Here is a 57,671-nt window from a genome sequence, read left to right on the forward strand (position 1 = left end):
GCCGCCCCCAGACCCCACGCCGGAGGGGCTGAATTCAGCCCCTCCGGCGTTTGAGGAGCGGGGGTCCAGGGGGCGGAGCCCCCTGGGGCGGGGTCGAAGGGGCGGCAGCCCCTGGAGGATGGGACGGGTAAGGGCGGCGGGGGCGAAACAACCCCCGCGGCATCACGCCGCATGCCCCCCGTCCACCGCGAACTCCGCCCCCGTCACATACCCCGCCCCGGCCAGGCAGGCGACCACCCCGGCCACCTCCTCCGCCCGCCCGAACCGCCCCAGCGCCGTCATCGCCGCCTGGGCGGGGGCGTAGGGCCCGTCGGCCGGGTTCATGTCCGTGTCGATGGGCCCGGGATGGACGACGTTCGCCGTGATGCCGCGCGGCCCGAGCTCCCGGGCGAGCGCCTTCGTCAGCCCGACCAGCGCGGACTTGCTCATCGCGTACAGCACGCCACCGGGCCCCGGCACCCGCCGCACCATGCACGACCCGATCGTGATGATCCGCCCGCCGTCAGCCATCCGCGCGGCCGCCGCCTGCGAGGCCAGGAACACCCCGCGCACGTTCACCGCGAGCACCCGGTCCACGTCGTCGAGGGACAGGCTCTCCAGCGGCCCGAGCAGCCCGACGCCGACGTTGTTCACCAGCACGTCCAGCCCACCCAGCGCCGCGACCGTACGCTCCACCGCCCCGGCCGCCTCCTCCGCGTCCGCGGAGTCCGCCCGCAGGGCCACCGCCCGCCGCCCGAGCGCCTCGACGCCCCGAACGACGTCGTCGGCCGCCTCCTTGCCATGGACGTACGTCACGGCCACGGACGCCCCTTCGCGCGCCAGCCGCAGCGCCGTCGCCGCCCCGATACCCCGGCTGCCGCCGGTCACCAGAGCCACCTTGCCGTCGAGATCTCCGTAAGAAGTCATGACCCCATCCCAGCCGCCGCGCGGCCACCGCGCTGGCGGCGAACGGACACGGAGATCCAGAGGCCGGAACTTCCTCCTCCACCTCGCGCGTTCCCCCGTCGTGACTCTTCAGCAAGAAATCGTCGGCAACGCCATGCAGATGGCGGTCGTCAGCCTGAACCCCGGCCAGACCGTCTACTGCGAGGCGGGCAAGTTCCTCTTCAAGACCACCAACGTGACCATGGAGACCCGCCTGACCGGCCCGTCGAACGGCGGCGATCAGCAGCCGCAGGGCGGCGGCACGGGCGGCGGCATGGGCGGCATGCTCCGCCAGGCCATGGGCACCGCCATGCAGGTCGGCCAGCGCGTCCTCGCGGGCGAGTCGCTGGCGTTCCAGTACTTCACCGCCCAGGGCGGCGAGGGCACCGTCGGTTTCGCCGGCGTGCTCCCCGGCGAGATGCGCGCCCTGGAGCTGGACGGCACACGCGCGTGGTTCGCGGAGAAGGACGCCTTCGTCGCCGCCGAGTCCACCGTCGACTTCGGCATCGCCTTCCAGGGCGGCAAGACCGGCATGAAGGGCGGCGAGGGCTTCGTCCTGGAGAAGTTCACCGGCCGCGGCACCGTGATCATCGCGGGTGCGGGCAATTTCATCGACCTCAACCCGGCCGACTTCGGCGGCCGCATCGAGGTCGACACGGGCTGCGTCGTCGCCTTCGAGGAGGGCATCCAGTACGGCGTCCAGCGCGTCGGCGGCCTGAACCGCCAGGGCATGATGAACGCCGTCTTCGGCGGCGAGGGACTGTCCCTGGCCACCCTGGAGGGCAACGGCCGGGTCATCCTGCAGTCCCTGACCATCGAGAGCCTCGCCAACGCCCTGAAGAAGGCCCAGGGCGGCGACAAGCAGGGTCCGACGGGCGGTCTGTTCTCCACCCACGCCGGGTGAACCGATGAGTTGCGCGGGTGCGCGGGGTCTGAGGTGATGACAACAGACCCCGCACCAGGAAGCAGGTACCCGCCATGGGCAGGCTCGTCTCCACGATCTTCGTCACCCTCGACGGCGTCTACCAGGGACCCGGCGCCCCCCAGGAGGACACCCGGGACGGCTTCGAGCAGGGCGGCTGGGTCGTCCCCTACGCCGACGACGACTTCGGGCAGTTCATCACCGGGGTCTTCGGTGACGTCAGCGCCTTCCTCCTCGGCCGCCGTACGTACGACATCTTCGCCTGGTACTGGCCCAAGGTGACCGACCCGGCCGACCCGGTCGCCGCCAAGCTCAACGCCCTGCCGAAGTACGTAGCCTCCGCCACGCTCACCGACCCGGAGTGGGCCGGCACCACCGTCATCGGGGGCGATCTGGCCAAGGAGGTCACCGCCCTCAAGGAGCGCACCGACGGCCAGCTCCAGGTCCACGGAAGCGGCGCCCTGCTGCACTCCCTGCTGGCCCTGGACCTCGTCGACACCCTCCACCTGGTGACCTTCCCGGTGGTGCTGGGCGCGGGCCGCCGCCTGTTCCAGGAGGGCGCCCTGCCGACCGCCTTCCGGCACACCGGCGGCCTGATCACCTCCTCCGGCGTCTCCATCCAGACGTACGACGTGGCGGGCCGGCCGGAGTACGGCTCCTTCGACCTGCCCGAGGACGCCTGAGCGTGCTGCCGCCCGGTTCGCGTGAACGGGCCGGGCGGCAGGTTAACTCCCCGAAAACTCATCGGACTTGACGGGAAAAATCTCCGGAGTTGTCATTGACATGCCACTGTCTACGCGCGTCATCATGAAGCCATGAGATTCCCCCCACGTATCACTCGCATCGGCGCCGCGGCGGCCGTCCTGTCCGCCCTCCTCGTCGGCGGCACCGTCACCGCCACTCCGGCGGCCGCCGCGGTCGGCAGCATCTGCTACGGCGACCTGCCCTCCCAGGCGTACGACACGCTCGAACTGATCGAGCAGGGCGGCCCCTACCCGTACTCGCAGGACGGGTCCGTCTTCTACAACCGGGAAGGCATCCTGCCCAGCCAGTCCTCCGGCTACTACCACGAGTACACGGTCAAGACCCCCGGCTCCTCCACCCGCGGCGCCCGCCGCATCGTCACCGGTGAGGAGTACCAGGAGGACTACTACACGGCCGACCACTACGAGTCGTTCGACCTGATCGACTACGACTGCTGAGTCGGCCGGCCGGTCCGGAGGTCCGGTCCGTGTTCAGCCGGACCTCCGGCTCTCCGCGGCGGCGAACAATGCGAACGCCAGCACGAGCAGGGTGACGCTCGCGTAGATCTCGTAGCCGTCGAGGAAGCCGACTCGCTGCACGAAGCCCCAGTCCCAACTGGTGAACTCGTGCACCAGACCGGCGACGCCCTGCACCAGGGCGATGAATCCAAGAATCTCCAGCACCTGCTTCATATGAGGACCCTCGCCCCGCGGACCCCCCACGCACATCGGCCGCGGGGCGAGCGCTGCCCGACGGAAGTCGGCGGCCGCCCTTGGCGGGGTGCGCCGAAAGTCTCCGGTGCCACGACTTTGGTCGGTGATCCCGGCCGAGGGAGGGTGACGCGGGCCGTGTCTGCGTAGATTTGTCGACCGTGAGTGGTGACACACCGACGCCCGAACCGCAGGCCTTCGTCGAGCGGCGCTGGCTGCTGCCCTCGGCCGTGGTGACGCAGCTCGACCCCGACGGCGAGCGGCCCGGGCGGCGGCCCCGCCGCACCGCGCGCGACTGGGCCGTCGACTTCTGCTGCTTCCTGCTGGCCGTCTTCATCGGCCTGACGGCCGCGGACTCGATGCAGCAGGAGAACCTCCCGGAGCCCCTCGTCGCCGTCGACCAGCTGCTCGGCGCGCTGTCCTGCGGGGCGGTCTGGCTGCGCCGCCGCTGGCCGCTCGGGCTCGCCGTGGCGATGATCCCCGTCGGTTTCGTCTCCAGTACCTCGGGCGGGGCGGCCCTCGTCGCGGCGTTCACCCTCGCCGTGCACCGGCCCTTCCGGTACGTGGCCTGGGTGAGCGGCATCGCCCTGGCGCTGACCCCGCTCTTCTACTGGCTCCGCCCCGACCCCGAGATCCCGTACGGCTGGGTGCTCTTCCTCAGTGCGGTGCTGACCGGGGCGGTCGTCGGCTGGGGCATGTTCGTACGCTCCAAGCGGCAGCTCATGCTCAGCCTGCGCGACCGCGCCCGGCGCGCCGAGACCGAGGCGCAGTTGCGCGCCGAGCAGGCGCAGCGGCTGGCGCGGGAAGCCATCGCGCGGGAGATGCACGACGTCCTCGCCCATCGGCTGACGCTGCTGAGCGTGCACGCGGGCGCGCTGGAGTTCCGGCCGGACGCGCCCCGCGACGAGATCGCGCGGGCGGCCGGCGTGATCCGCGAGAGCGCCCACGACGCCCTCCAGGACCTGCGGGAGATCATCGGCGTGCTGCGGGCGGGGGACCGCGAGGACGCGAGCCGCCCCCAGCCGACCCTCGGCGCGCTGGAGGCGCTGGCCGCCGAGTCCCGCGAGGCCGGCATGAAGGTCACCCTCGTCAACCGCGTCACCGACCCGGCCGCCGTCCCCGCCTCCGTCGGCCGCACCGCCTACCGCATCGCCCAGGAAGGCCTGACCAACGCCCGCAAGCACGCCCCCGGCACGGAGGTCACCGTGTCGGTCACCGGCACCCCCGGCGAGGGCCTGACGGTCTGCGTCCGCAACCCCGCCCCGGAGGGCGAGGCACCACCCGTCCCCGGCTCCGGCCAGGGCCTGATCGGCCTCACAGAACGCGCCACACTGACCGGCGGCACCCTGCAACACGGTCCGACGACGGACGGCGGCTTCGAGGTGCGGGCGTGGCTGCCGTGGGGGTGAGGGCGGTGCTCGGTTCTCGGTGGCGGGGTGGGAGACCGCGGGTGGGTGTCGCGTTGTCCGCTTGCGGGGGCTGAGACGACCGGGTGGGCGTCGCGTTGGCCGCGCGGGGCCTGATGCGCGGCCGAACTCCGCCAGGATTCCGCTCGGCGGCACCCTGCAACACGGTCCGACGACGGACGGCGGCTTCGAGGTGCGGGCGTGGCTGCCGTGGGGGTGAGGGCGGCGCTCGGTTTCTCGGTGGCCGGGTGGGAGGCCACGGGTGGGCGTCGCGTTTGTCCGCTTGCGGGGCCTGAGACCCCCGGGTGGGTGTCGCGTTGTCCGCTTGCGGGGGCTGAGACGACCGGGTGGGCGTCGCGTTGGCCGCGCGGGGTCTGAGATGCGGCCCAACTCCGCCCGGATCCCGCCCGGATGACGACCGGTCATACCGCCCCCGCGGTACCCGGCGCCCGCTAGCGTGCCCTGCGGCACTTGTGGCCGGTGTGGCAATCGCACGATCATGGGCGTCATGTCTCCTGGTGCTCCGGAGTTCGAGGCCGCGTCGGTTCTCAGGGAGGTGAAGATGGTCCGGGTGGAGGGCCTGGTCCGGATCCGAGACCTGGACCTTCCGCTGCTGCGGCGGGCAGCCGCCCCGCACTCCGGCGCGGTCACCGACGCCTGGCCCGTCGAGGTCGAGAACCTGCTGCGGTCCGCGGTGGACCGGCTCGGCGGGGGCGCCCTCCAGACGGCGGCCGAGTACACGCTCGGCCTGGCCCCCGGGATGCGCGACCGCCCGGCGGCGGACCGGCGCAGGCTCGCCGCACGGGCGTACAGCGTCAGCGTCGAACGGTTCCGCAAGAGCCAGGAGGAGATGGTCCTCGGCCAGATCGCCGAGCAGGTGTGCTGGCTCGCCGGCACCGGCGCGCGGCGCGCCCCGGGCAGCGGCCCCGCCCTCCTCGCACCGCACCTGCAACACCGCACCCTGCGCGTCGGACCGATCGGCGTCACCCTCCATGTGCACCCCGTGGAACTCGTCCGGAACGTGGACGTGATCGTCTCGCCCGCCAACACCCACCTCGCCCTGCCCGAGATGTTCAAGGCCTCCGTACCGGCCGCACTGCGCCGCGCCGGTGCCGTCCGCGACGCCCGGGGCGACGTGATCGCCGACCCGCTGCACGAGGAACTGGCCGCGTGGCGCCGGGAGAACGGGGTCTCGGGACGCCCCGTGCTCCCCGGCACCGTCGCGCCGACCGGGCCGGGAACCCTCGCCGGGCGCGGAGTCCGCCGTATCTACCACGCGGCCGTCGCCGTTCCCCGGCCCGGCACCAACGACTACGACGTCACCCCGCAGGACGTCGCCGGCGCCGCGGCCCGCGCGCTGGCCCTCATGGACGAGGAACGCGACGCCCACGCCCCGCCGTTGCACTCGATCTGCTTCCCCCTGCTCGGCGCGGGGCGCGGCGGGCTGGGGCCGCAGAGCAGCGTGAGCGCCCTGTGGTCCGCGCTGGCCACGGCCCCGCACCGCGACCTGCACCTGGTCGTCCGCAGACCGCTGCTCGCCGACCTGATCGCGGACGTCCTCGGGGCGAGCCGGCGTTCGGGGGAGACGGAGGGCGGGTGCGGCTGACGGTGGCGCTTGAGTTACTGGAGAGCGAAGAGAGAGGGCGCTGGTGAACCCCTTCATCGTGCTTGCCGCGTTCGCGGCCGACTTCGGCAGGCTGTCACGGCTGCTCGGCCCCGGCGCCCGGCAGGCCCTCGACGGCCCGCTCGCCGAACTGCGGGCGGCCGGTGCCGACCGGGACGCGGTCGCCGAACGGGCGGCCCGGGCCGTCCTCGACGCGCTCCCGGCCGAGGAGGCCGCCCGGCTGCGGCAGGACGGCGACCCGGGGCGGTTCGCGGGCGCGCCCGCGTCGGCCCTGTACGAGGGGTTCGCCGCCGCCGACCTGTGCATGCTCGTGCTCGACGGCAACCCGATGGTCGGCCCGGTCCTGGGCCCCGTACGCGAACGCCTGCTCGCGCAGCCCGCGTTGGAGTGGTGGCCGGACGCCGACCCGCGGCTGATCGCGCTGTCCGGCGAGGACGGCCGCAGACGGCTCCCGCTGTTCCAGTTCGAGGCCGGGACGATGCCGTGGCGGATCGTGCCGGAGGTCAACGCAGTACTGCGCGCCGACGCCGACCCCTGGGGCGCGGCCGACTGGTGGCTGTCCGCCACGACCTGGTGGGCCGGCACCCCGGCCGCCCTGCTGGGCCGCGGACGGGACGAGGAACTGCTGGGCGCGGCACGATACTTGGCCGCCGACGGAGAGGGGGAGTAGCCGATGGGCAAGTACCCGCCCCCCGAGTCCCTGCCCGGTGAGCCCACCCGCGCGGTCCTGCGTGCCGGCACCCCCGTCTACCGGGTCCACTCCACCCACCGCGCTCCGACGGCGTTCAACTCCCGCCCCTCGCACCCCTTTTACTACGGTGGCCGGTTCGACAGCACTCCTCACGACCCGTACGGCTACCTCTACGTCGGCTTCGGCGTCGGCGCCGCCGTCAGTGAGGTGCTGCTGCGCTCGCTGCCCTTCGACGGCGACGGAAGCCCGCGGCTGCTGCCCCGCGTCGCGTTCGAACGGCGCAGTCTGTCCTTCCTGCGGCTGGCCGCCGACATCGAGGTGGTGTCGCTGATGTCCGGCGCGGACCTCGCGGCGGTCGCGCAGGACACCTGGCTGGTGCACACCGAGGGCGCGGACTACCCGCAGACCCGCGACTGGGGACACTGGATCCGCCGGCAGACCAAACCCTGGGCGCAGGGCTTCGTATGGCCCTCCAAACGCGAGCCCGCCGACCGGGTCGCCGTCCTCTTCGACGACCGCGGCGGTCCACCGCTCCTCGAACCGACGGGCGCGCCCTCCGTGGACTTCGCAACCGAGGAGGGCGAGAGCTGGCTCAACGGCGTGCTCGCCCCGTACAGGACACAGGCCGCACCCCGGCGGCCGGAACGGAACAACTGACGTGCCGCAGAAGGTCTACGACTTGCAAGCGCTCCTCTACGAGATTCAGCTGAGCGCGCGTCAGGGGCTGAACGACGCCCAGGACATGGCCCGGATCACCTCCGTGGTCCTCGACCACCTGGGCTGCGCCAGCGGCCGCGAGGCATACGACAGGCTGTACGAGGACTGGAAGGCGCTGCCCCGGGGCACCGTGCTGTCCGGGATGCGTGCCGGGCAGATCGTCGCTCTGCTGCCTCATCTGGCATTCGACCAGCGGGTCGTCGACGCCCAACGGGAGCAGGAACTCCTGCGCGAGGCACGGCAGTACGGGCCGCAGGACCAGCCCTGGCAGGCCGGCATCCTCGGCGCCAGCGGCATGGCCGCGATGCAGCAGCTGAGCGAGCCCGCCGACCTGGAGGCGGCGCTCGTCCGGCTGGAGGAGGCCCGCGCCATGATGGCCCCCGGCAGCCCCGAGCGGGACATGGTCGAGGTGTCCCATGCGGCGGTCCGCTGCACCCTCGCCCAGCTCGGCGGCGGTGAGGACGACTTCGACTCGGCCGTGGAGGACCTGGCCCGGCTCTCCGACTCACCGGCGTTCAACGAGCAGCAGCGCCTGGCCATGTCCGCGCAACTGGCCATGTACCGCTCCCACCAGGCCACTCGGCGCGAAAACGAGGCGGAACTGGCCCTGCGCATCTCCGAGATGGAGGCCGCCCTCGCCCGGATGACGCCCGATCAGATGGACCGGCCCAACCTGGAGGCCTACCTCGACGCGGCCCGCAGCAACCTGACCATCCTGCGCGCCCGCCGCACGGGCGGCGACCTCACCGCGGAGGACTTTCCGCCCGCGGCCCCGCTGGCCGAGGTGCGCCGGCAGATCGACGTACTCCCGCGGAACGCCCGTGCCGACCGGCTCGGCGACGTGGGGCTCGCGCGAGCGGCACGGGCCCTGTTCGCCGGGGACCACCGGGGCACCATCGAGGCGCTCGGACTCGTCGAGGAGTCCATGGACCTGCTGGAGCCCGACGACGAGCGGTGGCTCCGCAACGCCGGCACGCTCGGCATGGCCCACTGCATGCTCGGCATCATGGCCATCGCCCCCCGGCCCGACTGCCCCCACCACCTCGACCAGGGCATCGCCTGGCTGCGGCACGCCCTGCGGCTGTCCGGCGGACCGGAGCACCCGACGTGGGGCAACACCGGGATGTCCCTCGCCATGGCCTACCGGTTCCGCGGCGACCTGCTGCACCCGCGCGACCGGGACGCCAAGCGCCGCAACCACGAGGCGTCCCGGCGCATCGGCCTCGACTCCCTGCGGGCGGCCGCCTGGCAGGGCATTCTCCAGTCCGGTACCGCCCACGCCGCCGAGACCGCCCGGCGCGCGGGCGAGAACGCGCTCGACGTGGCCCGGTGGTGCATCGCCGACGGCGCCCACGCCGACGCCGTCCGCGCCCTGGACGCCGGACGCGGACTCGCATTGCACGCGGCGACCGTGGCGACCACCGTGCCCGACCTGCTGACCGCACTGGGCCAGGACGAACTCGCCGACGAGTGGCGCCGGGCGGGCGCCGTGGTCGCGCCCGAGCCGGAGGCCGGGCTGACGCTCGGGGGACAGGTCCCGCTCTCCGGCCCGTCCAGCAGGCTGCGCCGTCGCGTTCTCCAGGCCCTCGCCGCGTCCCCGCTGCGGCAGCGGCTGCTGGGCGCCCCGTCACCCGAGGAGATCGGCGCGGCCCTGCGCGCCATGGGCGCCACGGCCCTCGTCTACCTCGTCCCCGGCAGCGCGGAGGAGCCGAGCCTGACGGACCGGGTGTTCTTCGGCCGGCGCGCCGACGAGGGCCAGGCGCTGATCGTCTCCGCCGACGGCAGCACCCGCTCCCTGCCCCTGCCCCAACTCCTCGTCGAGGCACCGGAACTGGCGTCCTACCGTGCCACCGGCACCCCCGGCCGCGACGCAGGCGGCCCGCCCACCGAACCGGCCGCCCCGCCACCACCCCGCACCGAGGTCAGCCGCGCCGCCCTGGAGCGACTGTGCGACTGGGCCGGTACGGCGGTGATGCAGCCGCTGCTGAAGCACCTCCCGCGTGGCTACGGCCGGGTGCCCTCCGTGGTGCTGGTGCCCATGGCGGAACTCGGCGCCGTGCCCTGGCACGCGGCCCGGCTGCCCGGCCGGGGCCACCGCCACGCCTGCCAGGAGGCGGACCTCTCCTACCTGCCCTCCGCCCGTCTGCTGTGCGAGGTCGCCGCCCGGCCCGCCGCCGCAGCCCGGCAGGCCCTCGTCGTCGGCAACCCCACCCGCGACCTGTACCACGCGGGCGAGGAGGCCGAGGCCATCCACCGCGCCTTCCACCCGCACGGCGACCTCCTCGGCCCCGGCACCGCCACGCCCGCCGCCGTCACCGACTGGCTGCACCGGCAGCGCGGCGGACTGCTGCACCTCGCCTGCCACGGCGTGGTGCGCCAGGGCGAGCGGCACAGCGCCTATCTCTCCCTGTCCGGCGGCCAGTTGGCGGCCGAGGAGCTGACCGAGGGCACCCGCCGCTTCCCGGAGCTGGAGCTGGTCGTCCTCGCGGCCTGCCGCACCAATGTGTCGGGACGCGGCTACGACGAGGCGTACAGCCTCTCCACCGCGTTCCTCGTCGCCGGTGCCCGCTCCGTGATCGGCTCACTGTGGCCGGTGCCGGACGAGGCGACGTCCCTGCTGATGTACATGACCCACCACTTCATGATCCGCGACGGCCTGACGCCCGGGGCGGCCCTGCGCAGCGCCCAGTTGTGGATGCTGGACGACCGGCGCCGGCCGCCGTCCGGTATGCCCTCCCATCTGCGGGACCGTGTCGGCCGGATCGACGGCGACGACCTGACGGCGTGGGCGGGCTTCACCCACCTGGGCTGGTGACCCCGGTCAGGTCACCTGCGTACGCACCACGACCTGGGCCGTTCCCCAACGGCCCACGTCGTGCGCCGGGCCGCCGGCGTCCCGCCCGGACGCCGACGGAGCGAGCCGCAGCAGCCCGCCGCCGGTTGGGGCGGTCTCCGTGCGCGAACCCTTGGGGACGTCCGGGGACCAGACGGGCAGCCGGAACGGCGCGAGGTTCAGCTCGTGCTCGGTCACGATCACCTTGAACCAGTCCCGGGCGAAGGCCCCCCGCATCAGCGCCCGCCCCGGCGGCAGCCGCAGCCACACGTGGTCGCCGTGCCGGGCGAGCCCCGCCCTGCCGGGCGCGACGAAGTCCCCCTCGTACAGGTGGGGGGAACTCCCGTAACGATCCGTCAGATTCAGTAGTACGCACCACAGTTGCCGGTTCGACATGTTGTGGACGGCGACCTTCACCTCCGGTTCCCGGCCGTCCGGCGTGTACGAGCAGACGATCTCGCCGTCCGCCGAGTGCTCCACCCGTCCCACCGGCGTCTCCTCGACGGTGATCCGGACGAGCGACGACAGCCACGCGTCGGGGTTGTGCAGATCCAGAAGGTGATGCCAACGGGTGAGGTGCACCAGGCAGTCGACGACCCGGTCCGCGTTCGCGAGGGTCAGCAGCGGAAGGTCGACGGGCTCCCCGACGCCGCCCGACACCCGCGCCCACCCGCTCGCGGCGTCCACGCGCAGGGGCAGCCCGTCCCCGCCAAGGGCGAGCAAGGGCTCGTGCGCCATGGCCGCCGAGAGCAGTTCGACCCAGTCAGGGTCCCCGGACAGCGTCACGGCGGCCGGCGCGAACGCCAGCGCCGTCGGCGTCACGGCATGCACCGACTCCCGGTCCGCCGGGCCGGGTTGCCAGCCCTCAGGTTCCACCAGGCAGGTCTCGGGGCGTACTTGGCGTACGACGACCGTGCGCGACGCGGGTCCGTCGAGGAGCGTGAACTCGGCGCCGGGCGCCCGCAGCCCGTGCGCCTGACCGCAGTTGATCTCCCAGCCGAGCGCGGTGTGCCGCAGCAGGAACGGCGGGCCTCCGGCCGATTCGCCGGACAGGACCAAGCCGTCCTCCGGGCCGCGCAGCTCGGGGTGCTGGAAAGGGGTGAGCGCCCGCACCGGTTCGTCGGTCAGCGCGTGCAACGCGCCGTACGTGGCCGTCGGGCCCAGCCGGTCCAGCGCGCGCACCAGTGCGTGGCTGAAATAGCCGCGGACCTGTCCGTCCCCCAGGTCGTACTCGTGAGCACGCTCGCGGGGACGGCAGGCCGCGAGCAGCACGTGCCGGGCGGCCTCGGGACCCTTGCCGCCGGGGTCGCGGGAGGCGTCGGGCAGCCGCCACCAGGGCTGCCAGTCCACGCCGCGGGCGAGGGGGCCCGTACGGGTCGCGCCGCCCGCGTGGCAGCAGTCGAGGACCGCCAGGACATGGACGCCCCGCGCCGCGATGTCGTCGAGCAGCGCACCGAGTTCGGTGTCCTGGAGCAGCGGCTGTCCACCGGGTGCCAGGCTGTCGTGGCACACCAGCGCCTGGGCCCAGCCGGTCGCCTCACGCGGATCGTCGGTGCGGTACTCGCTGCCGTGCCCGCTGAACCAGAACAGGGCGGTGTCCCCCTTGCGGCTGTGCCCGAGGTGCTCCTCGATGCCCTCCAGCACCGCCGCCCGGGAGGCCCGGCCGTCGCGCAGCGTCCGGACCACGGGCGACGTCCCGCTCCGGTGACGGAGCCAACTCTCCGCCGCCTGGACGTCGTTGACGCAGCCGCGCAGTCGTTGCGAAGGGTCGGGGTAGTCGTTGATGCCTACGAACAGGGCGTACACGGTGCGCATGCGATGATCTTGCCAGGGTCGACGGGGTGGGTGCGGGGCGTTTCCGGGTTGCCGTCCGGTCGTGCGCACCCAACCGCGTGTGAAGCCGGTTGACTTGAGTGAACGTATGGCTCACCTTTGAGCAGCCCACAGCCCCACCGGCACCGGAAGGAACAGCAGCGTGAGTTTCGGGGGACCCTACAACCCGTACCCGCCACCGCCGCCAGGGCCGCCGAACGGAGGACCGTACCCGCCGCCCCCGTACCCCGGACCGTACGTCCCGCCGCAGCCCCACCCCTACGGCCCCCAGCCCTACGTCCCGCAGCCGCAGCCGCCCACTTCCCTGTGGGGCCTGCTCGGCGGTCTTCGGGGCGCCGAATGGCCGCCGCTGCGCGTGCTGTTGCGGGCCGGTCGGCCCCGGATCCACGGCTGTGCCTGGGGGCTGATCCTGATGCCCTGCACCTGGTTCGTGAGCCTGCCGCTGATGGCCGGATACGTCTTCGCCCGCTCGGCCCGCAGCCAGGCGCACCGGCTCTTCCCGCCGCGCGGACACCGCCGTATCGAGGACCCGGACGTCGTGCGCGTGCAGCGCGCGCGGGCCTGGACGGCGGCCCTCATGTCCCTCGGACTGCTGGTCATGTACGGCAAACCCGAGGACATCAGCGTGGCGCAGGAGCAGTACTTCATGCGGCTGGCGGTCACTCCGCCGCTGCTGCTCCTGAGCGCCCCCGTGGTGATCGCCGTCCTGTTCCGCTGGGCGTCGCCCGAGGCGAAGGCCCAGATGCGGCCGCGGCTGCGCGCCGCCGGACGTGCGGCCCTGTGGTACGTGGCCGCGGTGACCGGCATACCGCTGTACGTCGTCGCGATCGCCCTGGCCGAGGAGAACACCGCCGTGGACACGACCGGGTCCGGCTTCCCCTGGCTGATGCTGGCGCTGACCCTGCCCTTCTTCTGGCTGCTGTTCTTCATCTGGTTCGCCACCGGGCCCGCCGTGCGCAGCGGGTTCAACTCCGCGGGCGTCCACGCCGCGCTGCCGGCCCTGCTCACCGCCGTTCTGGTCTGGGAGTTCGCGCTCATCAGCCTGGCGGCGGGCGGACTTCCGCCCGGCCCTCCGGTCGTCCAGATCCTCGCCGTCCTCGCCGGCCCGGCCTCGGTGACGGCGGTGGTCCGCTGGGAACTGCACCGCCTGCGCACCCGTTACGGCGTGGTCGTCCGCGCCTGAGACATCAGCGCACCCGGCGGGGCACCACGCGCTGCCCCGCCGCCCCGTACACCCACGGCGAGGTGCCGTCGATGAACTCGGCGGGGAAGCCGAGCCGGAAGCCGGTGGTCTCCTCCAGCCTGCTCACCACCTCGGCGGGCAGGGCGAGTTCGGCCGCCCCCAGATTGTCTTCGAGCTGCTCGACCCGCCGTGCGCCGATGATCGGGTGCACGGCGGGGGAGTGCGCCATGGTCCAGGCGAGGGCGACCTGCGACGGGGACACGCCGAGCTCGTCCGCCGCCGACTGCACGGCCCGCGCCACGGTGTGCTCGCGCTCGCCGACCGAGTCCGCGGCCAGCCGCGCGGACTCGCCCGCGCCGACGCCACCCGGCCGCGTGTACTTGCCGGACAGGATCCCGCCCTGCAAGGGGCTCCAGGCCGCCACCGACATCCCGAACGCCTCGGCCATCGGCAGCAGTTCCCGCTCGATGTCCCGGTTCAGCAGGCTGTAGGGCACCTGGAGCGCGGCGAACTCCGTCCAACCCCGCAGCTCCGCCAGGGTGTTGGCGCGCGACACCAGCCAGGCCGGGGCGTCCGAGATCCCGATGTACAGCACCTTGCCCGAGCGCACGGCGTCGTCGAGGGCGCGCATCGTCTCCTCGACGGGCGTGTTGCGGTCCCAGATGTGCACCCAGTAGACGTCGATGTAGTCGGTGCCGAGCCGGCGCAGGCTCGTCTCCAGCGACAGCGTCAGGTTCTTGCGGTGGTTGCCCGCGGCGTTCGGGTCCTCGCCGTCGCGCGAGCAGGTGTACTTCGTGGACAGCACGAACCGGTCGCGCCGCCCCTTCAGCAGCTCACCGACGATCGTCTCGCTCAGCCCGTCGCGGTAGTTGACGGCCGTGTCGACGACATTGCCGCCGGCCTCGGCGTACGCGTCGAGGATCCGCGCGCACTCCTCCGGCGGCGTACCCACCCCGCCCTGCTCGCCGAAGGTCATGGCCCCGAGGAACAGCTCGGACACACGCAGCCCGGTACGGCCCAGAAGTCGGTAACGCAAGGAATTCCCCCTCCTTGGATGCTCGGTTCCGCAATCTAGCCGCACCGTGCGCGTCCCGGCCCGGCAGGCATGATTACGTAAGGCCCATGACTGCGATCAGACTGCTCCTCGTCGACGACGACCCGCTGGTGCGGGCGGGTCTGGCCCTGATGATGGGCGGCGCGGACGACATCGAGATCGTCGGCGAGGCCTCCGACGGCGCCGAGGTCGGGGAACTCGTCGAGCGCACCCGCCCGGACGTCGTCCTGATGGACATCCGGATGCCCTCGGTGGACGGCCTGACCGCCACGGAACGGCTGCGGAGCCGCCCGGACGCCCCGCAGGTCGTCCTGCTCACCACCTTCCACGCCGACGACCAGGTCCTGCGAGCCCTGCGCGCGGGCGCCGCCGGGTTCGTCCTCAAGGACACCCCGCCCGCCGAGATCGTCGAGGCGGTGCGGCGCGTCGCGGCCGGCGATCCCGTCCTCTCGCCCACCGTGACCCGGCAGTTGATGGAGCACGCGGCCGGCACCGCCGCCGACCTCCGCCGCACGCGTGCGCGTACCCGCATCGCCGACCTCAACGACCGCGAGCGCGAGGTCGCCGTCGCGGTCGGCCGGGGCCTGGCCAACGCGGAGATCGCCGCCGGCCTCTACATGAGCGTCGCCACCGTGAAGACCCACGTCTCCCGCATCCTGACCAAGCTCGACCTCAACAACCGGGTGCAGATCGCACTGTTGGCGTACGACGCGGGGCTCCTCGACGACGAGGCGGAGACGTTCGAGGAATCGGATAGCGACGGGCACTAGCCTCGGGCGCCGACGAGCGCCGGGAAGGCGACGCGGGGGCGTCCGAGGGGGAGAGGTCATGAGCGGCTACGTCGATCTGGGCGCGCTGGGCGCGGACTTCCGGCGCAATCCGCATCCGGTGTACGCGGGCCTGCGCGCCAAGGGGCCCGTCCACCGGGTCCGGCCGCCCGAATGGCAGTCGGAGACCTGGCTGGTCGTCGGCTACGAGGAGGCGCGGGCGGCGCTGGCCGACCCCCGGCTGGCCAAGGACGGCGCCAAGATCGGCACCCCGGCGCTGGACGAGAGCCTGATCGGCAAGACCCTGCTGAGCACCGACCCGCCCCAGCACACCCGGCTGCGCGGCCTGATCTCCCGCTCGTTCACCCTCCGCCGCGTGGAGGAACTGCGCCCGCGGATCCAGCAGATCACCGACGACCTGCTCGACACGATGCTGCGGCACGGCCGCGCCGACTTGGTGGCGTCGTTCGCGCTCCCGCTTCCGCTCACGGTCATCTGTGAACTGATCGGCGCGCCCGAGATGTCCCGGGCCGAGTTCCGCGAGATGGCCACGGAGTCGATCGCGCCCAGCCGTCCGGGCGCCGAGCACGACGCCTTCGTCGGCCTCGGCGCGTACTTCACCGACCTCATCGCGGACAAGCGGGCCGCGGGCCCGAGCGGTGACCTGCTCAGCGACGTCATCCACTCCACCGTCGAGGACGGCGAGCGGCCCTCCCTGGACGAACTGCGCGGCATGGCCTTCATCCTGCTGATCGCGGGCTACGAGAGCACGGTCAACCTCATCACCAGCGGCGTCCACGCCCTGCTCACCCACCCCGACCAACTCGCCGCGCTCCGGGCCGACATGAACCTGATCGACGGTGCGGTCGAGGAGATGCTGCGCTACGAGGGGCCGATCGAGAACGCGACGTTCCGGTACGCCGCCGAGCCCCTGGAGATAGCCGGTGTCCGGATCGAGGCGGGCGAGCCGGTGATGGTCTCCCTCGCCGCCGCGGACCGGGACGAGGACCGCTATCCCGACCCCGAGCGCTTCGACATCCGCCGCGACAGCCGTGGCCATGTCGCCTTCGGCCACGGCATCCACTTCTGCCTGGGCGCCCCTCTGGCCCGCCTGGAGGCGCGCACGGCGATCCGCGCACTCCTGGAGCGCGCCCCCGACCTCACCCTCGACGGCCCACCCGGCGACTGGCTGCCGGGCACGCTGATCCGCGGCATGCGCAGTCTGCCGGTGCGCTGGTAGGTGTCAGACCGCCGCCGTCCCGTGCCCGCCCGGGAGCTCCGCCAACCGCACGGGTCTGCGCTCGCGCCGGGACACCTCGCAGGCCTCCGCGATCCGCAGCGCCTGCAGGGCCTCGCGGCCGTCGCAGGGGTTGGCCCGCTCGCCCCGGACCACATCCACGAACGCCACCAGCTCCGCCTCGTAGGCGGGCCCGAAGCGTTCCAGGAAACCGGGCCACGGCTTGTCCGCGGCCGGCGGTCCGGTCGGCTCGGTGGACGTGACCGGCGTGCGGTCGTCCAGACCGACGACGATCGTGTCCCGCTCTCCGGCCAGCTCCATGCGTACGTCGTAGCCGGCGCCGTTCAGCCGGGTCGCGGTCGCCGTGGCGAGTGCGCCGTCGTCGAGCGTGAGGACCACCGCCGCGGTGTCCACGTCCCCCGCCTCGCGAAACATCGCGGGCCCCGCGTCCGACCCGGCCGCGTACACGTCGACCACCTCGCGCCCCGTCACCCAGCGCAGCACGTCGAAGTCATGGATGAGGGTGTCCCGGTACAGCCCGCCGGACAGCGGCAGATACGCGGCCGACGGCGGCGCCTGGTCGCTGGTCAGCGCCCGGACCGTGTGCAGACGCCCGAGCCGGCCGGAGCCCACGGCCTCGCGGGCCCCCGCGTAGCCGGCGTCGAAACGGCGCTGGAAGCCCATCTGCAGAACCGTTCCGGCCGTTTCGACCTCGGCGATCGCCTGGAGCGTGCCGGGCAGGTCGAGCGCGATGGGTTTCTCGCAGAACACCGGCAGCCCCGAGCGCGCCGCCCGGCCGATCAGTTCGGCGTGCGCCGATGTCGCCGTCGTGATCACCACGGCGTCCACGCCCCACTTGAAGATCTCGTCCACTCCGGGCGCCGCCGTCTCGCCGAGCCGCAGGGCCAGCCCCTGGGCCCGCGCGGGGTCCGCGTCCGTGAGGATCAGCGAACCGACCTCACGGTGCCGGCTGAGTGTGTTCGCATGGATGGTGCCGATGCGGCCCGTACCGATGACTCCGATGCGCATGGGAACAAAGTGCGGCCGTATCCGCACCCTGTCAATCCGTATGTCCGGACAACCGAACTACACGACTTCCCGTCAACCGGCCACGGAGCTACGCTCGCCCCGTGCCGAAACCAGAAGTGGACCCGACCGTGTCGCTCGACCTCAGTGTGGACCGGAGCAGTCCGGTGCCGTTGTACTTCCAGCTGTCCCAGCAGCTGGAAGCCGCGATCGAGCACGGAGCGCTCACCCCCGGCAGCCTGCTGGGCAACGAGATCGAACTCGCCGCGCGCCTCGGCCTGTCGCGGCCCACCGTCCGCCAGGCCATCCAGTCGCTCGTCGACAAGGGCCTGCTGGTGCGCCGCCGCGGAGTCGGCACCCAGGTCGTCCACAGCCAGGTCAAGCGCCCGCTGGAGCTCAGCAGCCTCTACGACGACCTGGAGGCCGCCGGTCAGCGCCCCGCGACCAAGGTGGTCGTCAACACGCTCGTGCCGGCGTCCGCCGAGGTCGCCGCCGCGCTCGGCGTCACCGAGGGCGCGGATGTGCACCAGGTTGAGCGGCTGCGCCTCGCGCACGGCGAGCCGATGGCGTACCTGTGCAACTACCTGCCCACCGGCCTGTTCGACCTGGACACCGCCCAGCTGGAGGCCACCGGCCTGTACCGGCTGATGCGCGCCGCCGGGATCACCCTGCACAGCGCCCGCCAGTCCATCGGCGCCCGCGCCGCCACCGCCGCCGAGGCCGAGCGGCTCGCCGAGGAGGAAGGCGCCCCGCTGCTCACCATGCAGCGCACGACCTTCGACGACACCGGCCGCGCGGTCGAGTTCGGCGACCACATCTACCGGCCCAGCCGCTATTCCTTCGAGTTCCAGCTCCTCGTACGGCCGTAACAGCCCTGCTCAGCCCTGTTCCACGGGCCCGAGTTCGTCGCAATGTCCGGACAATGCGACCGACTCGCGGTCCCCGGTGCCGCGACGCATGATCCCTGTGTTTGATACTGGGGCGTTTGGGGCTGGTGACATCACCGGCCCCTTGCGTACGTCAGCACACAGCAAGAAGGGCACCGCCTCGTGGCACGCTTGAGGACCTGGGCAGGAATCGCGCTGGCAGGGGCACTGTGCGTGTCCCTCGCCAGTTGCAGCAGCACCGGCGGCAAACGCGCCGAGGACGCCCGCAAGGCCGCGGCGGCCCAGGGGAAGGCGGCGGTGAACACCCCCCGCTGGACCTTCGCGATGATCACCCACTCGGGCGACGGCGACACCTTCTGGGACATCGTCCAGAGCGGCGCCGAGCAGGCCGCCGTCAAGGACAACATCAACTTCCTGTACTCGCACGACGACGAGGCCCAGCAGCAGGCACAGCTCGTCGACGCCGCCGTCGACAAGCAGGTCGACGGGATCATCGTCACCCTCGCCAAGCCCGACGCCATGAAGGCCGCCGTGGCCCGCGCCCGCAAGGCCGGCATCCCGGTGATCACCGTCAACTCGGGCTCCGAGGAGTCCAAGGACTTCGGCGCGCTGACGCACATCGGCCAGGACGAGACCATCGCCGGCCAGGCGGTCGGCGAGGAGCTGAACAAGCGCGGGAAGAAGAAGGCGGTCTGCGTCCTGCACGAGCAGGGCAACGTCGGCCACGAGCAGCGCTGCGCGGGCGTCAAGGAGACCTTCGACGGGACCGTGCAGAACCTGTACGTCACCGGCACGAGCATGCCGGACGTACAGTCCGCGATCAGCGCCAAACTCCAGGCCGACGAGTCCGTCGACGCCGTCGTCACCCTCGGCGCCCCGTACGCCGACACCGCGGTGAAGGCCAAGCAGGACGCGAACAGCAAGGCCGAGATCGACACCTTCGACCTCAACGCCAAGGTGGCGGCCGAACTCAAGGACGGCACCCTCGGCTTCGCCGTCGACCAGCAGCCGTACCTCCAGGGCTACGAGGCCGTGGACCTGCTGTGGCTGTACAAGTACAACGACGACGTGCTCGGCGGCGGTCAGCCCGTGCTGACCGGCCCGCAGATCATCACCAAGGACCAGGCCGCCGCGCTGGAGGAGTACACGAAGCGGGGCACCCGATGAGCGCGACCGTGGACGAGCGGCTGCTGGAGACCTCACCGCTGCGCAAGCTGCTCGGCCGGCCCGAGCTCGGCTCGGTCGTCGGCGCGATCGCCGTCTTCGTCTTCTTCGCGCTCGTCGCCGACGGCTTCCTGCGCGCCTCCAGCCTGAGCACGGTCCTGTACGCCTCCTCGACGATCGGCATCATGGCCGTCCCCGTCGCGCTGCTGATGATCGGCGGCGAGTTCGACCTGTCCGCGGGCGTCCTGGTGACCTCCTCGGCCCTGGTGTCGTCGATGTTCAGCTACCAGATGACGGCGAACACCTGGGTCGGCGTAGGAGTGTCCCTGCTGGTCACCCTGGCCATCGGCGCCTTCAACGGCATCATGCTCACCCGCACCAAGCTGCCGAGCTTCATCATCACGCTCGGCACCTTCCTGATGCTGACCGGCATGAACCTCGGCTTTACCAAGCTGATCAGCGGCACGGTCTCCACGAAGTCGATCGCCGACATGGAGGGCTTTCCCAGCGGCCACGACGTCTTCGCCTTGACCCTGACGATCGGCGACGTCGACTTCAAGGTCACCATCCTGTGGTGGCTGGGCCTGGTCGCCCTCGCCTCGTGGATCCTGCTGCGCACCCGCGCCGGCAACTGGATCTTCGCGGTCGGCGGCAACCAGGAGGCGGCCCGCGCGGTCGGCGTGCCCGTCACCAGGACCAAGATCGGCCTCTACATGGGCGTCGCCTTCGGCGCCTGGATCTCCGGCCAGCACCTGCTCTTCTCCTACGACGTCGTCCAGTCCGGCGAAGGCGTCGGCAACGAGCTCATCTACATCATCGCGGCCGTCATCGGCGGCTGTCTGATCACCGGCGGCTACGGCAGCGCGGTCGGCTCGGCGGTCGGCGCGTTCATCTTCGGCATGACGAGCAAGGGCATCGTCTTCGCCGAATGGAACCCCGACTGGTTCAAGTTCTTCCTCGGAGCGATGCTGCTCCTCGCGACCCTGCTCAACGCCTGGGTCCGCAAGCGCGCGGAGGCCACCAAGTGACGCAGACGGCAGAACGTACCGCGCTCGTCGAGCTGGCGGACGTCAGCAAGCACTACGGCAACATCCGCGCCCTCGAAGGCGTCTCCCTGGAGGTCCACGCGGGGGAGATCACCTGCGTGCTGGGCGACAACGGCGCGGGCAAGTCCACCCTGATCAAGATCATCGCCGGGCTGCACCAGCACGACGGCGGCGTCCTGCGCCTCGACGGCGAGGAGACGAAGCTGTCCTCCCCGCGCGAGGCCCTGGACCGCGGTATCGCCACCGTCTACCAGGACCTGGCCGTCGTACCGCTCATGCCGGTGTGGCGGAACTTCTTCCTCGGCTCCGAACCGCGCAAGGGCGTGGGCCCCTTCAAGCGCATGGACGTCGACTTCATGCGCCGCACGACGCACGCCGAACTCCTCCGCATGGGCATCGACCTGCGCGACGTCGACCAGCCCATCGGCACGCTCTCCGGCGGCGAGCGCCAGTGCGTGGCGATCGCCCGCGCGGTCCACTTCGGTGCGAAGGTCCTCGTCCTGGACGAGCCGACGGCGGCCCTCGGAGTGAAGCAGTCGGGCGTGGTCCTGAAGTACGTGGCGGCGGCGCGGGACGAGGGCCTGGGGGTTGTCTTCATCACACACAATCCGCATCACGCGTATATGGTCGGCGACCGCTTCGTCCTGCTGAAGCGCGGCACGATGGTCGGCAACCACGCCCGGGACTCCATCACCCTGGACGAGCTGACGAGGCAGATGGCGGGCGGAAACGAGCTGGACGATCTGGCCCACGAGCTGGAGAGAAGCTGAGGCGCGCGGGGAACTGCGCGAGCAGCCACATACGGCCTGTAGACGGCGTACGTCATGAACCACCCCATTGTTTCCCTGTACGGCACCCAGCCCTACGGTGAGGCAGAATCGGGCTTGATGAGCACCTACGGCACCTTCAACGCCCCCATCGGCTCCCGCCGCGCGCCGGCGCTCCGCACCGTCGGCACAAGGGAGCGCCGGTCACACCTGACCGCGCCCCGCGTGCCGACCGTGGGGATCGACATCGGCGGCACCAAAGTCATGGCGGGCGTCGTCGACGCCGACGGCAACATCCTGGAGAAGGTCCGCACGGAGACCCCGGACAAGTCCAAGAGCCCCAAGGTCGTCGAGGACACCATCGTCGAGCTGGTGCTGGACCTGTCCGACCGGCACGACGTGCACGCGGTCGGCATCGGCGCGGCCGGCTGGGTCGACGCCGACCGCAACCGCGTCCTGTTCGCCCCCCACCTGTCCTGGCGCAACGAGCCGCTGCGCGACCGCATCGCCGGGCGCCTCGCGGTCCCCGTGCTCGTCGACAACGACGCCAACACCGCCGCCTGGGCGGAGTGGCGCTTCGGTGCCGGACGCGGCGAGGACCACCTCGTCATGATCACGCTGGGCACCGGCATCGGCGGCGCGATCCTGGAGGACGGCCAGGTCAAGCGCGGCAAGTTCGGGGTCGCCGGCGAGTTCGGGCACATGCAGGTCGTCCCCGGCGGCCACCGCTGCCCCTGCGGCAACCGCGGCTGCTGGGAGCAGTACAGCTCCGGCAACGCGCTCGTGCGCGAGGCGCGCGAACTGGCGGCGGCCGACTCCCCGGTGGCGTACGGGATCATCGAGCACGTCAAGGGCAACATCTCCGACATCACCGGCCCGATGATCACCGAGCTGGCCCGCGAGGGCGACGCCATGTGCATCGAGCTGCTCCAGGACATCGGCCAGTGGCTGGGCGTCGGCATCGCCAACCTGGCGGCCGCCCTCGACCCCTCCTGCTTCGTCATCGGCGGCGGCGTCTCGGCCGCCGACGACCTGCTGATCGGCCCCGCGCGGGACGCCTTCAAGCGCCACCTGACCGGCCGCGGCTACCGCCCCGAGGCCCGCATCGCGCGCGCCCAGCTCGGCCCCGAGGCCGGCATGGTCGGCGCCGCCGACCTCGCCCGCCTGGTCGCCCGCCGCTTCCGGCGCGCCAACCGGCGCCGCGTGGAGCGCTACGAACGCTACGAGCGGTACGCGCAGGCCCGCCGCGCGTCCCAGGGGTCCGCGTGACCCCTGATCTGCCCCGCCAGGCCGAACCGGCGGACGAACGATCCCGGCGCATCGAGGACCGGCGTCACATGATCCGCCGCAGGACGCTCACCCTGCTCATCATCGGTCTGCTCATCGGCGTCCCGGCCGGCTATCTGGTGATCTCCGCCAACCAGAGCCGCGACAGCGGCAAGGCCAAGGAGGCCAAGTACTCGGCCACCGGCCTCACCGAGGGCTGGCCGTCGAAGGTGCAGCGCCGCCTCTACCAGGTGCCGATCCCGCACCCGGCGAACCAGGTCGCGCACTACGAGACGAACAACTGGCGGACCAGCCGTCTCTACGTCCAGTTCCAGACCACGCACGCCGGCCTGGACGCCTTCCTGGCCGGCATCGGGATGAGCCGGGACGACCTGAAGGAGGGCGACATCACCATCGGCGCCCGCGACCGGTCGATCACCGGCTGGACCTTCTCGGGCGAGGGCGCCCGGCCGGGCAAGTACTACGGCCTGGTGCACCAGCAGAAGAACCCGGCGCCGACGCTGGACGTGGTCGTGAACACGGGCAACCCGACTTATCCGATGGTGTACGTCGTCTCGCGCACGGTTCCTTGATCGGTCGGTCGTCTCGTGGGGATCGGCCTGCCGCGGCCGATTGTCAGACCCCGCCCGTAGAGTCGAAGACGTCTGATCCGACTCACGGCCGGGAGGTGACAGGGCGTATGAGCGACACGGCCACGGTGGCCGGGGCGACGGCGGAGGCCGTCTCCGTGCGGCTCGCCGCCGTCTTCCTGCCCGCGCCCCTGCCGCGCGAGGGCCGGATCGCCTTCTGGGACCCCGAGGACGGCCCGCTGCCCGCCGAGCACACCGACCTCACCCTCGTACGACGGCACGGCTCCGGAGTGCGCCGCCGGACCACCCCCGCCGTGACGCTCCCGCTGGGCGAGGCGCTGCCGTTGCTCGTGCGCGCCCGGCGCGACCCGGCCGCCCATCCCGCCACCGCGTGCTGGGGCGCCGCCGCCCTGCACGCCCTGCGGCTGGTCGCGCGCGGCCGGCTGCTGCCCGGACTGACCCCCACCGGCCACGACGCCTGGCGGGCCGGGCCCCTGGACCCGGACGACATCGCCCACCTACGGGCGATCGCCGCCGCCCTGCCGCACGAGGGCCATGCGGTCCCGCTCCCGGGTACCGGCCCCCTCCGGCTGCCCGAACCGGAAGCGCTGATGCGCTGCTTCCTCGACGCGGTCGCGGACACCCTGCCCCGCACCCCGGCCGCGCCGTACGCCTCGGGAAAGCCCTTCGCGGACCGGCGGCCGCAGCGACTGCCCGGCGCCCACGACTGGGCGGCCGAGGTCGCCGCCGGGATGGACGCCGGGGTAAGGATCTCGCTGCGCCTGGATCTGTCGGCGTACGAACTCTTCGACGGCGAGGGGGGTGTCCGCTCGGCGGGTGCCGCCATCGTGCAGGTGCACAGCCTCGCCGATCCCACCCTCGTGATCGACGCGGCGGCGCTGTGGGCGGGCGAGGCGGACTCGGCCTTCGGCCCCCGCGCGCGCGTGGACGCCGCCCTCGCGGTGCGGCGCGCGGCCCGCGTGTGGCCGCCGCTGGACCGGCTCGCCGAGCAGGACGTCCCCGACGTACTGGCCCTGTCCGACGAGGAGTTGGGCGACCTCCTCGGAGTGGCGGCGTCCCGGCTCGCGGCGGCGGGAGTCGGCGTGCACTGGCCCCGGGACCTGGCCCAGGACCTCACCGCGGCCGCGGTGGTACGACCGGCGCCGGGCTCGGCGACCGACGGAACCGGGTTCTTCGAGAGCGAGGAACTGCTCCAGTTCCGCTGGCAGTTGGCGCTCGGCGGGGAGCCGCTCAGCGAGGCCGAGATGGACGCCCTCGCCGAGGCGCACCGCCCGGTCGTCCGGCTGCGCGACCACTGGGTGCTGGTCGACCCGGCCCTGGTCCGCAAGGCCCGCAAGCGCGAACTGGGCCTGCTCGACCCGGTCGACGCACTGTCGGTCGCCCTCACCGGCACCGCCGACGTCGACGGCGAGACCGTCGAGGCCGTTCCCGTCGGCGCCCTCGCCGCCCTGCGCGACCGGCTGACGGCGGGCATCCGCCCCGCCGAACCGCCGCCCGGCCTGGACGCCACCCTGCGCGACTACCAACTGCGGGGCCTGGCCTGGCTGGACCTGATGACCTCCCTCGGCCTCGGCGGCTGCCTCGCCGACGACATGGGCCTCGGCAAGACGATCACGGTCATCGCCCTGCACCTCAAGCGGGCCCGCAGCGAGCCGACCCTGGTGGTCTGCCCCGCCTCGCTGCTGGGCAACTGGCAGCGCGAGATCACCCGCTTCGCCCCCGGCATCCCCGTCCGCCGCTTCCACGGCCCCGACCGCACCCTGGACGACCTGGCCGGCGGCTTCGTCCTGACCACCTACGGCACCATGCGCTCGGCGGCACCGACGCTGGGCCGGCAGAGCTGGGGCATGGTCGTCGCCGACGAGGCACAGCACGTCAAGAACCCCTACTCGGCCACGGCGAAGGCACTGCGCACCATCCCGACGCCCGCGCGCGTGGCCCTGACCGGCACCCCCGTGGAGAACAACCTCTCCGAACTGTGGGCACTGCTGGACTGGACGACACCCGGGCTGCTCGGACCCCTGAAGTCCTTCCGCGCCCGGCACGCGCGCGCGGTGGAGAACGGCGAGGACGAGGAGGCGGTGGAGCGGCTGGCCCGTCTGGTGCGCCCCTTCCTCCTGCGCCGCAAGAAGTCCGACCCCGGCATCGTGCCGGAACTGCCGCCCAAGACGGAGACGGACCACCCGGTGCCGCTCACCCGCGAACAGGCCGCGCTGTACGAGGCGGTGGTGCGCGAGTCGATGCTGGCCATCGAGACGGCGGAGGGCATCGCGCGCCGTGGCCTGGTACTGAAGCTGCTGGGCGCGCTGAAGCAGATCTGCGACCACCCCGCGCTGTATCTGAAGGAGGAGGTCCCGCCGACGGCCGCCGACCGCCTGATGGCCCGCTCCGGCAAACTGGCCCTGCTGGACGAGCTGTTGGACACCTTGCTGGCCGAGGACGGCTCCGCCCTCGTCTTCACGCAGTACGTCGGGATGGCCCGCCTGATCACCTCCCACCTCGCCGCCCGCGCGGTCCCGGTGGACCTCCTGCACGGCGGCACACCGGTACCCGAGCGTGAGCGCATGGTGGACCGCTTCCAGAGCGGTGCGACGCCGGTGCTGGTGCTGTCCCTGAAAGCGGCGGGCACCGGACTGAACCTCACCCGCGCGGGTCACGTCGTGCACTTCGACCGCTGGTGGAACCCGGCCGTGGAGGAACAGGCCACCGACCGCGCCTACCGCATCGGCCAGACCCAGCCCGTCCAGGTCCACCGTCTGATCACGGAGGGCACCGTCGAGGACCGCATCGCCGAGATGCTGGAGGCCAAGCGCGCCCTGGCCGACGCGATCCTCGGCTCCGGCGAGTCCGCCCTCACGGAACTGACCGACCGCGAACTGACCGACCTGGTCCGCCTCCGGAGGACGACATGACCCCCCGCCCGTCGGAGGAGGCCCGCCGCGCCCTGCGGGCCGCACGGGAACGTGACCGACAGGGGGAGCGGGCCGACGGGAACTCCCCGACGGGAGCCCCCGCGGAGACCCCGGCCCAGGACCAGACCGTCACGACTGAGCCGACAGCACCCGAGTCCGTCCCCCGCCCGGCAGACGCGGCACGCGCGGCACTCCGCCGAGCGACTTCCGCCGCTCGCGAGACGACGAGGGACGCCGACGCCGACGCCGAGACCGGGGAGGACGGGTCTGCCTGGAGCGGTGTTGTCGGGGCGGGTGGGGCCACTGCGGGTGGGGCCGTCGGGGCGGAAGGGTCCGCTGTGGGGGGTGCCGTCGGGGCGGGCCGGTCCGCTGTGGGTGGGGCCACTCCGGGTGGTGCCGCTGGATTGGGCGGGTCTGCTGCGGGTGGGTCCGCTGGGGTGGAGGGGTCCAGTGAGGGTGGGGCGGCCAAGGCGGGCGGGTCTGCCCCGGGTGGTGCCGCTGGATTGGGCGGGTCTGCTGCGGGTGGGTCCGCTGAGGTGGAGGGGTCCAGTGAGGGGGGCGCGGCCAAGGCGGGCGGGTCTGCCCCGGGTGGTGCCGCTGGATTGGGCGGGTCTGCTGCGGGTGGGTCCGCCGGGGTGGAGGGGTCCACTGAGGGTGGCGCGGCCAAGGCAGGCGGGTCCACCGCGAGCGGTGCCGCGAAGGGAGGCGGGTCCACCCCGGGTGGTGCCGCCGGAGCAACCACGCCCACCCGGAGCAGCGCCGCCGGAGCAACCACGCCCACCCGGAGCAGCGCCGCCGGAGCAACCACGCCCACCCGGAGCAGCGCCGCCGGAGCAACCACGCCCACCCCGAGCAGCGCCGCCGGAGCAACCACGCCCACCCCGAGCAGCCCTGCCGCGCCAGGCGCGTCCACCCCGAACCCCGTAGCCGCGGAGCGCAGCGCCCGCCCCGCGGATGTCGCGCGCGAGGCGTTGCGTGCCGCTCGTCGGGACCGGCGCCTGGCCGAGCAGACCACGCAGACCACGCGGGCCACGAGCACCTCAGGCACCGCGGGCGCCGTGCCCTCCCGCACCCCCCGCCGCCCCGCGCGCCCGGCGCCCCCGGCCCGGAGCGAGGCGTCCGTCGTCCGGGCCCGGGAGCTGCGGGAGCTGCTGGCAGGGGCGTTCCGGATGCCCGCCGGGACGGATGAGCCGGAGGGGGAGCCCTCGCCGAGCCCACGGTCTGCGACCCGACCCCCGGCCCCGTCGGAGGCTGCACGCGCCGACGCCGCCTGGGACACCGGCTCGATGGCGGACACGGAGGCCGAGCGTGCAGTCCCGCGGGCTGGCACACCCGCCGGCACTCCGGCAACCCCCGAGCGTGCAGTCCCGCTGGCCGGCACACCTGTCGGCGCCCCGGCGTCCCCCGAGCGTGCCGTCTCGACGGCAGGCACGCCCGCCGGCACCCCGGCAGCAGCCCCGCACGTCCCCCGCTCCATGGCCGCCCCCGCCCGCGACGGCGACCTGCGGCGTACCTTCCCGGCCTTTCCCGCCCGGAGCACCGGAGGTGTCGGCTTCGCGGAGACCTGGTGGGGCAATGCGTGGGTGTCGGCTCTGGAGGAAGGGGCGCTCGACGCCAAGCGGCTGGTGCGTGGGCGGGCGTATGCGGAGCAGGGGCATGTGGACGCGATCACCGTGACGCCGGGGCTCGTCCTCGCGTACGTACAGGGCAGCCGCCCCCGGCCGTACCGCGTCCAGGTCCGGCTGCGCACGCTGGACGACGCCGACTGGGAGCGGTTCCTGGACGCCGCCGCCGAACGGCCCGGTCACATCGCGGCCCTGCTGGACAAGGAGATGCCGCAGTCCCTCGCCGCGTGCGGGGTGCCGCTGCTGCCCGGCCCGCGTGATCTGGACCCCCGGTGCAGCTGCCCCGACTCCGGCCATCCCTGCAAGCACGCGGCCGCCCTCTGCTACCAGACGGCACGCCTGCTCGACGAGGACCCCTTCGTCCTGCTCCTGCTGCGCGGGCGGGGCGAACGCGAACTTCTCGACGCCCTGTCCCGCCTGAGCGCGGCCCGCGCGGCTCGTGCCGCCCAGGAGCGGGAGCCGGCACCGCTGCCGGGCGTACGGGCGAGCGACGCCCTCGCATCCCGCGAACTCCCGCCCCTGCCCATGCCGTTGCCTGTGCCTCCGCATCCCGAGCAGCCCCCGGTCTACCCGGCGGCACCGGGCGGCCCCGACCCCTTCGCGCTGGACCAGCTGGCGACCGACGCCGCCGCCCGGGCCCACGCGCTGCTCGCCACCGGCCGCGACCCGGTCGGAGAGCTGACCCTGTGGCAGGACGCCGTACGGCTCGCCGCGGCCCGCCCCGGTTCCGGACTCACCGCCGGCACCCGCGCCCTGTACTCCTCGCTCGCCGGCGCCGCCGACCGCACCCCGGCCGAGCTGGCCCGCGCGGTCGCCGCCTGGCGTCAGGGCGGCCCGGAGGGTCTCGCCGTACTGGAAGAGCCGTGGGACCCCCCGGCCGGCCGCTTCGACCGCGCCCGCCCGCTCCTCCTGGCCGCCGACCTGCCCGCCTTCCGCCCCTGGCGCAACCACCTCACCCACCCCCGCGGCCATGTCCAGCTCCGCCTCGGCTGCGACGGCCTCTGGTACGCCTACGAGTCGGAGCCGGGCCACGACGACTGGTGGCCCCGAGGCACCCCGGACCTGGACCCGGTCGGCGCCCTGACCGGCCTGGGCGGCCCTGTCGAACCCTGACAGAAGCGCCCGGCGCGCTGCTGCCCCGGGGTCCGGACGTCGCTCGAAGTCCCCGTGAGGTCCCTCAAGGTTCCGCCGAGGTCCCGCAAGGTCCTTTCAGGTCCCTTGCCAGGGCTTGCGGCCCCCGGGCGGGGGCCCTTGGGCCCTGTACCGCGAGCAAATGCGGACAGATGCTGAGATTCTGGACATGCGGTACTCGGGACCTTGCACACAGGGCGGTGAGCGTCGTGGCAGCGAGCGACGAAACCCCGCACGAACCTGCCGTCCCGTCCCTCGACCCGCTCGGGGACCCGTTTCTGCGGACCCGCTTCGCCGTGCCGAGCAGACCCGGCACCTTCCTGCGGCGCGAACGGCTGGTGAAACACCTCGACCAGGGACTGTCGACACCGTTGATCATGGTCGACGGGGCCGCCGGCGCGGGCAAGACCCTGCTGGTCGCCGACTGGGTCACGGGTCTCGCGGAGCCCGTCGCCTGGCTCAGCCTCGACTCGGCGGTCCAGGGCCCGGCGATGTTCTGGGCCCATCTGCTCCAGTCCCTGCGCACCAGCGGCGTGTCGGTGCCCCGCGAGATCGGCTTCCCCAGCGGGCCGGGCGCGGTGAGCCACACGCTGCTGGCCCGGCTCGCCGCGGCGCTCAGCAGCCGCGACCGGACCGTGACGGTGGTGCTCGACGAGTACGACCGGATCACCGCCCCGGACATCTCGGAGCAGCTGGAGTTCGTCCTGCACCACGCCGGACCCGGACTGCGCCTGGTCCTCGTCACCCGCACCGAGCCGCTGATGCCGTTGCACCGGTACCGGGCGGCCGGTGAGATCACCGAGATCAGGGACGCCGAGCTGGCCTTCACGCCCGAGGAGACGGTCGCCCTGCTGGAGCGGCACGGGCTGCGTCTGTCCGTCGAGGCGGCGGGCGCCCTGGTGGACCGTACGCAGGGCTGGGCGGCCGGCCTGCGGCTGTGCGCCCTGGCCGCGCAGCAGAGCCCGGACCCGGAGGTGTATCTGAAGGAGTTCGAGGCGGGCCACAGCGCCGTCGCCGACTTCCTGCTGGCCGAGGTGCTCAAACGGCAGCCGCCCCGGACCCAGGACCTGCTGCTGCGGGTCAGCGTGCTGGAGCGCTTCTGCGCCGACCTGGCGGACGCCCTGACCGGGCGGACCGGCGCCGAGCCCGTGCTCGCCGGTCTGCACCGCGAGAACGCCTTCGTCGAGGACCTCGGGCACAGCTGGTACCGCCTCCATCCGCTGTTCCGGGAGATACTCCGGGCGCATCTGCGGGAGCGTTCGCCCGGACTGGAGCCGGAACTGCACCGGCGGGCGGCGCACTGGCTGCGCCGGTCGGGATCGCTGTCGGAGATGGTCGCCCACGGCGCCGCCGCCGAGGACTGGGAGTTCACCGCGGGCGCCCTGGTGGACGACCTGGCGATCGGACAGCTGTTCACCGGCCTGTGCTCCGACGAGCTGGTCGGCCTGTTCGCCGGCATGGGACCCGAGACGTCGAGCCCCGCCACCCACCTGGTCCGCGCGGCCAGCGACCTGTCCCGGCAGGACCTCGACAGCGGTCTCGCCCACCTGGAGCACGCCGAGGAGCAGCTGACCGCCGACGACTCCGGCCCGCCCGCGGCCCAGCTGAGCTGCGCCCTGTTGCAGGCCGTGGCCGCCCGGCTGTCCGGATCGCCGGGCCGGGCGGAGCGGGCCGCTCAGGCGGCCCGGGAACTGCAGCGGGAGGTGCCCGCCCAGCTGCTGGACCAGCACCCGGAGCTGCCCGCGCTCCTGCTGACCCATGTGGGCTCGGCACGGCTGTGGGCCGGCCGTTTCGACGAGGCGCGCGAGGCACTGACCGCGGTCGCCGAGAGCGGTGGCGGTGCCTCCACGGCAGTCCCCCGGGAGCAGTCCCTGGGCCACCTGGCGCTGATCGACTACCTCGACGGGTGGCCGAGCCGGGCGGAGCGCAGCGCGTTCTCGGCGATGACCGAGTCCGAGCAGTTCGGTCTGCCCCGGCGGTGCGGCTCCGGACTGGAGCGGGTGGTCCTGGCAGCGGTGGCCATCGACCGCAACGAGCTGAGCCGGGCCCAGACCCTCCTGGACGAGACGCCCGACTCGGCGGCCCGGGACCCGGTGACGGCCGCGGGCCGGTCCCTTGCGACGGCCCGTCTGCTGCTGGCCCGCGGCAAGGCGCGCGACGCGCTGGCCGCCGTCGAACCGGCGGTGGAGGCGGACGTGGCCTCGCCCTGGGCACAGACGCAGGCCGTCCTGGTCGCCTCCGCCGCCCACCTGGCCGAAGGCCGCCCGGAGGAGGCCGCCGAGGTGCTGCGGCAGGCAGCCGCCGAGCAGCCGGAGTGCGCCGTGGGCGCGGCCCGGGCCCACCTCGCGGCAGGCCACCGGCTGGCGGCCATCGAGGTGCTCGACGCCATCGCCGACGAGGGGCGCGCGGGCCCGGCGGTGCACGTCCGCGCCACGCTGGTGCGGGCGCAGGCCGCGCACACCGCGGGCGATGTCTCCTCCGCCCGCCGGCTGCTCGCGGAGGCACTCCTGGAAGCCCGGCGCGAACGCCTGCGCCGCCCCTTCCTCGAAGCCGGCCCGTGGCTGCGGCCCTACCTCGCCTCGCCGCCCCTGCGCCACCTGGCCGCCGGCTGGCTCATACCGGGCCGCGCGGCACACAGCGAGCTCCCGCCGTCTGCCGCCGGGGCCGCCCCGGTGCTGGTGGAGCCGCTGAGCGGACGTGAGCGCGAGGTGCTCCAACGGCTCGCCGAGATGATGTCGACCGAGGACATCGCCGTAGATCTGTTCGTGTCGGTGAACACGGTGAAGACCCACCTCAAGAGCGTCTACCGGAAGCTGGCGGTGAACCGGCGCAACGACGCGGTGCGGCGGGCCCGTGAGCTGCGGCTGCTGTGACCGGGTGCCGCCGGTGCTTCCCCCGCGGCGGGTGAGGCGGTCGGCCGGTGTTTCGGCTGCGATGGTCGGGTGAACGCCATGAAGCGCTGGCGGGCGTTGATTGTTCTCGGGACGGCCCAGTTCCTGATGGTCCTGGACACCTCCGTCATGAACGTCTCGATCAGCCAGCTGGTCGAGGACTTCGACACCGAGGTCACCGCCATCCAGGCGGTCATCACCCTGTACGCGCTTGTCATGGCCGCCTTCATGGTCACCGGCGGCCGGATCGGCGACATGCTGGGCCGGCGACGCCTGTTCCTGCTGGGCATGGGCGTCTACGGCGTCGGCTCGGCCCTGACCGCGGTGGCTCCGACCCTGTGGGTGCTGGCCCTGGGCTGGTCGGTCATCGAGGGGCTCGGCGCCGCCATGGTGCTGCCGGCCATGGCGGCCCTCGTCGCGGAGTCCTACCGCGGCCGGGACCGCGCCCTCGCCTACGGCGTCATCGGCGGTCTCGCGGGCGCGGGGATCGCGGTCGGCCCGCTGCTCGGCGGCTGGATGACGACGTACCTGACCTGGCGCCTGGTCTTCGCCGGCGAGGTCCTCGTGGTCCTTGCCGTTCTGCTGGCGCGCCGGGCGGTCCCGGACATCGCCCGCCAGGGTCCGCGCCCGCGGCTGGACGCATTCGGTGCCGCGCTCTCGGCGGCCGGGCTCGGCCTCGGCGTGCTCGGCGTCCTGCAGAGCAGCTCCTGGGGCTGGGTGAAGCCCCGCAACGCCCCCTTCACCGTCCTGGGCTTCGCACCGACGCTGTTCGTCATCGGCGCCGGAGTGGCGGTCCTGGCCGTCTTCGTGCGCCGGCAGCGCAGGCTGGAGTCCACCGGCGGCGAACCACTGGTGCACCTGTCCCTGCTGAACAGGCCCGCGCTCAGGTCCGGCCTGATGACGCTGGTGAGCCAGAACCTCATCCTGCTGGGGCTGTTCTTCACCATCCCCCTGTATCTGCAGGTGGTGCAGGGCTTCAACGCCTTCGAGACCGGGCTGCGCCTGCTCCCCGTCTCCGTGACCATGCTCCTGGCCTCGATGGGCGGCTCCCGGCTGGGGCGGGTGGCGGGACCGCGCGCAGTGGTCCGGTTCGCCCTGCTGACGCTGACAGCGGCCGTCGTATGGCTGCTGGCCACCATCGACCCGGTCATCGACGACGCCCAGTTCGCCGGGGCCATGGCCGTGCTGGGCCTGGGCATGGGGCTGCTCGCCTCCCAGCTCGGCAACGTCGTCCAGTCCAGCGTCGGCGAGGAGGAGCGCAGCGAGGTCGGAGGACTTCAGTTCACGGCGCAGAACCTGGGATCGGCGCTGGGGACCGCGCTCATCGGCTCCCTGCTCATCGGCGCCCTGGCCCATGCCTTCACCACGCAGGTGGAGGACGACCCGCGGCTGTCGGAGGAAACCCGCACGCAGACCGGTGTGGCGCTCGAAGCGGGCATCGCCTTCGTGCCCACCGACCAGGTCCGCACGGCGGCCGAGCGCGCCGGACTGCCGCCCGCCGAGGTCGACGCCGTCACGGAGTCCTACGCCTCGGCCCAGCTCGACGGCCTGAAGGCGGCGATCCTGGCCGCCGGCGGCATCACCCTCGCCAGCTTCCTGGTGACCCCTCACCTGCCGACGGACCGCACGCGACCTTCCGGGCAACCGCAGACCGACGCCCCCGGTGCCGTGCGCTGACTCCCGGAGGGCCCCATGCCGAGCACCGACCTCGCCGCCGCCCGGCAGCGCAGGGCAGAGCGCCGCGCCCACGCCGACTACACCGGAGGCGTCTACGGCTCCATGCTCGCCGCCACCGTGGTGATCGGCGCCGGCTCACTGGGCCACTTCCCCCGCCTGGAACTGGTCCTCCTGCTGCTGCTGACCGGCGGCGTCTTCTGGGTGGCGCATGTGCACGCCCAGCTGTTCGGCGCCCGTATGGCGCAGCACGCCCTCGACCGCCGTACCGTCCTGCACGCGTGCCGGGACGAATGGCCGATCGTCAAGGCGGCCGTGCCGCCGGCCGTTGCCGTGGCCGTCAGCCCGCTGCTGGGCCTGGACGTACGGGGCGCCCTGTGGCTGGCGCTCGCCGTGGCGGTGGCCGGACAGGTGGGCTGGTCGGTGGCCGCGGCGCGACGGTTCGGTGCCTCCCGGCGCCAGATGGCCCTCACGGCCTCGGTCAACCTGTTCCTCGGCCTGCTGATCATCCTGTTCAAGCTCACCCTGACGCACTGACCTCCCAGGTCACCTGCGCCGGGTGAGGCAGGGCGGCACCCCGAGCCGGGACGATGAGGAAACAGAGCGCAGCAGGTCTGCCATCGGCTGTCGGCGGGAGAGCGGCTCATGCGCTACGAGATCCGCATCGAGGGACACGTGTCGGAGACGCTGGCCAAGGCGTTCCCGGAGCTGAACCACGTGGTGATGGCCGGGCAGACGGTGCTGTACGGGCCCGTCGTCGACGAGGCCCACCTCTACGGGCTGCTCGCCCGGTTCCGGTCGGTGGGCCTGCGAGTGGTGGAGATGCGACAGCTGCCCGAATGACCTCGCCCCGGCCGCCCGTCACAGTTCGGCCGTGCGGATCCTCCCCGAGCGGGCGGCCACGCCCAGCGCCTGGAAGTCCCGCTCGTTCCGGTCGGCGTACGCCTGCGCGAAGTCGGCCAGCGCCCGGTCGAAGCGGTCGCTGCCGCCCAGGTAGGCCGCGATGGCGACGGGGTCGCCGGAGCGGGCGTGGGCCCTTGCCAGACTGGCCCCGCACAGCTGCCCGAACAGGCGCAGCAGACCCGGGCCCATGGTGTCCGGCAGCGCGATGCCCTTCCAGTCCCGCAACTGCCGTACGTAGAAGTCCCGGCCGCGTCCGTCCAGGCCCACGACATGGGTCCAGCCGAGGAAGATGTCGCTGGTCGTCTGGATCAGCCGCTGTCCGGCCACGACACGGCGGCCCTGGTTGTCGTAGCGCTCGCCGTCGGTGTGCGCGGCCAGCACCGACTCCTGTGCCTCCTTGGCCTGGAGCAGCAGGGGATCGTCGTCGTCCCTGCCGAGCAGCAGCAGGATCCAGCAGCGCGTGCCGACGCTGCCGACGCCCACCACCTTGCGGGCCATGTCCACCAGGCGGTAGTGGCGCAGCAGGTGCCGGCGCTCGGACGACAGGGTGCTCGCATACCGCTCGACGACCATGCGCAGCTCCTTCTCCTGCGCGTCCCCGGACCGGTCGGTCAGCAGGTCGCGCAGGGGAGTGACGAGCGGGGGGTCCGGCGCGAACCGGCGTCCCTCGGCCGTCATCCGGGTGAGTTTGGCGAAGGCCTGGACGTTGGTGCGGGTCCGGGCCTTGGCCGTCGCCTCGGCGGTCCGGCGCCGGGCCTCCTTGCTCATCGAGGAGGCCAGCAGCTCCCGCATCCGGTCGGCGTCGTCCTGGGCGTACCAGACGTCGAGTGTGCGCATGCCGGCGAACTCCCGCATCCGGGTCCGGTACGCCCGTACGCACTCCTGTACCGCGGCGCTCTGTTCCGCGACGGAGAAGCCGTTGTTCCGGCCGGCGATCGCGAAGCTGGCCGCCAGCCGCTTGACGTCCCATTCGAAGGGACCGGCCAGGGTCTCGTCGAAGTCGTTGAGGTCGAAGACCAGATGGCGCTCCGGGGAGGCCAGCAGGCGGAAGTTCAGCAGGTGGGCGTCGCCGCAGAGCTGCACCGTCAGCCCGGTGTCGGGCAGTTGCCCGAGGTCCGCGGCCATGATCGCCGCGGCGCCCCGGTAGAAGCGGAACGGGGACTCCAGCATGCGGCCGTAGCGGATCGGGACCAACTCCGGTACGCGGGTGGCCGACTGACGCTCGATCACCTCGATCGGGTCGGGCCGGTCCGGCCCCGGCTCGAACCGGCCGTGGCCGGAGCGTGCGGCGCGCTTGCGGGCGTTCCTGCCGTGGGCCACCCGCTCGGCGGGTGACAGTGAGGCGGTGAAGGCACTCGGGGCCGTCATGACTCACCCTCCACTTCTCTCTCGGGCGAGGAGGAGGGCCACGGCGAACGGGCCGTACGCCCGCGGGGTCGGCCCCGCGGGCGTACGGCCCGACCTGGTGCCCTCCCTGCGGGCGGGGACCGGCTCGCTCATGCCGTGACCGTCCTTCCCGCAACCGCTGGACCTGCCAAGCCCAGCCCACCGCCACGGCGGCGTCCGCGGATCACCCGCCATGGGTGACCCGGCCCGCGGCGGCACGCGCGACGCTGTGGCCGTGCGGGCGCCGCACACCGTCCCGTCGGTGGCCCGGCGCGGGCCGGCCGACTCACGCGAGGAGGAGCCATGACCGTGTCGCGTGGACAGGCGCCGCCCTCCGGGCCCGAATCGCTGACCGACGGGACGGCAACCGCCCCGGAGACCGACTCCGCCCGGCTGGCGGCGGAGCTCGGCGGTTCCTGGACCTGGCTGCTGGGATCGGCGGTGGGCACGCTCGTGCCGGGCATCCTGGCCCTGGTGTGGCCGGACGTGACCCTGCATGTGCTGGCGGTGCTCATGGGCCTGTACCTGCTGGTGACGGGCGCGTTCCGGTTCGTCGCCGCCTTTGCCCGGGAGCACGGCGAACGGCACACGGGGCTGCTGATCGCGGTGGTCTACGTGCTGGCCGGCGTGCTGTGCCTGAGGAACCCCCTCCAGACGATCGCCGCGCTGTCGCTGATCGTCGGGGCCGTCTGGCTCGTGACCGGCCTGCTGACCGCCGGCGCGGCCCTCGCCGCCAAGGACCTGCCGCACCGCGGTGCCGTCCTCGCCGCCGGGGCCCTCGGCACCGTCGCGGGCATCGTCGTGCTGGCCCTGCCCAGCGAGTCGGCGACCGCCCTGACCCGGCTGCTCGGCCTGTGGCTGGTGCTCCTCGGGCTCGTCGAACTGGGCCTCGCCTTCGCCCTGCGGTCCGCACTCCGCAAGGCGGCCGCGGCCCAGGAGCCCTCGTGGCCCTCATGACGCTCCCCGCGCCCGCCGGGTCCGGCGTTCCCACGGACCCGCCGGCACTGCGTCCCGACGCCGCCGCGACCGCATGTCTGTACGGCCCGCGGGGCGCGCCCCGAGGCACCGCCGCTGCGCGCCGCGCGCCGCGGGACGCGGGCGTCAGCAGCGGCGTGACCGGACGCCGACCGGCCACCCACCCGTCGTGGACCACCGGCGTCGCCATCGGCGCCGGGGCCCTCGTCCTGGTGCTCCGGAACCGTCCCGGGGTCGAGGGCGCGACCCTGGTCGTCGCGCTCCGGAGCCGTCCCAAGGGCAGGGCCGCGGCCCTGTTCGTCGTGCTCCCTCCCGCCCTCGCCGTGCCGGCGGCCGTAGCGGAACGCTCCCCGGCCGCGACGCCGGGCGAACCGGGCCGGGCAGGCCCCTGAGCCATGGCGGGGAAGGCCGAGGCGACGGCGTCGCACCGGAGACGAGCGGTCGAGCGGGTCACGACAGGCCTGCGGACCTCGGCGGCGGCCCGGCTGCTGCCCAGACTGTCGGCCCTCAACCTCGTGGAGGGCGCGGTCCGGCTGGCCGCCCAGGCCTTCCTCGCCGCGCTGCCCCTGCTGATGACGGTGGCGGCCTTCGCCCCGCACGGCGTGCAGGAACTGCTCGCCGACTCCCTCTCCGCCGTCCTCGGGGCGCGCGGGGACACGCTCGAAGAGATACGCGAGAGCTTCCAGTCCACCGGCACCACGCGGGACACCGTGGGCGCCCTGGGCGTCGTACTCACCCTCGTCTCCGCCACCGCCTTCAGCCGCGCGCTCCAGGCGGTGTGCGAACGCTGCTGGTCCCTGCCCCGGGCTTCGCTGCGTGCCGTGGCCTGGCGCTGGCTGCTCTGGCTCGTGGTCTGGCTGGGCGTCCTCCTCGTCCAGGCGCCGCTGCGGGACGGGTTCGGCACCGGAGCGGTGACCGGGACGGTGCTCGCCCTGCTGTCCGCCATGCTCCTGTGGTGGTGGACCCAGCATCTGCTGCTCGGCGGCCGGATCGGCTGGCGCGACCTGCTGCCGGGCGCGGTACTGGCCGGCATGGGCGGCGTGGCGCTGAGCCGGGTGGCCGAGCTGGTCATGCCCACGGCCATGGAGCGCAGCCTCGACGAGTTCGGCCCCCTGGGGCCGGTCTTCACCTTCCTGTCCTGGCTGATCGCCGTCTTCCTGGTCGCCGTGGCCGGCCTGGCGCTGGGCCAGTGGATCGCGACGTCCACCTGGTACCGGAGACTTCACCCGCCCTGGGTGAGGCCGTCGCGCCCGGGCGTCCGCACGCTGGGGACAGCCGGGAACGGCGGTCGGGCGGTCGCCCGCTCCAAAGGAGACGGAGGACGGACATGAGTACCCAGATGTACCTCGCCTACGACTATCCGCTGCTGAGCATGTTCTGGACCATGCTGTGGTTCTTCCTGTGGATCATGTGGTTCATCCTGCTCTTCCGGATCATCGGCGACATCTTCCGCGACGACGACCTCACCGGCTGGGGCAAGACCGGCTGGCTGGTCTTCGTCATCCTGCTGCCCTTCCTCGGCGTCTTCGTCTACGTCATCGCCCGGGGCAAGAACATGGGCCGCAGGGAATTCGCCCAGGCTCGCGCACAGCAGAAGGCGTTCGACGAGTACATCCGCGAGACGGCCGGCGACGGCAGCCGCACCTCCAGCGTCGACGAGCTCGCCAAGCTGTCCGAGATCCGCGCGCGCGGAGACATCACCGACGAGGAGTTCCGCCGCGCCAAGGAGCTCATCCTGAGCGGCGCAGGCCCGTCGGCCCGTTCCGCCGACGCCGCCGCGCACCACTGAGCACCGACAGGGAAACGAGGCACAGAGATGACCGCGACACACGCGCCGCGTCCGCACACGTCGGCAAAGTACGAGTGGGCGGCGGGCCTGACGGTCTTCGCCGCCGTCATGCTCACGCTCGTGGGGATCCTCGACATCATGCGCGGCATCATGGCGATCGCCGAGGACGACGTCTTCCTCACCACGCGCAACTACGTCTTCGAGTTCGACCTCACCGGCTGGGGCTGGATCCATCTCGCCCTGGGCGCGGTCGCCGTGCTCGTCAGCATCGGGCTGTTCCAGACGGCGACCTGGGCGCGGGTCCTCGGTGTGGCCATCGCCGGGCTGGTCATCATCGCCAACTTCCTCTCGCTGCCGTACTACCCGGTGTGGTCGGTCATCATGATCGCGCTCTCGGCGTTCATCATCTGGGCGCTGTGCGTGACCCGGAAGGACGACGTCGGCGACTCCTTCGACAGTCCGCCGCGCGGCGACCTGTGAGCCGCCCCGCCGGCCCACTCCCGCCACACAGAACAGGTCCGTCCCGTGCCCGCCGCCCACGCCACTCGCGCAAGGGTCCGGCGGGCACGCCTGGCGTTGCTCGTCCTGCTCGCCGGCGTGCTGGTCCCGCTCGCCTTCGCCGGGCTGCGCAGCGTGCTGTGGCTGCTGCTGGGCATCGCCGGGCTCGCGCTGGCCGCGGTCGGCGTGTGGTGGGCCGTGGCCCACACCGGCCTCGTACGTGTCTGCGGCGTCATCGTGTCGGTGGCCGCGCCGCTCACCGTCCTCGCCCTGTACGCCGTATACGGGATGCTCGGCCCGGCCCTGCTCTCCCTCGCCCTGTGCGCGCTGGCCGTCACCGTGGCGCGCACCGCGACGGCACCCGGCCGCGCCGCTGACGGGTCCGGTCCTTCGCCGGCAGCCGCCGAGACGCCCCACCGCCCCTGGATCCTCATGAACCCGCGCTCCGGCGGCGGCAAGGTGGACCGCTTCCACCTGGTCGACAAGGCCCTGGCGACGGGTGCCTGGGTGACCGTGCTCGACACCGGGCATCAGGACGTGGCCGAACTGGCCCGGCACGCCGTCGCCGAGGGGGCCGACCTGCTTGCGGTGGCCGGCGGGGACGGAACCCAGGCCCAGGTGGCCGAGGTGGCCCACGACCACGACCTCCCCTTCGTCGTGATCCCCGCGGGCACCCGCAACCACTTCGCCCGCGACCTCGGCCTCGACGGCGACGACCCGGCCGCCGCCCTGGACGCCGTCAGCGACGGCGTCGAACTGAGAGTCGATCTCGGCTTCGCCGCCGACCGGGTCTTCGTCAACACGGCGTCCTTCGGTACCTACGCCGCCGTGGTCGGCGACCCCGCCTACCGGCACGCCAAGGCGCGGACCATCCTCCAGGACCTGCCCGAACTGCTCACGGGCGACCAGCACCACCGGCTGCGGATACGGTCCGGCGCGCACCACGCCGACGGACTGCAGGCGGTGCTGGTCAGCAACAACCCCTACACGTCCGCCGTCGGACCGCGCCGCGGCCGCCGCGACCGCCTGGACTCGGGACTGCTCGGAGTGCTGTGCGTGCACGTCGACAACACGGCACAGGCCGCGGGCGCCGTCCGCGGTGCGCGTTCCACCGCCTTCACCCGGCTGACCGGCACCGAGGTGGTCGTCGACGCGGACGCCGAGGCCGTCCCCGTCGGCATCGACGGCGAACACGTCCTGCTGCCCGCTCCGGTGGTCTGCCGGATCGTTCCCGGAGCACTACGCGTGCGCGTACCCCGCCACCGCCCCGGAACCCCGCAGAGCCGACCCGCGATCGACTGGCGGGCCGTGGCACGCCTCGCACGCGGGCGGGCGCCGGGTGACGAGGGCCGGCCCGCTTCGTCGGGGTGACGGCTCACCCCGAACCGAGTCGCCCACGCAGACGGGGTCGTTCACCTGATCCCACCCACATCCTCACCACCCCCGGTATGGGGGCTGTTGTGAGATGTGGGAGCGTGAGCCGGGTGAGTGAGAGTATGACGAACACCCTTCAATACCGCTTTGACGGACCGGAAGACGCCCCCGTCCTGATCCTGGGTCCCTCACTGGGCACCACCTGGCACATGTGGGACCGTCAGGTCCCCGAACTGACGCAGCAGTGGCGTGTCTTCCGCTTCGACCTCCCCGGCCACGGCGGCGCCCCCGCCCACCCCGCGGGCTCGGTCGCCGACCTGGCCTCGCGGCTCCTGGTCACGCTGGACGCCCTCGGCGTGCAGCGCTTCGGCTACGCGGGCTGCGCGCTCGGCGGCGCGATCGGCGTCGAACTCGCCCTGCGCCACCCCGAACGGCTCGCCTCGCTCGCCCTGATCGCCGCCTCGCCCCGCTTCGGCACGGCCGACGAGTTCCGCCAACGGGGCGTGGTCGTACGGACGAACGGCCTCGACCCCATCGCCCGGACCTCGCCCGACCGCTGGTTCACCAGCGGCTTCGCCGCCGCCCAGCCCGCCATCACCGACTGGGCCGTGCAGATGGTCCGCACCACCGACCCCGGCTGCTACATCGCCTCCTGTGAGGCGCTGGCCTCCTTCGACGTACGGGCCGAGCTGGCCCACGTCGGCGTACCCACCCTCGTCCTGGTCGGCTCGGACGACCAGGTCACCGGCCCCGCCGAGGCCCGCACCCTGGTCGCCGGCATCCCCGACGCCCGCCTCGCCGTCGTACCCGGGGCCTCCCACCTGGTGCCGGTCGAGCAGCCCGCCGCCGTCACCGACCTGCTGGTCCGGCACTTCTCCACCGCCTGGCAGCCCGCCTACGACTCGACCACCGGCCAGGTCGCCATCCCCGCCACCCCCGTCACGCCGGTCCTCGCCGCGGCGACGTCCGTACCCGCGCAGCCGGTGCCCATCGCCGAGATCGCCCCGCCCGTCGCGCCGCCGGAGACGACGGGCGGCCGCCCCGACCCGTACGACGCCGGGATCAAGGTGCGCCGCGAGGTGCTGGGGGACGCGCACGTCGACCGGGCGCTGGCGCAGGCCGACGAGTTCTCGGGCGACTTCCAGGAGTTCGTCACCCGGTACGCATGGGGCGAGATCTGGGACCGGCCGGGCCTGGACCGGCGCACCCGCAGCTGTGTCACCCTCACCGCCCTGGTCGCCGGCGGCCATCTGGAGGAGCTCGCCTTCCACACCCGGGCCGCCCTGCGCAACGGCCTCACGCCCGCCGAGATCAAGGAGGTGCTGCTGCAGGCCGCCGTCTACTGCGGCGTACCGGCGGCGAACAGTGCGTTCAAGGTGGCGCAGCAGGTCGTGCAGGAGGAGACGACCCCGGCCGAGTGAGCCCCCGGGAAGGGCCGGGGGCAGGATGGTGCCATGAGGTTCACGAAGAAGTCGCATGCCTGCGTCCGCCTGGAGAAGGACGGACGCACGCTCGTCCTCGACCCCGGAGTCTTCAGCGAGGAGGACGCCGCCCTCGGCGCGGACGCGATCCTCGTCACGCACGAGCACCCGGACCACTTCAACGAACAGCGGCTGCGGTCGGCCATGGAGGCCAACCCGGCGGCCGAGATCTGGACCCTGAAGTCGGTCGCGGAGAAGATCTCGGCCGCCTTCCCGGGCCGCGTGCACACCGTCGGCCACGGCGACGCCTTCAACGCGGCCGGCTTCGACGTCCAGGTGCACGGCGAACTGCACGCGGTCATCCACCCGGACATCCCGCGCATCACCAACGTCGGCTACCTCCTCGACGGCGGCCGTGTCTTCCACCCCGGCGACGCCCTCACCGTCCCCGACCACCCCGTCGAGACGCTGATGCTCCCGGTCATGGCGCCCTGGAGCAAGATCTCCGAGGTCATCGACTACGTCCGCGAGGTCAAGCCGCAGCGCGCCTACGACATCCACGACGCCCTGCTCACCGACCTCGCCCGCCCCATCTACGACAACCAGATCGGCGCGCTCGGCGGCGCCGAGCACCTGCGGCTGGCGCCGGGGGAGAGCGCGTCGGTGTGAGTGTCAGTGGCGCCCGGTAGGTTGTGAAGCATGCGCATCGCGACCTGGAACGTGAACTCGATCACCGCCCGCCTGCCGAGGCTCCTGGCCTGGCTGGAGAGCAGCGGCACCGACGTGCTCTGCCTCCAGGAGGCCAAGGTCGCCGAGGCCGCCTTCCCCGTCGACCAGCTGCGCGAGCTGGGCTACGAGACGGCGGTCCACGCGACCGGCCGGTGGAACGGCGTGGCGGTGCTCTCCCGCGTCGGCATCGAGGACGTCGTCAAGGGCCTGCCCGGCGACCCCGGCTACGACGGCTCGGTCGAGCCGCGCGCCATCTCCGCGACCTGCGGCCCGGTCCGCGTCTGGTCGGTGTACGTGCCCAACGGCCGCGAGGTGGACCACCCGCACTACGCCTACAAGCTCCAGTGGTTCGAGGCCCTCAAGGCGGCCGTCGCGGGCGACGCCGGCGGCAGCCGCCCGTTCGCCGTGATGGGCGACTACAACGTCGCCCCGACGGACGACGACGTCTACGACACGGCCGCCTTCGAGGGCCTCACCCACGTCACCCCGGCCGAGCGCGCCGCCCTCGCCTCCCTGCGCGAGTCGGGCCTGTCCGACGTGGTGCCCCGCCCCCTGAAGTACGACCACCCCTTCACGTACTGGGACTACCGCCAGCTCTGCTTCCCCAAGAACCGCGGCATGCGCATCGACCTGGTCTACGGCAACGAGCCGTTCGCCAAGGCGGTCAAGGACGCCTACGTGGACCGCGAGGAGCGCAAGGGCAAGGGCGCGTCCGACCATGCGCCGGTGGTCGTGGACCTGGACGTGTAGGTCAGGGCCGCAGCAGACCCAGGTCCACCGACTCCGCCAGCGCGGCGAGCCCCGCGTCCCCGGGGTGCAGATGGTCGCCGCTGTCGTAGGCGGGCAGGATGCGCGCGGGGTCCGCCGGATCCCGCAGCACCGCGTCGAAGTCCAGGACGCCGTCGAACACCCCGGCGTCCCGGATCCAGGCGTTCACCGCGACGCGCTCCGCGTCGGCGGCGGCCGTGCACCGCGCCTCGCCCTCGCACGGCACGATCGTCGCCGCCAGCATCCGCAGCCCGCGCGCGTGCCCCCGGTCCGCGATCTCCCGCAGCCCGGCGATCACCTGGTCCGCCGTGGCACCCCAGCGCACGTCGTTCACGCCCTCGAACACCACCGCCGTACGCGCCGACGGCTGGGCGAGGACATCCCGGTCGAACCGGTTCAGGGCGCTCACCCCGGCGGTGTCCGTGGAGACCCCGTCGCCGGGATAGCGGTCGGAGACCACCCGGTTGCCGGAGATCCCCTGGTTGAGCACGCCGTAGTGCGGCACCGCGTCCTGGGCGAGCAGCCGGGACGCCAGCACGTTCGGCCAGCGCCGGTTGGCGTCGAGGGTGGACTTGTCGCCGTCGGTGATCGAGTCCCCGAGCAGCACCACGGACCCCGGCCCGCCGCCCACGTCGACCGCGCCCAGCAGCGGCCAGCTCGTGAGGGTCGAGGTGTACGCCGTGGGCGAGCCGTCGGCCGTGTGGTCGCCCGGCTCGCTCAGATACGACCGCTGCTGCGCGAGCCGGTGCACGGGCGCCGCCGTCACCGTCCCGGGCAGATGGAAGCTCACCAGGAGATTGGTGTCCGCGGGCACGTCGAAGCCGAGGGGATCGCTGAACACCTGGGCACCGGCCGGGATCTCGGCGCCGGCCGCACCACCGAAGGACAGCGGCACCGGCGTGCCCTCCGGGGTGGCGCCGGACGCCTGCACCGCCACCGTCGCGCCGCCGATCCGCACCGGCGCCGCCGCGAAGGTGTTGTCGAAGCGGACGCGGACCCGCGGCCCGCCCGCGGAGCTGTGCACCACCAGCCGCAGCGTCCGGTCGGTCCACGGGCCCACGGCCGCGTAGCCGCCGGTCGCGGTGGCCCAACTGCCGGTCCAGTCACGGCCGGTGTCCCGCACCGACACGGCGAACACATGCATCCCGGCCGCACGCGGCAGCCGTACGGAGGCGACCTCGCGGCCCGCGGCGAGCGGCACCGTCACCACGTACAGCCGGGCCCGCTCGGCGAGTTGGCCGACGGGTGTGTTGATGTGCGGCAGGGCCAGCGCCTTCGTGGCGAGCGGGCCGGTGCGCCAGTCGGGGGCGGTCAGCCGGTACCCGGTGCGGCTGCCGTTCGCGTACGCGACCGTGCCGGAGCCGCTCACCGGGTCACCGGCCGTGCCGGTGACGAGGAAGGCGAGGGCGTCGCCGCGCCCGCGGACGCGGACGTTCTGACCGTCGGCGCGGACGTTGTCGGGCCCGCCCGCCGACCGGCGCGGCCAGTCGAGCGGCGCGCCCTGCACGGTGAGCGTGCGGCCGGGGTTCCAGCCGGCGGCGGCCAGGTCCTGCGCCGACAGGGAGGCGCCCGAGCCGTCGAAGTCGGCCTCGCCGGGGCGGGTGTCGTCGCTGACCGCGGTGTTGTCGAAGAGCCGTTCCAAGGGCAGCGGCTCGGCCGAGGTCACCGCGGAGGCGGTCGCGGACGAGACGGGCAGCAGGCCCGCGACCAGGGCGAGCGTCACCCCCGCACCCCGAAGACTCAGCCGCACGTCCGCCCCTCTCCTCAGTGGAACCCCGTCGAAGACTGACGTGATGTCAGGCGGGCACGAAGCTATGGACGTGGCGGACGTACGTCAACGAGGGCCGTGTGAACAGCCGGGGAACTCACCCGAACGTCACGGCTTGGCGGTCACCGGCAGCTCCGCGACCAGGGCGTGGTCCTGCTCGACGGGCCCGAGCCCGCGCGCGCCGCCCGGCGATCCGAGCTCGGCGAAGAACTCGGCGTCGGCCTTGCGGAAGTCCGCGTACTCGGTGGGGAGGTCGTCCTCGAAGAAGATCGACTCGACCGGGCAGACGGGCTCGCAGGCCCCGCAGTCGACGCATTCGTCGGGGTTGATGTACATCTTCCGCGGGCCCTCGTAGATGCAGTCGACGGGGCACTCCTCGATACAGGCCTTGTCCTTGAGGTCGACGCAGGGCTGGGCGATGACGTAGGCCATACCAACTCTCCATGGTCCGGGTGTCGTTGCGGGCGAGATGGGTGTCGCGAGGGTAGGAGCGGGGGCAGGAATCCCCGTGGACGTCCGATGGAGTCCGTCTCGAACGCCCGTTGGGCTCGGGCCCGTTGACCTGCCAATGTGTTCGGGCCGGGCCCGGCCTCGGTTGCGGAGGCTAATTCAGCGCCCGTAGACTTCAACGGAGGATGAAATAAGGAAAGACGAAAGATCGCTCCGTGCCCGGCGCGGTGAAAGGACGTCGTGAACACCGTGTTCTCGGTTCTCGCGCTCGGCACTGCCTCGGCCCTGGCCTACGCCGCCGCGGCCGTGGGCCAGCGCGTCGCGGCCCTCCAGGCCGGCGGGCCGCACGGCACCGGTCTGCGCCGCTCGGGCGCGTGGTGGATCTCGATCCTGCTCAACGCGCTGGGCGCCGTACTGCACACCGCGGCCCTGCGCTACGGCTCGCTCGTCACCGTCCAGATGCTCGGCGTGCTCACCCTGGTCGCGGCCCCGCTGCTGTCCTCCGCCGTGCTGCGGCACCGGATGACCCCGGCGCAGTGGTCGGGCACGGCGCTGACCGTGGCGGGCGTGGTCGGGCTGCTCGCACTGGTCCCTTCCGCCGGCACCAGCCGCACCCTCGACGCGCGTGAACTGGTCGGCGTCGTCGGCCTGACCGCCGTGGCCATGGGCATACCGACGGTCGCGGCGGCCGTCGCCCGGCGGCCGGGGCTCGGCAGTCTGTCGTACGGGGCCGCCGCCGGCGTCGCCTTCGCCGCGGCCTCGGCCCTGGCGCAGACCGCCGTACTCCAGGTGACCGGCGAGGGATCCGGCACCTTCGCCACGACCGTCCTGGTGGCCGGCGGAGTGATCGGCCTCGCGCCGGCCGGACTGCTGCTGTGCCAACTCGCCTACCGCGGCGGCCTGGAGGCACCGCTGGCCACCGTCACCCTGGTGAACCCCGTCTTCGCCGTCGTCATCGGCGTCGCCGTCCTGGGCGACCGCTACGCCACGGACCCCCTCACCGTGCTCGCGGCCCTCACCGCCGCCCTCGCCGCGGCCCGCGGCGTCTTCGTCCTCGCCCGCGCCGAGGCCCACGCCGCCCCCGAGGGCTCCCGCCCCCAAGTCGCCGCCCCCGGCGGCCACTTCTGGGGCATACGGTCGCGGCGGCCGACGGTGGCCGCAGCGTCGGGCGAGGCGAGCGGTATGGCGCCCCGATAGGAGCGCGGGGCCGCGCGACCGACCCCCACCCACCCGCGGGCGAGCGAGGACTCAAGCCCTGGCGGAGCGCCGGTCGTGCCCGGAGGAAGACGGGTTGTCGCAGCTCGGACCGCGTGCCAGCCTCCTAAGTAGGCGACCTCACCGCACGTTGAGTTCTCGCCCTGCGCCACGGCGGCAGCCGCACGCACCCGCACACCCCAGGGAGTACCTATGAGCAGCACGGCGGGTCCTGGTCTCACCGTCCGTCCGGAGGAGGCCGAGGCATTGGCCTGGGTGATGCTGGCCGAGCTGTCCGGCACCGTACCGGACGAGGACGAGCTCCAGGCCGATGCCCGGGCCGTACCGCAGGGCGGGGACGACCGTTGACCGCCGATGCCTCGCTGACCGCTCGAACTCCCGCACCGCCCCCGGACGGCGAAGTCCGCGCCGCGGCCCGGGCCGCCCGCGTGGCCGCACGCCGGCTGTCCGCCACCAGCGGCGAGGAACGCAACGCCGCGCTGCTCGCCATCGCCCGCCGGCTGACGGTGGACCCGGCGGACATCCTGGCCGCCAACGAACGGGACGTGGCCGCCGCCCGCGAGGCCGGGCTCTCGGCGACGGTCCTGGACCGGCTGAGCCTGACCCGCGACCAACTCGCCTCCCTCGCCCGGACGGTGCGCTTCCTCGCGGCCGAGCGGGACCCGGTCGGCGAGAGCACGGAAGGCTCCGTGATGCCCAACGGCCTTGAGGTACGGCGGATCAGGGTCCCCCTCGGCGTCGTCGGCATGATCTACGAGGGCCGCCCCAACGTCACCGTCGACGCCGCCGCCCTCTGCCTCAAGAGCGCCAACTCCGCCCTCCTGCGCGGCTCGTCGACCGCCCACCACACCAACACCGCCCTCGTCGCGGCCATGCGCCAGGCGCTCGCCGACACCGGCATACCGGTCGACGCGGTCCAGCTGGTGCCCGGAACCACCCACGCCTCGGTACGCGAACTCATGTCGCTGCGCGGCCTGGTGGACGTCCTCGTCCCGCGCGGCGGCCGTGACCTGATCCGGACCACCGTGCGCGAGGCCGCCGTCCCGGTGATCGAGACCGGCGTCGGCAACTGCCACGTCTACGTGGACCAACACGCCGACCTGGACAAGGCGCTGGCGATCCTGCTGAACGCCAAGACGCAGCGGCCGTCCGTCTGCAACGCCGCCGAGTCGCTCCTCGTCCACGAGGCCGTCGCGCCCGCCTTCCTGCCCCGCGCCCTGTCCGAGCTGGCCCGGCGCGGCGTGATCGTGCACGGCGACCGACGGGTGCGGGCCTGCCACGACACGGTCGTACCGGCCACCGACGCGGACTGGGACCGCGAGTACCTCTCCCTGGAGATCTCCGCCGCCGTCGTGCGCTCCCTGGACGAGGCCGTCGAGCACATCCGCCGCCACGGCACCGGGCACACGGAGGCGATCGTCACCGACTCGCAGTCCGCCGCCCGTCGTTTCGTCGCCTCGCTGGACACCGCGGTCGTCGCCGTCAACGCCTCCACGCGCTTCGCCGACGGCGGCGAGATCGGTCTGGGGACCGAACTCGGCGTCTCCACGCAGAAGCTGCACGCGCGCGGCCCCATGGGGCTGACCGCGTTGACCACGACCAAGTACGTCCTGGTGGGCGACGGTCACACTCGGGGCGGAGTCGCCGCCCCGCTGCCGTAGACGGGGAGGTCCGTTCATGCAGATACGCATCATCAGGAAGAGGAAGCCGGCGGTCTGGCTCCTGTACCGGGACGACTCGCGGCGCGGCCGGCAGCCCATCGCGCAGGCCGCCCCGCCGCTGGGGCTTGCCGGGGTGGACGACGACCCTGCCGAGTTCCACATCGTGCGCAGCATCGACTGAGCGACCCGCCCCTTGCGGGGCGCACGGCTCCGCGGCGCCCGTCCGGTCTCCACCGGTGGGCGCCGCGCCGTGCTGTGCCCTCACCCGGACTGGGTGTCCTGTGCCGCGAACTCACGCGCGGGCAGGACCCGCACGCTGACCTGCCGGCGCAGCTGGGCGGGGAGCCCGCTGCGGGCGGCGCCCGGGAGCAGGACCAGGTCGTCCTGGTGGACCACCTCGCGGCCCGAACGGCCGCGCAGCAGCGACAGTTCCTGGAAGGCGAGCGAGGCCAGGCCCCGGCCGACGACCTGGCCGTCCTCGTCGAGCAGTTCCACCGGGTCGCCCGCCACGAACTGGCCCGCCACCCGGCTCACGCCGGTGGCCGGCAGCGCGCCGCGGCCCTGGACGAGCGCCCGCACCGCGTCCTCGGTCAACTGCACCGTTCCGCGCGGGCTGCTGGCGTGCTCCAGCCACAGCAGATGGTCGGCGCTGCGGTCGCCGGTGCGGTGGAACAGGGTGCCCGTCTCCCGCCCGGCCAGCGCGTCGGCGGCGTGCCGGGCGGCCGTGAGGATCACCGGGACGCCCGCCGCGGTGGCGATCCGCGCCGCCTCCACCTTGGTCACCATGCCGCCGGTGCCGACACCCGAACTGCCCGCGCCGCCGATCTCCACACCCGCCAGGTCCTGCGGACCGTGGACGTCCGTCAGGCGCTGCGTGCCGGGACGCCGGGGGTCGCCGTCGTACAGGCCGTCGATGTCGGACAGCAGCACCAGCAGGTCGGCGCGGACCAGATGGGCGACGAGGGCGGCGAGCCGGTCGTTGTCGCCGAAGCGGATCTCCGCCGTGGCCACGGTGTCGTTCTCGTTGACCACCGGCACCGCCCCCATGGACAGCACCTTGGCGAGCGCGCGGTAGGCGTTGCGGTACTGGGCGCGGCGGCCGATGTCGTCGGCCGTCAGCAGCACCTGGCCCACCCGCAGCCCGTACCGGGCGAACGAGGCCGTGTACCGGGCCACCAGCAGCCCCTGGCCGACACAGGCGGCGGCCTGCTGCCCGGCCAGGTCGTGGGGCCGTTCGGCGAGCCCCAGCGGCGCGAGTCCGGCGGCGATCGCGCCCGAGGAGACCAGCACGATCTCGGTGCCGGCGGCCCGGGTGCGCGCGAGTACGTCCACCAGGGCGTCCACGCGGTCCGAGTCCAGGCCGCCGACCGCCGTGGTCAGCGACGACGACCCCACCTTCACCACGATCCGGCGCGCCGCCAGCACATCGGCGCGCAGTCCGTTCCCGGGCCGCGTCACTGTGCGGCCGCCATCGGTTGGGCGAGGTCCGAATCCGGCGTCCGGGGTGTCTCGCGCAGGTCGCGCAGGTCTCGCAGGTCTCGCAGGAGAGCCTGAACGGTCTCCACGACCAGGACGGGACGCTCGTAGGGCAGGTCGTGGCCCTGGTTGGGCACGGTGTGCAAGGTCGCTCCCGGGATGTCGTCGGCCAGTCGTGCGGCCTGGGCAGGCGGTGTGTAGCAGTCCAGCGCGCCGACCAGGATGCGCGTGGGCACCCGGCCCAGCGCGCCCAGGCGGCCCGCACAGTCGTGCAGGGTCAGAGCGGCGTAGAACTCGGCCACGGTCAACGGCGGGATGTCGCGCAGCGACCGGGCGTCGGCGCGCACCGTCTCGGTCTGCGGGCCGGGCCCGAACAGCGCGCGCCACAGCGGGGCGGCCGAGGGGTGGGACAGCGGCCCGGTGAGCAGCCGGTGCACGGCCTTGGCCCAGCTCGGCGAGCGCAACAGCCCGTCGGCGAGCCAGCGTTCGGCGTGGGTACGGCGGTGCGCGGGGCGGTCCGGCGGCTCGGCCGGAACCGGCCCCACCTCGTCCAGACAGGTCGAGAACAGCCCGACGCCCGACACCCACGTCCCGATCAACTCGGGCCGGACGGCCGCGAGTTGCTGCACGGCCATGCCGCCCATGGAGTGACCGACCACCAGGACGGGCCCGTCCTCGGGCACGGTCGCCTGGCGCAGGACGAGTTCGAGATCCCGCCCGAGCACCTCCATGTCGAGCACGGCCCGCCCACGGGTCGACCGCCCGTGCCCGCGCTGGTCGTAACTCACCGCCCGCAGCGCCGGAAACCCCGGCCGTGGCCGGGTCAACGCATCGATGTGCGGCCGCCACCCCAGCGCGGACATGGTCCACCCGTGCGACAGCACGACGGTCGCCTCCGCGTCCGGCGCGCCATGCGTGTATACGACGATCTCGGCGCCGTCCTCCGTGACAACCGTCCCGGCCAGCCGCCGAGCCTGCGCCGCTCCACCCCCACTCATGCGCTCCCCCCACGCGTCACGACGACGGACACACGAGCCCGCCGGACGACGACGGACACCTGGGCACCGTCGGGACGGTTGGTGTTGCCCTTCGCGGCCGGCACGGGGGTACGGCCGTTCTCGGCCGGTGCTTGGGCGTGTTCGGGGGAGGCGGAGACGCGGGGAGTGGGGGTAGGGGTCTTTCCTGCCGGTACGGGGGCACGTCCGGGCGAGACGGAGACGCGGGGGCGTCGGTCTGGGGGTGGTGTGGGGGTGGGGGGCTGTCCGGTGGGTGCTTGGGCGTGTTCGGGGGAGACCGAAACGCGGGGGCGTCGGTCTGAGGGTGGTGCGGGGGTAGGGGTCTTCCCCGTCGGTACCGTGGCACGCCGAGGGGGGACCGAGACGCCTGGTCGCCGGTCCGAGGATGGTGCGGGGGTAGGGGTCTTCCCCGCCGGTACCGCGGCACGCCCAGGGGGGACCGAGACGCCTGGTCGCCGGTCCGAGGATGGTGTGGAGGTACCGCTCTTCGCTGCCGGTACCTGGGCACGCCCCGGGAAGACCGAGATGCGCGGCCGCTGGCCGGGGCGCGGGGCGCGCTCGCCGCCGACCGCCGACCCCGCACGCTCCGAATGGCCCGCAGCCGGGGCCTGGACAGGCCCGGCGCCGGTGGGCGGACGCCGCGTGTCACCGGTGCGAGGCATCGGGGCGCGGTCGCCCGTGAGCGGTGCCTGACGGCGGTCGGCACCGTGCGGTGCCGGTGTGCCCCGGCTGCCGGCGGTGGCGCTCGGCACCCGGTCGGGCTCGGCGTTGAACGGCGCTCGGGCACGGCTGGAGTCGATCGGCGGCCGACCGCCGTTGTCGGTCATGGGTGCCCGCCCGCGCTCGGGTGTGCCGGGCGTGCCGGGCATACGGGTCCGGGGCGCGCGTTGCTCCCGCCCGCCGGGCACGGTGCGGTTGAGGTCGGCGCTGATGGGGCCTGGGGGTGTGCGGCGGTTGCTTCCGGGTGTGAGGGGTGTGCGTCCCCGCTCCCCGGCGCCCGGGATCGTACGGTTCCGGTCGCCGGTGATGGAGCCTTGGGGTGCGCGGCTTCGCTCGCCGCCTCCTGGGGCGGCGCGGTTGCGGTCGGGTGGGACGGGGGTGCGCCCTCGTTCCCCGGTGCCCGGGATCACGCGGTTCCGGTCGCCGGTGATGGAGCCTTGGGGTGCGCGGCTTCGCTCGCCGCCCGCTGGCTCAGCGCGGTTGCGTCCGGGTGAGAGGGGCACGCGTCCCCGCTCCCCGGCGCCCGGCAACACGCGGTTCCGGTCCCCGGCGACGGAGCCCAGGGGTGCGCCGCTTCGCTCGCCGCCTCCTGGGGCAGCGCGGTTGCGGTCGGGTGGGAGGGGGGTGCGCCCTCGTTCCCCGGCGCCCGGCAACACCCGGTTCCGGTCGCCGGTGATCGGCCCCGCCGGATGTTGTGTGACGGCCGGGAGGCGGCGGGCTGTGCCGGGCAGGAGGCGGTAGCCCTTGAGGGGGGCGCGGCCGGGGGAGGCGCTGCCGCGTATGGCAGGGCGTTCGGCGCCGACCACCCCCTGTCCTTCGGCCGTCCCGGTCCTGCGCACCCTCTTTCTCGGCGCCCGTGGATTCGGCATGCCGCTCACCGGACCGCGCGTGCAGGAAGACGCCAACTCGGCCAGCTGCCAAGCCTGTTGGACCTGACCGAAGCTGACGCCGAGCGCGCCGGCGATCCGGCGGGGGGTCCAGCCGTGCCGGCGCAGGTACCACACGTAGGCCGGCCGCTCCCGGGGCGTCGCGCTGATCCGGTGCCCGCCGCCCGCCAGGTACGCGGCCAGTTGCGCGCTGGTCGCCTCCAACGTGTCGGCGATGCGCATCAGTTCACGCCGTTCCCGGGCGTTGAAGCCGCCCCAGATCCCGGCGCCCTCGTCGTTGAGCAGTGCCTCGCGCAGGCACTCCCGGGCCACTGGACAGCTCCCGCACAGGCGCTTGGCGATGGCCTCCTTGTCGACGCCGCCCGACGCTCCTGGGAGAGGGAAGAAGGTCTCGGGGTCGGTGTCTCGGCAGGCGGCGCGTTCGGTCCAGGGGTCGGGATCCGCGTAGTGCGGTGGTGCATGCATGGCGGTCGGCCCTTTCTCGGTGTGAACCCGGTGGCCGTAGCTCTGGGCTGTCCTCCCGGATTGAATTCCATACGCGTTGAATTTCGCTCTAGCTGTAGTCAACTCCGGCCTCGTACCGTCGTGTTCAGCAGTCGACCCCGGGTGGAGCCCGAATAGCGGGGAGCCTCGGGGGCTAGGTTCAGATCCGAAGTCATGTGCTCATGGATGCGGCGCTCCTTCGCGCCGTGTCCGCCGTACCGCGCCGCGCAGGCGCCCGTGAGGGAAGCACCGTCAGACACCGGGGGGAGTGTTCGGCATGCCCAGATTTCCACGGAGAGAGCCATCGAGAGGCGACGGCTGCGACGTCGCCCACGTGCCCGAACACCGGGCCGGACGTAAGCAGTGCTCCCAACTTCCGCAGGCCTCCCACCGTTTTGGAGACGTCGTGCCTGTCCTCACCGCTCCCGTCGTCGCTCTGCCCCGCTACCAGGTCACCACTGACGAAGTCATCGAACGCATCGCGGAGTTGTACCCGGATCACCCGAAGCTGGCCCAGATCCGGCGGATCATCCGTTCCACCACCGTGCGGACGCGCTGGTACACCCGTCCGCTGTCCGAGCAGTTCCGTGACGAGCACTCGCTCGCCGAGCGGACCCGGGAACACCTCCAGGACTCGCTGGAGCTGGCCGAGCGCGCCGCACGCGGGGCGCTGCGGGAGGCAGGACTCGGCCCGGCCGCCGTCGACGCGGTCGTGGTGGTCAGCGCCACCGGGCACACCATGCCCGGCCTCGACGCCCAGCTGGTGGACAGGCTCGGCCTACGGCCGTCGGTCCGTCGGATACCGGTCACCCAAATGGGCTGTGCCGGCGGGGTGTTCGGGGTCTCGACGGCGATGGAACTGGTGGCGGCCCGCCCGGACGTCACGGTCCTCATCGTGTGTGCCGATGTGTTCAGCCACTATCTGAACCGCAACGACTCCGGCCTGGACGGCATGATCTTCAAGGGGATCATCGGTGACGCCGCCGGCGCATGCGTCGTGCGCAACGGCCCGGTCAGCGGTCCGCACATGGAGCTGACCGCTTCCTGGGAGTGCCTGTACGCGGGCAGCCACGGCGTGGTCGGCAGCTGTACCGACAACGACGGACTGCACGGCTTCAACTCGCCGAAGCTGCTGGATGCGATCCGCGAGGTGGTGCCCATGCTGAACGACTGGCTGGCGCACAGCGCGCGGCCCGGCACGGACGGCGCTCCGGAGTTCGTCGTCTCGCACACCGGGAGCCCCCGGGTCATCGACTCGCTGGTCAACGGACTCGGTGTGGAGCCCCAGCTGTTCGGCCTGTCCCGCGACTCGCTGCGCGACCTCGGAAACCTCGGCTCCGCATCGGTGCTGGAGGTCCTGGAGCGGACCTTTGCCAAACCTCCCACGGAAGGAGCGCACGGGCTCATGCTCGCACCCGGGCCGGGCGTCTCCCTCATGGCCGTGAAGACGATCTGGCGGGGCGGAATCTGATGGACCATCACCGGTCGGGCGGCTCCGCGGCGAAGCCGCCCGCACCGACGTCCGCCGTTCGCGCAAGGCTCAGCTGGGCTCGGTCCGCTCGTCGGCTCGGTACGGAGCCAGCTGTTCGGACAGGCGCACATCAAGAGCCGGTACCACCCAGCTGACGAAGTCCTGGAAGTCCATGTCCGCCAGCGGATGGATCTTGAGCACATAGCGCATGATGGCCAGCCCTGCGAGGTGGCCGGAGGCCAGTGCGGCACGGATGTCGGAGTCCGACCGGTCCTTGTAACCGCTCGCGCTCATCCACACCTTGGTGCTCGCCTCGATGCGAGCCCTGAGCAGGTCCGACGTGGAACTGTCGGCGAGCCCCGCCCGGTAGATGGCGGTCATCGCGTAGCGCGTCCTCTCGTTCTCCCAGAACGAGAAGTACGTGTGGGCGATCCAGGTCGCCTCCGATGTGGCGTCCTCGGAGATCGGCATGCCGTCGAAGGCGGCGGAGACGCTGAAGGGTGAGTTGACCGCCGCGTCGAACACCCCCTCCTTGTTCGTGAAGAAGTGGTGCACCAGCGCCGGATCCACCTGCGCGCTCTCGGCGATCGCGCGAATCGTGGTGCGGGCGTACCCGCGGTCGGCGAAGAGGCGGAGGGCCGCTTCGAGAATCTGGTCGCGGGTGCCGCTCTCCCCGGGGCGGCGACCGCTGCGCGCGCGCTTCGTCCGGCTCTGGCGAGCCCTCGAAGTACCGGACCCGCTGGCCGTGTTCGGTACTTCGGGTGTAGAAGCGGAACCGTCTGTGCGCCTGGATTTCATGAGATCACTGCACTTCGCGTGGGGAGTCTCGGAACGAGTAATTCACTGTATGGTGAAAATATCTTAGCAGGCGAGACACCAGGAAATCCATGATCGAGTGGAATCTTGCATTCTTCTGCCACGCCCGCTCGTAGGCCCGGACGCCCCCCGAATGTATGCGGTTGCGCCGTCACCCCGTCGCGAGCACCGTCCGCAGAGAAGGCGTCACCAGCTCCGCCAGCGCCGCCACCGGCAGATCGGCGATCGGCCGCAGCCGCAACACGTAACGCGTGAACGCCACGCCCAGCAACTGAGCGGCCAGCACTCCGGCGCACGCGGCGGCGCGCTCGTCGCCGAGCGCGCCGCGCAGGCTGCTGGTGAACTGCTCGTGCAGCATCTGCCGCAGATGCTCCGCCGCTCGCTCGTTGGTCGCGGCGCACCGCAGCAGCAGTCGCATCGAGCCCTCGTCGGAGTCGTTCTCCCAGGGCGCCAGGAAGTGCGTGATCAGCGCCTCCGGCAGCAACTCGACGGGCGTCCCCGTCAGATCGGGCAGCTCCAGGTCGACGTCGAGCGCCGCGTCGAAGAGCTGCTCCTTGCTGCCGAAGTACCGCATGACCATGGACGGGTCGATCGAGGCCGTGGCGGCGATGGCTCTTATGGTCGACCGCTGGTAGCCGTCCGCGGCGAAGTGCATGCGCGCGGCCCGCAGTATCGCCTCGCGGGTGCGCTGCGAACGTCTGGTGAGGACCTGGGCCATGACGGCGAGCCTTCCTGCAACGGGTCCTGTCGGCCCACACGGTGCCCCTGCACCGCGCGGGTTGCCGATCATCGGAGGGTGACGGGATGCGGTGCTGGTCCACGGCGTCCTCTCGTCACATTTTCTCGGCCCGGGCCGGCTCCGCCTCGGCCTGCTCGGTCTCCTCCACGGCGGGTTCGGCGGGCACGCCGATACCGGCGGCGGAGTCGGCCTGCCGCTGTGGCGTGGGGCCCTCCGCACCGCACCAGTGGAGCAGCGCCTGGCGCACCCGCTCCACGTGTCCGGCCGGGTTCGACCGGCCGTCCACCCACGCAGCGTAGCCGTCGGGGCGCACCAACACAGCGCTCACGCCGTCGAGTTCGGCGACCGGCTCGGTCACCCGGATCGGGCACACCCGGGAGCCCCAGGCCTCGGTGAGCGCCGCGGCCGAACCGTCCTCGCCGAGGTCGAGCAGGAGGAAACGGCCGTCGCGCATGAGCTCGTACAGCCGCACCGGTGCCGCGCCCGGCCGCGCCACCGTCAGTTCCGGCATCCGCTGCCCGGCGCGCAGCCGGGAGCCGTCCGTGCGGCGCGGGCCGCCGGGCGCGGCGTATCCGGCGCGCAGCCCCGAGAGCGTCTCGCCGGCCAGCTTCCTGATCCGGCGGTTGCCCAGCAGCCGCGGCAGCACCCGTCGGCGCACTCCGCTCACCAGCGGCGAGGGATGCGTGCCCAGCCGCGTGGCCCGGTCGGTGGCCCGCAGTACGCGCTCCGCCTGCGGCCGGCGCTCGCTCTCGTAGGTGTCGAGCAGCCCGGTCGGCGCCCAGCCCTGCACCGTGGCGGCCAGTTTCCAGCCGAGGTTGACGGAGTCCTGGATGCCGAGGTTGAGGCCCTGGCCGCCCAGCGGAGAGTGCAGATGCGCCGCGTCACCGGCGAGCAGCACCCGGCCGGCCCGGTACTGGTCCGCGAGCCGCTGGTGGATCTTGAACCGGGCCAGCCACTCGGGCTCGTACGGCTTCGGGTCGAAGCCCAGCAGCCGCGTCGCCAGGTCGGACACTTCCTCCAGGGTCACCTGGTCGCGGGTCCAGGGCCGGTCCCGGTGCGCGATCGCGAGACGGTAGAGACCGTTGCCGAACGGGATCGTCACCATCAGCCCGCCGTCGCGGGACATCACCAGCAGGTCGTCCGGCGGAGGCGTGCGCAGGCGGACGTCCGCGAGGACGGGCGCGAGGTCGTAGGTACGGCCGCGGAAGGCGATCCCGGCCAGGTCGCGGACGACACTGTGCGCGCCGTCGCAGCCCACGACGTAGTCGGCCGTCTCCTCCCACTCGCCGGACTCCGTGCGCACATGGAGCGTCACACCGGTGTCGTCCTGGGCCAGGCCGAAGACCTCCGCGCCGCGCTGGATGATCACCCCGAGATCCACGGCGCGCTGTTGGAGCACCTCCTCGGTGCGGCTCTGCGGCACGATGTGCAGGGCCGCGAAGCGGGTGTCGAGCTCGGTGAAGTCGAGCCTCGCGCCGGGC

51 protein-coding genes (1 of these 51 running past the window's edge) are annotated in these 57,671 nt (G+C 73.1%); 37 read left to right on the forward strand and 14 right to left on the reverse strand.

Going from position 1 to position 57,671, the window contains the following annotated elements:
* Positions 1-162: 162 nt before the first annotated feature.
* Positions 163-906 carry an SDR family oxidoreductase gene (locus AB0Q90_RS35955; RefSeq protein ID WP_363158476.1) on the reverse strand — a complete coding sequence of 248 codons (744 nt, stop codon included), beginning with the start codon at positions 904-906 and terminating at the stop codon, positions 163-165.
* Positions 907-1,006: 100 nt separating this feature from the next.
* Here AB0Q90_RS35955 and AB0Q90_RS35960 point away from each other — a divergent pair, with 100 nt between their 5' ends.
* The 3 genes from AB0Q90_RS35960 to AB0Q90_RS35970 all read left to right on the forward strand — a co-directional run bounded on the left by AB0Q90_RS35960 (position 1,007) and on the right by AB0Q90_RS35970 (position 3,048).
* Positions 1,007-1,828: an AIM24 family protein gene (locus AB0Q90_RS35960; protein ID WP_363158475.1), complete on the forward strand. Its 822-nt coding sequence runs from the start codon at positions 1,007-1,009 to the stop codon at positions 1,826-1,828.
* Positions 1,829-1,902: 74 nt separating this feature from the next.
* A complete protein-coding gene (locus tag AB0Q90_RS35965; protein WP_363158474.1) occupies positions 1,903-2,529 on the forward strand; it encodes a dihydrofolate reductase family protein in 627 nt (208 codons plus the stop codon).
* Between the two features lie 132 nt (positions 2,530-2,661).
* Entirely contained in the window at positions 2,662-3,048 is a 387-nt protein-coding gene (locus tag AB0Q90_RS35970; protein ID WP_363158473.1) for a ribonuclease domain-containing protein, read from the forward strand.
* A gap of 33 nt (positions 3,049-3,081) precedes the next feature.
* Here the strand turns inward: AB0Q90_RS35970 and AB0Q90_RS35975 are convergent, their stop codons facing one another.
* Entirely contained in the window at positions 3,082-3,282 is a 201-nt protein-coding gene (locus AB0Q90_RS35975; protein ID WP_363158472.1) for a hypothetical protein, read from the reverse strand.
* Positions 3,283-3,461: 179 nt separating this feature from the next.
* On the opposite strand from AB0Q90_RS35975, the gene AB0Q90_RS35980 reads away from it, so the two are divergent.
* The 5 genes from AB0Q90_RS35980 to AB0Q90_RS36000 all read left to right on the forward strand — a co-directional run bounded on the left by AB0Q90_RS35980 (position 3,462) and on the right by AB0Q90_RS36000 (position 10,553).
* Positions 3,462-4,709: a histidine kinase gene (locus AB0Q90_RS35980; protein ID WP_363158471.1), complete on the forward strand. Its 1,248-nt coding sequence runs from the start codon at positions 3,462-3,464 to the stop codon at positions 4,707-4,709.
* Positions 4,710-5,214: 505 nt separating this feature from the next.
* The gene (locus AB0Q90_RS35985) at positions 5,215-6,312 is read left to right on the forward strand and encodes a hypothetical protein (protein ID WP_363158470.1); all 1,098 of its coding nucleotides are present in this window, start codon (positions 5,215-5,217) and stop codon (positions 6,310-6,312) included.
* A 43-nt stretch (positions 6,313-6,355) separates the two neighbouring features.
* Positions 6,356-7,000 (forward strand): hypothetical protein, encoded by a 645-nt coding sequence (locus AB0Q90_RS35990; protein WP_363158469.1) that lies wholly within the window; start codon positions 6,356-6,358, stop codon positions 6,998-7,000.
* 3 nt (positions 7,001-7,003) lie between these two features.
* Positions 7,004-7,678: an RES family NAD+ phosphorylase gene (locus tag AB0Q90_RS35995; RefSeq protein ID WP_363158468.1), complete on the forward strand. Its 675-nt coding sequence runs from the start codon at positions 7,004-7,006 to the stop codon at positions 7,676-7,678.
* A gap of 1 nt (position 7,679) precedes the next feature.
* Positions 7,680-10,553: a CHAT domain-containing protein gene (locus AB0Q90_RS36000; protein ID WP_363158467.1), complete on the forward strand. Its 2,874-nt coding sequence runs from the start codon at positions 7,680-7,682 to the stop codon at positions 10,551-10,553.
* 6 nt (positions 10,554-10,559) lie between these two features.
* On the opposite strand, the gene AB0Q90_RS36005 is transcribed toward AB0Q90_RS36000, so the two are convergent.
* Positions 10,560-12,386 (reverse strand): caspase family protein, encoded by a 1,827-nt coding sequence (locus AB0Q90_RS36005; RefSeq protein WP_363158466.1) that lies wholly within the window; start codon positions 12,384-12,386, stop codon positions 10,560-10,562.
* Between the two features lie 160 nt (positions 12,387-12,546).
* On the opposite strand from AB0Q90_RS36005, the gene AB0Q90_RS36010 reads away from it, so the two are divergent.
* Entirely contained in the window at positions 12,547-13,587 is a 1,041-nt protein-coding gene (locus tag AB0Q90_RS36010) for a hypothetical protein (protein WP_363158465.1), read from the forward strand.
* A 4-nt stretch (positions 13,588-13,591) separates the two neighbouring features.
* Here the strand turns inward: AB0Q90_RS36010 and AB0Q90_RS36015 are convergent, their stop codons facing one another.
* Positions 13,592-14,623, reverse strand: coding sequence for an aldo/keto reductase (locus AB0Q90_RS36015; RefSeq protein ID WP_363158464.1), 1,032 nt, complete (start codon positions 14,621-14,623; stop codon positions 13,592-13,594).
* An 86-nt stretch (positions 14,624-14,709) separates the two neighbouring features.
* Between AB0Q90_RS36015 and AB0Q90_RS36020 the strand changes: the two genes are divergently transcribed.
* Together AB0Q90_RS36020 and AB0Q90_RS36025 are read left to right on the forward strand one after the other, a co-directional pair.
* Positions 14,710-15,411 carry a response regulator transcription factor gene (locus AB0Q90_RS36020; protein WP_363158463.1) on the forward strand — a complete coding sequence of 234 codons (702 nt, stop codon included), beginning with the start codon at positions 14,710-14,712 and terminating at the stop codon, positions 15,409-15,411.
* 58 nt (positions 15,412-15,469) lie between these two features.
* Entirely contained in the window at positions 15,470-16,648 is a 1,179-nt protein-coding gene (locus AB0Q90_RS36025; protein WP_363158462.1) for a cytochrome P450, read from the forward strand.
* A 3-nt stretch (positions 16,649-16,651) separates the two neighbouring features.
* On the opposite strand, the gene AB0Q90_RS36030 is transcribed toward AB0Q90_RS36025, so the two are convergent.
* A complete protein-coding gene (locus AB0Q90_RS36030) occupies positions 16,652-17,674 on the reverse strand; it encodes a Gfo/Idh/MocA family oxidoreductase (protein ID WP_363158461.1) in 1,023 nt (340 codons plus the stop codon).
* A 128-nt stretch (positions 17,675-17,802) separates the two neighbouring features.
* Here AB0Q90_RS36030 and AB0Q90_RS36035 point away from each other — a divergent pair, with 128 nt between their 5' ends.
* The 12 genes from AB0Q90_RS36035 to AB0Q90_RS36090 all read left to right on the forward strand — a co-directional run bounded on the left by AB0Q90_RS36035 (position 17,803) and on the right by AB0Q90_RS36090 (position 34,488).
* Positions 17,803-18,540, forward strand: coding sequence for a GntR family transcriptional regulator (locus tag AB0Q90_RS36035; RefSeq protein ID WP_363158694.1), 738 nt, complete (start codon positions 17,803-17,805; stop codon positions 18,538-18,540).
* A gap of 180 nt (positions 18,541-18,720) precedes the next feature.
* Positions 18,721-19,725, forward strand: coding sequence for a sugar ABC transporter substrate-binding protein (locus AB0Q90_RS36040; RefSeq protein ID WP_363158460.1), 1,005 nt, complete (start codon positions 18,721-18,723; stop codon positions 19,723-19,725).
* Positions 19,722-20,750, forward strand: coding sequence for an ABC transporter permease (locus AB0Q90_RS36045; RefSeq protein WP_363158459.1), 1,029 nt, complete (start codon positions 19,722-19,724; stop codon positions 20,748-20,750). The genes AB0Q90_RS36040 and AB0Q90_RS36045 overlap by 4 nt, the downstream gene beginning before the upstream one ends.
* Positions 20,747-21,538, forward strand: a complete 792-nt coding sequence (locus AB0Q90_RS36050) for an ATP-binding cassette domain-containing protein (RefSeq protein ID WP_363158458.1) — start codon at positions 20,747-20,749, stop codon at positions 21,536-21,538. Before AB0Q90_RS36045 ends, AB0Q90_RS36050 begins: the two co-directional genes overlap by 4 nt.
* Before the next feature lie 117 nt (positions 21,539-21,655).
* Complete coding sequence (locus AB0Q90_RS36055) at positions 21,656-22,804, forward strand: ROK family glucokinase (protein ID WP_363158457.1); 1,149 nt, start codon at positions 21,656-21,658, stop codon at positions 22,802-22,804.
* On the forward strand, positions 22,801-23,394 hold the full coding sequence (locus AB0Q90_RS36060) for a sugar kinase (RefSeq protein WP_363158455.1): 594 nt from the start codon (positions 22,801-22,803) through the stop codon (positions 23,392-23,394). Before AB0Q90_RS36055 ends, AB0Q90_RS36060 begins: the two co-directional genes overlap by 4 nt.
* A 107-nt stretch (positions 23,395-23,501) precedes the next feature.
* On the forward strand, positions 23,502-26,324 hold the full coding sequence (locus AB0Q90_RS36065; protein ID WP_363158454.1) for a DEAD/DEAH box helicase: 2,823 nt from the start codon (positions 23,502-23,504) through the stop codon (positions 26,322-26,324).
* Positions 26,325-27,295: 971 nt separating this feature from the next.
* Entirely contained in the window at positions 27,296-29,062 is a 1,767-nt protein-coding gene (locus AB0Q90_RS36070) for an SWIM zinc finger family protein (protein WP_363158453.1), read from the forward strand.
* 218 nt (positions 29,063-29,280) lie between these two features.
* Positions 29,281-31,953, forward strand: coding sequence for a LuxR C-terminal-related transcriptional regulator (locus AB0Q90_RS36075; protein ID WP_363158452.1), 2,673 nt, complete (start codon positions 29,281-29,283; stop codon positions 31,951-31,953).
* Positions 31,954-32,031: 78 nt separating this feature from the next.
* Positions 32,032-33,648, forward strand: a complete 1,617-nt coding sequence (locus AB0Q90_RS36080; RefSeq protein WP_363158693.1) for an MFS transporter — start codon at positions 32,032-32,034, stop codon at positions 33,646-33,648.
* A 15-nt stretch (positions 33,649-33,663) separates the two neighbouring features.
* Positions 33,664-34,182, forward strand: coding sequence for a hypothetical protein (locus AB0Q90_RS36085; RefSeq protein WP_363158451.1), 519 nt, complete (start codon positions 33,664-33,666; stop codon positions 34,180-34,182).
* Between the two features lie 108 nt (positions 34,183-34,290).
* Positions 34,291-34,488 carry a hypothetical protein gene (locus AB0Q90_RS36090; RefSeq protein ID WP_363158450.1) on the forward strand — a complete coding sequence of 66 codons (198 nt, stop codon included), beginning with the start codon at positions 34,291-34,293 and terminating at the stop codon, positions 34,486-34,488.
* 18 nt (positions 34,489-34,506) lie between these two features.
* Here the strand turns inward: AB0Q90_RS36090 and AB0Q90_RS36095 are convergent, their stop codons facing one another.
* Complete coding sequence (locus AB0Q90_RS36095; RefSeq protein WP_363158449.1) at positions 34,507-35,916, reverse strand: DUF2252 domain-containing protein; 1,410 nt, start codon at positions 35,914-35,916, stop codon at positions 34,507-34,509.
* A gap of 321 nt (positions 35,917-36,237) precedes the next feature.
* Between AB0Q90_RS36095 and AB0Q90_RS36100 the strand changes: the two genes are divergently transcribed.
* From AB0Q90_RS36100 to AB0Q90_RS36140, 9 genes are all read left to right on the forward strand, one after another.
* Entirely contained in the window at positions 36,238-36,891 is a 654-nt protein-coding gene (locus AB0Q90_RS36100) for a DUF308 domain-containing protein (protein ID WP_363158448.1), read from the forward strand.
* On the forward strand, positions 36,879-37,301 hold the full coding sequence (locus AB0Q90_RS36105) for a hypothetical protein (RefSeq protein WP_363158447.1): 423 nt from the start codon (positions 36,879-36,881) through the stop codon (positions 37,299-37,301). Before AB0Q90_RS36100 ends, AB0Q90_RS36105 begins: the two co-directional genes overlap by 13 nt.
* Before the next feature lie 3 nt (positions 37,302-37,304).
* Entirely contained in the window at positions 37,305-38,240 is a 936-nt protein-coding gene (locus AB0Q90_RS36110; RefSeq protein WP_363158446.1) for a ribonuclease BN, read from the forward strand.
* Entirely contained in the window at positions 38,237-38,698 is a 462-nt protein-coding gene (locus tag AB0Q90_RS36115) for an SHOCT domain-containing protein (RefSeq protein ID WP_363158445.1), read from the forward strand. The genes AB0Q90_RS36110 and AB0Q90_RS36115 overlap by 4 nt, the downstream gene beginning before the upstream one ends.
* A 27-nt stretch (positions 38,699-38,725) precedes the next feature.
* Positions 38,726-39,178 (forward strand): hypothetical protein, encoded by a 453-nt coding sequence (locus AB0Q90_RS36120; RefSeq protein WP_363158444.1) that lies wholly within the window; start codon positions 38,726-38,728, stop codon positions 39,176-39,178.
* A 45-nt stretch (positions 39,179-39,223) separates the two neighbouring features.
* Complete coding sequence (locus tag AB0Q90_RS36125; protein WP_363158443.1) at positions 39,224-40,567, forward strand: diacylglycerol kinase family protein; 1,344 nt, start codon at positions 39,224-39,226, stop codon at positions 40,565-40,567.
* 113 nt (positions 40,568-40,680) lie between these two features.
* Positions 40,681-41,991, forward strand: coding sequence for a 4-carboxymuconolactone decarboxylase (gene pcaC / locus AB0Q90_RS36130; protein WP_363158442.1), 1,311 nt, complete (start codon positions 40,681-40,683; stop codon positions 41,989-41,991).
* Positions 41,992-42,024: 33 nt separating this feature from the next.
* Positions 42,025-42,660, forward strand: coding sequence for an MBL fold metallo-hydrolase (locus AB0Q90_RS36135; protein ID WP_363158441.1), 636 nt, complete (start codon positions 42,025-42,027; stop codon positions 42,658-42,660).
* 30 nt (positions 42,661-42,690) lie between these two features.
* Positions 42,691-43,470 carry an exodeoxyribonuclease III gene (locus tag AB0Q90_RS36140; RefSeq protein ID WP_363158440.1) on the forward strand — a complete coding sequence of 260 codons (780 nt, stop codon included), beginning with the start codon at positions 42,691-42,693 and terminating at the stop codon, positions 43,468-43,470.
* A gap of 1 nt (position 43,471) precedes the next feature.
* Here the strand turns inward: AB0Q90_RS36140 and AB0Q90_RS36145 are convergent, their stop codons facing one another.
* Entirely contained in the window at positions 43,472-45,232 is a 1,761-nt protein-coding gene (locus AB0Q90_RS36145; RefSeq protein WP_363158692.1) for an SGNH/GDSL hydrolase family protein, read from the reverse strand.
* 132 nt (positions 45,233-45,364) lie between these two features.
* A complete protein-coding gene (gene fdxA / locus AB0Q90_RS36150; protein WP_363158439.1) occupies positions 45,365-45,688 on the reverse strand; it encodes a ferredoxin in 324 nt (107 codons plus the stop codon).
* A gap of 258 nt (positions 45,689-45,946) precedes the next feature.
* Here fdxA and AB0Q90_RS36155 point away from each other — a divergent pair, with 258 nt between their 5' ends.
* The 4 genes from AB0Q90_RS36155 to AB0Q90_RS36170 all read left to right on the forward strand — a co-directional run bounded on the left by AB0Q90_RS36155 (position 45,947) and on the right by AB0Q90_RS36170 (position 48,763).
* On the forward strand, positions 45,947-46,903 hold the full coding sequence (locus AB0Q90_RS36155; RefSeq protein WP_363158438.1) for a hypothetical protein: 957 nt from the start codon (positions 45,947-45,949) through the stop codon (positions 46,901-46,903).
* A gap of 210 nt (positions 46,904-47,113) precedes the next feature.
* Positions 47,114-47,269: a hypothetical protein gene (locus tag AB0Q90_RS36160; RefSeq protein WP_363158437.1), complete on the forward strand. Its 156-nt coding sequence runs from the start codon at positions 47,114-47,116 to the stop codon at positions 47,267-47,269.
* Positions 47,266-48,582: a glutamate-5-semialdehyde dehydrogenase gene (locus AB0Q90_RS36165; RefSeq protein WP_363158436.1), complete on the forward strand. Its 1,317-nt coding sequence runs from the start codon at positions 47,266-47,268 to the stop codon at positions 48,580-48,582. The genes AB0Q90_RS36160 and AB0Q90_RS36165 overlap by 4 nt, the downstream gene beginning before the upstream one ends.
* A gap of 16 nt (positions 48,583-48,598) precedes the next feature.
* Positions 48,599-48,763: a hypothetical protein gene (locus tag AB0Q90_RS36170; protein WP_363158435.1), complete on the forward strand. Its 165-nt coding sequence runs from the start codon at positions 48,599-48,601 to the stop codon at positions 48,761-48,763.
* An 80-nt stretch (positions 48,764-48,843) separates the two neighbouring features.
* On the opposite strand, the gene proB is transcribed toward AB0Q90_RS36170, so the two are convergent.
* The 3 genes from proB to AB0Q90_RS36185 are packed head-to-tail and all read right to left on the reverse strand — an operon-like array spanning position 48,844 to position 53,146.
* Positions 48,844-50,007, reverse strand: coding sequence for a glutamate 5-kinase (gene proB, locus AB0Q90_RS36175; protein ID WP_363158691.1), 1,164 nt, complete (start codon positions 50,005-50,007; stop codon positions 48,844-48,846).
* Positions 50,008-50,036: 29 nt separating this feature from the next.
* A complete protein-coding gene (locus AB0Q90_RS36180; RefSeq protein ID WP_363158434.1) occupies positions 50,037-51,056 on the reverse strand; it encodes an alpha/beta hydrolase in 1,020 nt (339 codons plus the stop codon).
* Positions 51,053-53,146, reverse strand: a complete 2,094-nt coding sequence (locus tag AB0Q90_RS36185; RefSeq protein WP_363158433.1) for a WhiB family transcriptional regulator — start codon at positions 53,144-53,146, stop codon at positions 51,053-51,055. Before AB0Q90_RS36185 ends, AB0Q90_RS36180 begins: the two co-directional genes overlap by 4 nt.
* Before the next feature lie 424 nt (positions 53,147-53,570).
* On the opposite strand from AB0Q90_RS36185, the gene AB0Q90_RS36190 reads away from it, so the two are divergent.
* A complete protein-coding gene (locus tag AB0Q90_RS36190; protein ID WP_363158432.1) occupies positions 53,571-54,635 on the forward strand; it encodes a PhlD in 1,065 nt (354 codons plus the stop codon).
* A gap of 69 nt (positions 54,636-54,704) precedes the next feature.
* Here AB0Q90_RS36190 and AB0Q90_RS36195 read toward each other — a convergent pair whose 3' ends face one another.
* The 3 genes from AB0Q90_RS36195 to AB0Q90_RS36205 all read right to left on the reverse strand — a co-directional run.
* Positions 54,705-55,433, reverse strand: coding sequence for a TetR family transcriptional regulator (locus tag AB0Q90_RS36195; RefSeq protein WP_363158431.1), 729 nt, complete (start codon positions 55,431-55,433; stop codon positions 54,705-54,707).
* Positions 55,434-55,602: 169 nt separating this feature from the next.
* A complete protein-coding gene (locus AB0Q90_RS36200; protein ID WP_363158430.1) occupies positions 55,603-56,169 on the reverse strand; it encodes a TetR family transcriptional regulator in 567 nt (188 codons plus the stop codon).
* Positions 56,170-56,284: 115 nt separating this feature from the next.
* Positions 56,285-57,671, reverse strand: partial view of an FAD-dependent oxidoreductase gene (locus AB0Q90_RS36205; protein ID WP_363158429.1) — the 3' portion only. Its footprint extends 239 nt past the window's final position; 1,387 of the gene's 1,626 nt are visible here — the last part of the coding sequence; its start codon lies beyond the right edge, outside the window — the gene reads right to left on this strand; it ends in the stop codon at positions 56,285-56,287.

This window comes from Streptomyces sp. NPDC079141 (genome assembly GCF_040686775.1).
Classification (GTDB): Bacteria; Actinomycetota; Actinomycetes; order Streptomycetales; family Streptomycetaceae; genus Streptomyces.

Coding starts and splice junctions, on each gene's coding strand:
- AB0Q90_RS36160 (WP_363158437.1), top strand. CDS start 47,114: ATGAGCAGCACGGCGGGTCCTGGTCTCACCGTCCGTCCGGAGGAGGCC.
- AB0Q90_RS36115 (WP_363158445.1), top strand. CDS start 38,237: ATGAGTACCCAGATGTACCTCGCCTACGACTATCCGCTGCTGAGCATG.
- AB0Q90_RS36005 (WP_363158466.1), bottom strand. CDS start 12,386: ATGCGCACCGTGTACGCCCTGTTCGTAGGCATCAACGACTACCCCGAC.
- AB0Q90_RS36170 (WP_363158435.1), top strand. CDS start 48,599: ATGCAGATACGCATCATCAGGAAGAGGAAGCCGGCGGTCTGGCTCCTG.
- AB0Q90_RS36025 (WP_363158462.1), top strand. CDS start 15,470: ATGAGCGGCTACGTCGATCTGGGCGCGCTGGGCGCGGACTTCCGGCGC.
- AB0Q90_RS36140 (WP_363158440.1), top strand. CDS start 42,691: ATGCGCATCGCGACCTGGAACGTGAACTCGATCACCGCCCGCCTGCCG.
- AB0Q90_RS36120 (WP_363158444.1), top strand. CDS start 38,726: ATGACCGCGACACACGCGCCGCGTCCGCACACGTCGGCAAAGTACGAG.
- AB0Q90_RS36080 (WP_363158693.1), top strand. CDS start 32,032: ATGAAGCGCTGGCGGGCGTTGATTGTTCTCGGGACGGCCCAGTTCCTG.
- AB0Q90_RS36085 (WP_363158451.1), top strand. CDS start 33,664: ATGCCGAGCACCGACCTCGCCGCCGCCCGGCAGCGCAGGGCAGAGCGC.
- AB0Q90_RS36055 (WP_363158457.1), top strand. CDS start 21,656: ATGAGCACCTACGGCACCTTCAACGCCCCCATCGGCTCCCGCCGCGCG.
- AB0Q90_RS36065 (WP_363158454.1), top strand. CDS start 23,502: ATGAGCGACACGGCCACGGTGGCCGGGGCGACGGCGGAGGCCGTCTCC.
- AB0Q90_RS36020 (WP_363158463.1), top strand. CDS start 14,710: ATGACTGCGATCAGACTGCTCCTCGTCGACGACGACCCGCTGGTGCGG.
- AB0Q90_RS35975 (WP_363158472.1), bottom strand. CDS start 3,282: ATGAAGCAGGTGCTGGAGATTCTTGGATTCATCGCCCTGGTGCAGGGC.
- AB0Q90_RS35965 (WP_363158474.1), top strand. CDS start 1,903: ATGGGCAGGCTCGTCTCCACGATCTTCGTCACCCTCGACGGCGTCTAC.
- AB0Q90_RS35970 (WP_363158473.1), top strand. CDS start 2,662: ATGAGATTCCCCCCACGTATCACTCGCATCGGCGCCGCGGCGGCCGTC.
- AB0Q90_RS35985 (WP_363158470.1), top strand. CDS start 5,215: ATGTCTCCTGGTGCTCCGGAGTTCGAGGCCGCGTCGGTTCTCAGGGAG.
- AB0Q90_RS36045 (WP_363158459.1), top strand. CDS start 19,722: ATGAGCGCGACCGTGGACGAGCGGCTGCTGGAGACCTCACCGCTGCGC.
- fdxA (WP_363158439.1), bottom strand. CDS start 45,688: ATGGCCTACGTCATCGCCCAGCCCTGCGTCGACCTCAAGGACAAGGCC.
- AB0Q90_RS36200 (WP_363158430.1), bottom strand. CDS start 56,169: ATGGCCCAGGTCCTCACCAGACGTTCGCAGCGCACCCGCGAGGCGATA.
- AB0Q90_RS36100 (WP_363158448.1), top strand. CDS start 36,238: ATGACCGTGTCGCGTGGACAGGCGCCGCCCTCCGGGCCCGAATCGCTG.
- AB0Q90_RS36090 (WP_363158450.1), top strand. CDS start 34,291: ATGCGCTACGAGATCCGCATCGAGGGACACGTGTCGGAGACGCTGGCC.
- AB0Q90_RS36180 (WP_363158434.1), bottom strand. CDS start 51,056: ATGAGTGGGGGTGGAGCGGCGCAGGCTCGGCGGCTGGCCGGGACGGTT.
- AB0Q90_RS36110 (WP_363158446.1), top strand. CDS start 37,305: ATGGCGGGGAAGGCCGAGGCGACGGCGTCGCACCGGAGACGAGCGGTC.
- AB0Q90_RS36030 (WP_363158461.1), bottom strand. CDS start 17,674: ATGCGCATCGGAGTCATCGGTACGGGCCGCATCGGCACCATCCATGCG.
- AB0Q90_RS36185 (WP_363158433.1), bottom strand. CDS start 53,146: ATGCATGCACCACCGCACTACGCGGATCCCGACCCCTGGACCGAACGC.
- AB0Q90_RS36195 (WP_363158431.1), bottom strand. CDS start 55,433: ATGAAATCCAGGCGCACAGACGGTTCCGCTTCTACACCCGAAGTACCG.
- AB0Q90_RS36135 (WP_363158441.1), top strand. CDS start 42,025: ATGAGGTTCACGAAGAAGTCGCATGCCTGCGTCCGCCTGGAGAAGGAC.
- AB0Q90_RS35995 (WP_363158468.1), top strand. CDS start 7,004: ATGGGCAAGTACCCGCCCCCCGAGTCCCTGCCCGGTGAGCCCACCCGC.
- AB0Q90_RS36095 (WP_363158449.1), bottom strand. CDS start 35,916: ATGACGGCCCCGAGTGCCTTCACCGCCTCACTGTCACCCGCCGAGCGG.
- AB0Q90_RS35955 (WP_363158476.1), bottom strand. CDS start 906: ATGACTTCTTACGGAGATCTCGACGGCAAGGTGGCTCTGGTGACCGGC.